Origin of the sequence: Variovorax sp. PBL-H6, assembly GCF_901827155.1 — a bacterium.
GTDB lineage: Bacteria > Pseudomonadota > Gammaproteobacteria > Burkholderiales > Burkholderiaceae_C > Variovorax.
Genome location: NZ_LR594660.1, coordinates 722,130 through 774,746, shown reverse-complemented (window position 1 = coordinate 774,746; position 52,617 = coordinate 722,130). Strand labels below are relative to the sequence as shown.

Sequence of the window (52,617 nt, the reverse complement as noted above, 5' to 3'; positions counted from 1 at the left end):
TCCGCGGCCGGCTTCGAACCGGCAACCAACAAGCTTTTAAAGCGAGCGCGTCTGCCAATTGCGCCACGCGGAGGATGAAAGCCCTAGACCGGGTCGGCGGACCAGGGGAAGGCTTAGGAACGAGAAGGGCGCCCGAGGGCGGCCCGATGCAACGAACCCCGGTGGGTCTCAGCCCTTACGGAACCTGGCCTGCGCTTCAGCAACGCGGACCCGGAGCGTCTCAGCCAACGATTCTCCCTCATCCTCCAGAGGAGTATTGAGTGCCGTCAAAAGCTCAGCAAGGCGGTTCTGCCAAAAGTGCAAGGCAGCCGTGCCGAAGAAGACCTGGATGACCCAGGAGACGACCAGGAGCGTCGTCACATACAACAGGCTGGCGCGGCCTCCCAAGAATAGGATGTCGTAAACCAGGGATGGGGCGAAGCCGGTGGCGCTGGCTACGAACGCCTGACGAACCGTCAGCGTCTGGCTCGGCGCAAGTTGGCGAAATGCGAGCTGGCCAATAAGTGCGGCTAGGGGCACGCCGAGCGCGACCACGAGGATGTCACCCAGCGGAAGCGAGAGCAACGGGAAGCGCAGTAGGAAGGCGCTCAGGCCGATAGCCGCCGCGGTAGCCCAGAACGCCCGACCGGCATAGCTCGCCTTGTCAGCAGCAACGAACTCGGCGCCTTGCTTGAGGAAGGACCCGGTTCTGGCTGCAACGTCGAACACGCGGCGGCCGGCCTCGGTTGCTTGCGCGGCAGCTTGTTCGGCGGTCTCGCGCCACTGGTCGGAGTTGGATTGCATGGTGGAAGGGCTTCGAAGCGCACGGGAGGGTTTGGAGCTACGGATGAGATGGTGGACGGGCCGCGAACGGGCTGGAAGATGGTGCCACTTGTCCGATTCGAACGGACGTCCAACTCCTTACAAAGGAGCTGCTCTGGCCTCTGAGCTAAAGCGGCGGGAGAAGGTGGTCTAGTCGAGGGCTCGCTCGAGCGCGCTGATGGCAGCGAAGCCAATCAGAAACTGGGCAAATAGGACGCCGAGCAATGCGCCGGCCATCCAAACCAAGCCTTCGTCGGTAGCCAGTTCGGCTGCTTCGCTGAAGCCGAAATCCATGAGGCCCACCGCGCGAAACAGGAGACTGAGCGAAGACCAGACAAGGAGGGAGCCAAAGCCGAGGCTGCAGGCAATGAAGGTCTGCATCCAACTGTAGCTTGAAGACATGCTAAGACGTCGGTAGACGAGCAACCCGGCGCAGGCTGCACCCGGGACGGCGATGAGCCAGACCCAGAGAAGAGGAAAAGGAAGGATGCCCACGAGGAATGAAAGCATCAAGTAGGCGGCAGGGATGGCCGCTACGCTCCCCCAGTACGGCAGGCGCCAGTTGTCGTCGTTGGCCCCAGCGAAGGGACTCTTGGCCTTCGGCGGAGTCGCGGGGAGGCGGCGGGTCGATTTGGGGGAATAGGCCATAGCGAGAATATGTGAGTTCTCCCGTGTAGGCCCCCGTCTTATACCTGGCGCGCCCTGAGCAGCGCCTCAAGAATGACGTTGCTGGGAATCGCAGCAGGGTGCTTCAGCGCGTCGAGAGTCTCACTCGTGATGCGCCTGAGGTCGCGCTCAACGTGAGAGCGCAACGCAGTACTGGAGGCGCAGGGCGTTCCCGCTCGATAGGCCGCGTCGCGTCGATAGAGGGCGCTACGGGCTTGTTTTGATGGGAGGGTGACCATGGGGGCCTCCTTGCCTGTAGGTCGTGTTGCGAAAAATGGAGCGCCCTGCAGGAGTCGAACCCGCATGTTTCCCTGTAGAAGAGGGATGCCTCAGTCCATTCGGCCAAGGGCGCGCAAAAGAAAAAGCGGGGCTTCGGCCCCGCTTTTGCACTTAGGAGTGCAGCCGGCTGTGCTTCGGCACACGTGCGAGCAGGAAATCTGCTTGGCTAGCCAAGATGTTCCGGCTCTCAAGGATGAGCGACTCAAAGCGGCTCGGCCTGTACGGTAGGTAGAGCAACGGCATGCCTGCCTGTTCCGGCGTGCGGCACCCCTTGCGTTGGTTGCAGGGGTGGCACGCACTCACGAGGTTCTCCCACGAGTAGGCCCCGCCCTGCGCGTCAGGGGTGACGTGCTCTGCCTCGAGCTTGTCGTGGCTGAAGCGTTCCCCGCAGTACGCGCAGATGTGCAGGTCACGCTTGAAGAGGCGCCGGCGGTCGAGGGGCGCGTAGTTGAAGTCGGTGACGACATGCGACTTGCTGTCCACAACCAGGATGGAATGGACTTCAAGAATCGACTGCTTGCCGGTCTTCGCGTTCATGCCGCCGCGCAGTGTCATCGCGACGTCGCCGAAGGACGTCTGCACGATGCCTCGAGAGAAGAGGTTCAGGGCCTCAGCCGCTCCAATCCACCGGTCAGGCGTATATGCGCGGTCGACGGCCAGGATACGGGGTTCCATACTTGGCTCCAGGTTCAGGTGGGGAGAGATTCGCGCCCACGCCGGCTGGCGAGGACTGCGAGAAAAGTTCGGCTACCCCCTGCCTCGTCTAGCGACTGGAGCTGCGAAAAGTGGGGCTCCGGGTTAGGTTGATGAGAGGCGTCGCACGCGTGCGCCTTAGAGTTCGAAAGGCGCCGGCAGCCCATTGGTGACAAAAAGCTGCTGCAGCGCATGGATGGTCATGCCGGTCTTGCGAGCAGCAAGGCGCGCGGAGCACCAGCCGCAGTCGATAGCGCGGTGAAGCCTGACCACAGAGTCATAGTCCTGCGCCGTGGCCGGCGTCCAGCTTGTCAGCAGTCTGATGATGGAGAGGGTGCGGTCAACGCCGGCGGCAACCTTGGGGTCGCGAAGCTTGAGAGCAAATGTGGCGTAGTCGCTCTCCTTGACGTGGGCCTGGATGGCCGGGTCGGGCGTCAGTTCGCAGAACACGTTCTTTGCATGTTCGAGCTCGGCTGGGGTCAGGGTCGCTGTCGTCATGGTGTTCTCCGGTGAATTGGTACGCGACGGTGGTCTCGAACCACCGACCTCTTGGATGTCAACCAAGCGCTCTACCCCTGAGCTAGTCGCGCGAGGAATGGTGCCCACGGTCTGAATCGAACAGACGTAAGCCTGCCTACGATGCAGGAGCACTACCACTGTGCTACGGGGGCGGGTATGGGTCGTGAAGGGAGGGGGTTTAGCAGCAGCTGCTGGTTACAGCTGCCGATGTGTGGAGCGCCATGCAAGGTTTGAACTTGCGACCGAGGGTCTAGGAGGCCCTTGTTCTATCCACTGAACTAATGGCGCGCGAGGGTGGTGGGCCGCCCCGGTTTCGAACCGGGGACCTTCGGATTAAGAGTCCGTTGCTCTGCCAGCTGAGCTAGCGACCCGATGTGGTGAGACTCGAACGCGCAAGGGCGCCGTCCGAAAGAAATGTTGGTGTGGTGGGCCGCCCCGGGCTCGAACCGGGGACCTACGGAGTAAGAGTCCGCCGCTCTTCCAGCTGAGCTAGCGACCCACGAAATTTGGAAGCAAGAGAGTGCTTTGGGTTGAACGACGAGATTCGAACTCGCGATGGAAGGGTCACAGCCTTCAGCCTTGGACCGCTAGGCGACGTCCAACCCAAAAAACTCTCGAACGGGGAGGGGAGGCCAGCGCGACGGTGCGCTGACAGCAAATTGGTGGGAGGGAATCGGGCGTCTTACCCTTCCGCTTGTTCGCTTTTCAGACCACCCTCCCGGCGGCCTCGCGGCGGTCGTTTCTCTTGCGCAAGATTGATGGCGGAGAGCCAGGGAGTCGAACCCTGTCGCCTATTCATCACAGACGCCTGCTTTCCAAGCAGGTGCATTGACCGTCCTGCCCGCTCTCCGTGTGGTGTAAGGGCGCTACCCCTGAATTGGCGGAAGTGGAGGGATTCGAACCCCCGGGCCGTCTTGCGACGGCCAGCTGTTTAGCAAACAGCCCTCATAGGCCTCTCGAGCACACTTCCAAAAACATGTTCTAGCCTGGCCGACGGTTGTGTCGGTGCGGGCTGACCCAGCCAGGCCGGTGCGCCTTTGTTGGGGCGGCGGCAAGGGCCGTGGGATTTTCGGCACCGACTGGAGACAAGGTCGATGCCAGGAGCATCGCTCGAAGTTCAGGGAGCCTGTCGCGCGGCGTCAGAACTGAACTGTTGAAGCACCACACGCCGGCAACTTGGTGAAGGTGCCTCAGCTGATGGTGCAGAAGGCAGAGCACCTCAAGATTCTCCTTTTCGTTGTGCCTGCGGTTGCCGTCAATATGGTGTACGTGCAGTACCGGCCGGAACGCGCACCCGCAGTCCGCGCATTTCGCTCCTGGGGTTTTCGCCAGGTCTCCGTATCGCGACTTCGCGGTGCCGTAATGAGAAGGCTTTACCTGAGGCACCGCTCCACCAATCTTCTTGGCGGCTGACAGGCATCGGTGCGAGCAGAACACCAGGCCAGACTTCGCCGCATCAATTCGGCTTTTCGTGGCGCTCACGGTCGTGCCGCAGACTGGGCAGGGGACACTGAAGCGGCTTCTTGCGAGGCCCGCGGCGGTCGAACACGCCAGCGAACAAAACGCTTGCTTCGGCCGACTTGCCGACACCGTCAAGCGGCGCACGAAACTCTTTGAGCAGTGTTCACACTCGTGCCATTCGCCCGGTCGGGACCTTCCGCTCTTCTCGACGAAGCGAGGCGGACCGGGCAGGGATAGTGGTGGCTTGCGAGACACCCATCGTGAAGCGTGTCGATTTAGCCGCCGGTGAACGGCAAGGATGCGCCTGGGCTCAACAATGGCGCGGACTTCGGAACGGTGGTACCCGGTGTCTGATTCGAACAGACGACCCCCCGCATGTAAGGCGGGTGCTGCTAACCAACTGAGCTAACCGGGCGTTGCAGGGAATCAAAGCTGCCCAAGCCCGTCAGGACGACAAGGCTGACTTCAATTGCCAGGTGTGGGACCTCCACGGGCCTGGGCAGGTTGATGTATGGCTCCAAGGGAGGGCATCGAACCCCCGACCACGCGAGTAACAGTCGCATGCTCTACCAGCTGAGCTACCTTGGAATGGAAACGTTGTGGATGGTGGAGCTGACCGGAGTTGAACCGACGACCTCATCGCTGCCGGCGATGCGCTCTTCCAGTTGAGCTACAGCCCCGTGAGAGGGGGGAGATAGGGCCCGTCTTGTTAGCACGGGGGATGGGTAACCTTCATTGCCTGTTTCCAGGCACCAGGCGGTATCGCGAATCCCCCCTGGCTGAGTACCCTCCGGGTGTCGCTGGCGTTGCCGACAACGTCTCTCCGGAGCTACGTATGAAGTCTCGGCGCGGCGCGGTACTCACCCTGCTCCCTACAGTCTCAGCGTGTGCATCTGAGCGGAAGCGGGCTTTCCCGCGGCTTACATCACCTCAACCACGCCTTCTGAGCCAAGAGTTCAACTTGGGACCTCCGGACTTGTCCGGTGCTCTGAGCTTCCTTGAGCTATCTCAATGCGTGGAGGTCGTGACTTACGGACGACCTGTCGACAACTCCCCCGCCGACTGGGTTAACTGATGCTGCAAGCAGGGCTCGCACCTGCGTCCTGGGCCAATCGCCCCGCTCTGACCATCCGGCAAGGTTTGCCGAACTTGTCCGCGCACACCGCGGCCGTGATTGAGCTATTGCGCATCAGAGGCCTCGCGGCCTCCCGTGGACACTCACCCTAAGGTGCACCTGCCATCGGGTCAGGTGTGAGACGCGGGCCTGCTTGTCGGGGAAGGCTCTTGCGAGCGTTCGGCGAATCGGCGATTCCGGCTTCTCAAAACTTGGTGCTGACGAAGGGCTTCGAACCCCTGACCTCTCCCATACCAAGGGAGTGCTCTACCAACTGAGCCACATCAGCGTTTGCCGCTCTTGCGAGCAGCGAGCAACCTATAGGGCGCCGTTTTATACGCGGGCAGCGTCTCCGCGAGGCTGGCCGGAGCCGGCCGCGCAGGCCTGGAAGATTCCGGTGAACTGCTCGACGAGCTTGTCGGCAACCATGTTCATCCGCTTGATGAGCGCCACGCACTCGGCCCGGGTGGTGGGCCGGTGCGCCGGCGCGGTGCTGAGGTCAAAGTCTTGCATCGTGTGCTCCTGTCATTGGCGCTTCTTGTCCTGCTCGGCCTGGCAGGCCTCGAAGACAGCGTCAAGTTGTTCGTTCACCTGCTGGATGAGGCTGAGCGCCTCGTCGAGGAGGGCGATGTAGTCAGCCTTGGTCTTGGGCTTCACCATCGCGTAGATGTCGAATCCGAGGTCCATCATGTTGTGCTCCGGGGTCTATGCCCGCGCAGCACCTGCGCGGGTCAATGAAGGGGACGGGGCAGGGTCAGTGTGGCCAAGAAGGCCTTGACGCTTGCCGGCAGTTCGGACTGAGCGCGGGGAGCGGCGACGACATGGCCTAAGGCCAGTGCAGCTTCTGCTCGCAGGAGCTCGTCGATAACAACGACCGGGGAGACGTCAGCCTTGGCGGCGACGGTGAGATGGATGCTTTGGAGGCCCTGGGCGTGCTCTTTGGAGAGCCAGGCCGCGAAGGCATGCGATGTAGCTTCGGGAAGCTGCGCCGATGTGGTCATGGTGCGGTCCGTTCAAGAGACGTGGGCTGAGATGGAGGCGGCACCCGGAGTCGAACCGGGCTACACGGATTTGCAATCCGCTCCCTAACCGCTCGGGCATGCCGCCATCGAGGGATTCAATAGGCCGGTGGGGTATCCGTCACCCGGCTTCCACCAGGCTCCTTCCCATCCTCCGTTTGCGCAGCGTGCACATTAACACCCGTGCGGGGATTCTGACCGCTGCGCCCCTGTCGGGCTTGCCTTACCTATCGAAATCTGGTGGAGGTGACAAGAATCGAACTTGCGACAATCTGCTTGCAAAGCAGGCGCTCTACCAATTGAGCTACACCCCCGAAATCCGTTGAAACATGTGGTGCGCGTGAAGGGAATCGAACCCCCACGCCCTTGCGGGCATCAGGACCTAAACCTGGTGCGTCTACCAATTCCGCCACACGCGCATTTCCGTTCCAAATAGCTGAACACCAGAACGCGTCCGCTACCTCGGTCCACGCCACCCCCGGTATGAGGGGACACCCCTCAGGAAGCCGGGTCCGGCTAGCGACGGGCACTGGTGCACAGCTATTTGGAGTCTCTCTTCGAGACGTTGTTGATGGTTTAGAAGCCGGTTTTATCCGTTGCTGAGATGGTCGGCGCGGCCGGATTCGAACCGGCGGTCTCCTCGTCCCGAACGAGGCGGATTGACCAGACTTTCCCACGCGCCGTGGTTGTTGGGCCGGACCGGGGTCCGGGTCGTGGTGCCTTGGTGAGAGGCGAATTGGTCGGCCTGAGAGGGTTCGAACCTCTGACCCCCTGCACCCCATGCAGGTGCGCTACCAGGCTGCGCTACAGGCCGATTGAGTGGTTGCCCAAGGGAGGGATGAGGCCGCGCGCTGCGGGGTGTGCCGCGGCGGCCGGTGATGGTAGAGAGTGACGGATTCGAACCGACGTACCCTGGCTTATGAGGCCAGCGCTTGAAACCAACTCAGCTAACTCTCCGTGTTCTTGGTGTCAGCCCTGAGGGCTGAGGCCGAAATGCTTGGCCGCCTTGGCCAGGATGTCGTCGATGACTTGTTCCATGATGTCCTTGTTGTGGTTGATGTTGGTCGGGGAGACAGGATTTGAACCTGCAAGGCTTTCGCACCGCGTCCCAAACGCGGCCCGCTACCAGGTTACGGTCTACACCCCGAGAGTTGATGATTAAGAAGTGGCCCAACCAGAACGATTCGAACGTCCGTCTGCGGGGTTTCAAGCCGCTGCTATGCCTCTCTCAGCTATGGTTGGATGGGTATTGTTGTTAAATCCGGCGCGCGTGCCTCAGGACGAGCTGCCGTGCGAGTGGTCGAGCCGGCGGGATTCGAACCCGCCTTACGGGGCTACCCGGGAACTACTCCGGGCGCAGACTTGTGTTGGATGACGCGCTTCCCTTGCTTGTTGAAGGCCACCTTGTTGCCAAGGCCGCTATAGGTGCTTCTGCAACCGTGCCACGTATCTGCCTTGCGAGCTCGCCGTACCGTGTTACCGGGCCTCGTTCCGTTCTACGAGGGCACCTTCCGTCAGTGCATCGGCCCGAAGCTGGTACTCCGCGGCGCCGGCGCGCCGATGGATGATTGTTGGGGGTGCGTGAACGATTCGAACGTCCGGCCACCGGTCCCAAATGACCGGTGCTCTACCAGGCTGAGCTAACGCACCCGTAATGGGTAGCCCGCCGGAGGCGAGCTTGTTGGCAATGGTGTCCCATTGCGCTGTACGAAGAAGCCGTCTTCTGGCTGCTTGGCACAGGACACTGGTGGAGGCGTAGGGAATCGAACCCTCGTCGTCCGGGTAAAAGCCGGATGCTCTGAACCTGCTGAGCTACGCCTCCTCGTGTTTTCGTGCTTTCGGTTTTCGTGCCGAGCCACGTTTTCGCTTGTTGGACATTTCGTCTCCTTGTGAGCGGTTGATGATGACGGTGGCAGGGGAGGTCAGATTCGAACTGACGAACATCCTGGCTCAGAACCAGGCGGCTTAGACCACTTGCACACACTCCCCGACAGAACTCTGCGCCCTGACTTGTGGCCAACACGACTTGCAGGCACGACCTGCCGCTTAAACTTGGCTCTCTATGCTCCCTATGCCAGAAGTCTTCGTGCATTGCTTTGAGTGCCGCCGTCACTTTGGAACGCTCAGCGCCCTGAATGGACACCTGAGGGTTCATCTTCCTAGCCATGAAGCCTTCCTCGTGAACTCAGCGAGGGCCAACAGGCATAGGGCAGCGTTGCGGTTCGAAGCGGAAGAAATTGCGCATCAGGCGAACCCGAAGCGCTGCCTCCAGTGCTCTGAAGTGCTTCCGTACAAGGTGATTCGGGACGAACCTTCGACGCGGTTCTGCGGCAGGTCCTGCGCTGCAAAGTGCACCAACAGCGCACGTGGTAGCCGAAGCCAGGAGACGCGGCACAAGATTGCGGCCGCCGTTTCAGCTTATCGGCGCGCCAAATCGCCTCCGAGACTACCCGTCGCTTCGAAGCGCCGCCGCGTAACCATTGAGCGCTCTGCGCCAAAGACCGTGCCGGCTAAGGCAGTAAGGCGGTTAGTTCGGCTCGACCGCCTCAACAAAGCCTTGGTCGCCGGTCCATACAGCCAGCTGTTCCACTGCTCGTGCTCACATTGCGGCAAGGTCACCGTAGGCCGCTGTAAGTCTAAGTTTTGCGTGGAACATGTCGGTTTGTACGGAAGGGAAGGTCGCTACCGCTACGCCTTCACGTTCAATCCCTTCTCGCTTCCTGAGGTGTTCGGCGAGACAACGCTGCGCAGCTTGGCCGAAAAAGGGTTCTGGTCTCCCGCGAATCCTGAGGGTCTTACAAGGGACCATCGAGTATCCGTGAACGAGGCCATCAGACGAAACCTTGACCCGTTCTATATCGCCCACCCAATCAACTGCGAGCTCATGACGTGGCATGCAAACAACCGGAAGAAGACAAAGAGCAGCATGGCCTACGATGAGCTTGTGGCCATGGTAGACCGCTTCGAAGCGAGGAGGCTTTGCTCAGTGGGTGCAGCAGTCGACCAGACAATGGCAGGCGGTGAAGGATTCGAACCTTCCTAAGCTGGGTTTGGAGTCCAGTGCACGGCCACTGTACCAACCGCCCGTACGAAGAGATGGTGCCAAGGGCAGGAATCGAACCTGCGACGCACGGATTTTCAATCCGCCGCTACTACCAGCTGAGCTACCGAGGCGAGAGTTGTTTGGGGTGAGTTGAGATGGTGCCCCAGACGGGACTCGAACCCGTATGCCTTGCGGCGCTGGTTCCTGAAACCAGTGTGTCTACCAGTGTTCCACCACCGGGGCGTGACGTTGACGGCGCTCGAGGCCTTTGAGCCGAGCTGCCAGAGTTGAGGGCCGCGTTCAGAGAACGGGTTCTCGTGTGTTGGTGCGCTCGGCGAGGGTCGAACTCGCCTGCCTTGCGGCGCCTGATTTTGAGTCAGGTGTGTCTACCGAATCCACCACGAGCGCGGGGTTGTGAAGCGCGATGTCAACCTGTTGGCAGGGGCAGTAGGAATCGAACCTACAACCTTCGGCTTTGGAGGCCGCTGCGCTGCCAGTTGCGCCATACCCCTACAGGGATGACATCGATGATGTTTGGAGGAGGGCATCGGATTCGAACCGATGGAGGATTCTCACCCTCGCCAGTGTTCAAGACTGGAGCCTTAAGCCGCTCGGCCAGCCCTCCGGAAAAGGTGTTTTATGAGCCGACCGGATTGTGGGATTGCGGCCCCGTGCACCGGTTTTCGGACCTGGAATCAGAATCCGCGGAGCATGGGACGTCGAACCCCCATGCCTGCATCCGACGCTCCCCCTTCGACCTCCAAAGGAACGCACGTTCATACCGTGGTGCGGCTCATAGAACACTTCTGTTCATGCAGCAGCGCTCGTGAGCTGAGCACTCCTGCATGAAGCCCCTTCAGGGCGTCACGCACCCGGTCTTCCCCGGGTGCCCGCGGCTTGTCGCCACTGAGAGGTCTCGTCGCCCTGCGCGTCCGCAGGGTTAGCCTGTAAATCCAGGCGAGGTGTTGCGCTGTATCGCACGGCCCGTTGGAGCCATGCGAGCGTTCCGAGACTATTCTGGTGCCCGAGGCGGGACTCGAACCCGCACGGCCTTACGGCCACTACCCCCTCAAGATAGCGTGTCTACCAGTTCCACCACCCGGGCAAATGGGAATCGTATTGGAGCGGGCGACGAGATTCGAACTCGCGACAACCAGCTTGGGAGGCTGGAGCTCTACCAGCTGAGCTACACCCGCATTACGATGCGGACGAGTGAAGTGCAGCGGGATGACCCCGGCCCCGTACTTCCAAGTCCTTCTTTTCACGTGTATCAAGAGCGTTTATCGCTCCCGAAGTGTTGGTGGTCAGCCCCAGACTCGAACTGGGGACCTATCGCTTATCAAGCGATTGCTCTAACCGACTGAGCTAGCCGACCGTGTTGACAGGCTCGCCGCAGTGCGACGAGACGAATTGGCAGAGGAGGCAGGATTCGAACCTGCGGATGCCTGAATCAAAATCAGGTGCCTTGGACCAGCTTGGCGACTCCCCTAGAAAACCTCGAAAGCACTTTGTGGGCAGTGATGGATTCGAACCACCGCGTCCTTTGGGGAAGCAGGGTTACAGCCTGCCGCAATCAGCCACTCTGCCAACTGCCCACAAAGTACTCTCGATGCGTCTTGCGACGACTTGTATGTGGCGGAAGATGAGGGATTCGAACCCCGGTCCCCTCGCAGAGCCGCCTGTTTTCGAAACAGGCGCCATAGTCCACTCGACCAATCTTCCAGGTGCCTTTGACGCTGGCGGGCGGCCTGGTGACGTGGCGTGGAGCCAACCTGCACAGGCTTCGGTCTCGAGCTACTCGAGCAATCTGGAGCGGATAGAGGGAATCGAACCCTACGTCTTAAGCTTGGAAGGCTTCAGCTCTGCCATTGAGCTACATCCGCGTGTTGATGATGGTGGGTGTCCAGGGGTTCGAACCCCGTGTGCCGTAAGGCGTCGAATTTACAGTCCGATGCAGTCAACCCATGCTGCTCGACACCCGCGTTTTTCGCTCCGGTTACGGTTCCGGATGCCACCTTGTCTACATGGCCGGTTTAGCAGTCGCCAGCTACTGCCGGCGACCAGGTTGTGGAGCGGATGAGGGGGTTCGAACCCCTGGCCTCGACCATGGCAAGGTCGCGCTCTACCAACTGAGCTACATCCGCGTGATTTTCGAACTACCGGGCGCCAAACTGTGCCCGCCAGTATCGGAAGTTCCTCTCGTAGCAGCGCTCCATCTGTTTCACGGTGAAAACTCACCAACCGTCCAGGGTGCGGGCCTGGTGCGGAGCTATAAACCCGATGGATGGGCCCCTTGAGCGCCCGTTCCTGTTACCAGGTGCACTTCGCCTTGGGATTTTTGCATGCGCTGCTACGAAAGGGCTCTTGCGAACCCTTCCGGGGACCACCTCCTGCGGTGTGCAGGCTCGACATCCGTTATAGATGCCAGGCCGGTCCCTTGTGTTGCTTGGGGAATGTTCGCATCGTCCTATCTGGTGTGGCATCCAGTCGCGACCGCTTTCTGTCGAAAGTTGCGGCTGGAGGGGCACGCCACGGCACCACGCCCTCGAAGCATGATGTGTTTCCGCAGCTACGGCAGGTCACCGTACCAGGACTCCGCGGGTAATTCCCGCAATGAATTTTTAAAGAGCGCGGCTGTTAGGCCGGATGTCGACGATGCGACTGACCTTTCGGTCACGAAGCAATGAAGCTTCGGGCTGAACCTCTTCGGTTCTGCCGGTCGGGATACGCTCTTCGGGGATTCCGCCCGCTGGGGGCTGGTGTGAAACCTGGAATCAACTCTTTGCGGGTCCCGCCGGTGCTAACCTGACGGGACTGCTGGAGTCTTATTCGTCAGGTAAGCCGGTTGTTGCTGTTAAACCATCCCTGGATGCTGTTGCCAATCGAGGCGACTGCGAGGACGGAGCACTTGGGCGTTGAGGGAAGCGACGGTTGCTGATAACCGCCTGGCAGCGCCCTGGGGGCGTGCGCAACCACGCTGTGCAAGGAGCACATCGCGGTTGTCAGGTTGGTCATCTGCGTTTTCATGGCTGAAAAGTCGTCGTTCGTTGAAAGAGTTTGGTTGTGCAGCTTTCGCTGCGGTTTCCGTTTTAAGGCGGTGATGAGCATTATAGCTCACTGGGTTTATACGTCAACAACTTCTTACAAAATTATCAGTCGGTGACGTGGATGGCGAGTGTAGCCGCATGTTTTATCCGTCGCAACCATTTTTGCGTAGGTAGAAACCCGCATTCATCCGCAATGTTGTGTTTTAGGTGCGTTGGGCGCCCGCCAGCAGGCTCGGGCAGCTATCCCTATAGAGGGCACCACAAGGAAACTCATGACAATCCTCACGCACCACAAACCGACCTCGGCCTTCATCGGCGCCTCATGGGCTGCCCTCCTCATCGGCATACTCGCATACCTGGTCGGGCTCTGGAACAGCGAACTGCAGGTCAACGAGAAGGGATACTACTTCGCGATTCTGATGTTCGGCTTGTTCTCGGCCGTGTCGCTCCAGAAGAGCGTGCGCGACCGAGCAGAAGGTATTCCGGTGACCGACCTGTACTTTGGAATTTGTTGGTTTGCCATCGTTTGCTCCCTCACGCTGCTGGCAGTGGGACTGTTCAACGCGAACTTCCAGCGCTCGGAGAAGGGCTTCTATGCGATGGGGTACGTGCTCAGCCTGTCCGCTGCGGTGACCGTGCAGAAGAACGTGCGCGACTCGGGACCCAAGGAGAAGCGCAATGTGCCAGATGACGTTACCGGCCTGCATGACAGCGTGTAACCCTGAGGTGCGGTAGCCTACCCGCCCTTATTGAAGAAAGCCCCCGCCTCGTGAGAGTGCGGGGGCTTCTTGCATGGCTGTGCCGCGGCCTAGCTGATGGCCGTCCACCACCACTTGGTCTTGGTCGAGCCCTTCTCCTTGAGCTGTACAGCCATCGTGTGGTGGGGCTGGATGAAGTTCAAGAGCTTCGCGTCCATCCGAAGCTTCTTCACCATGTCTGGCCAGTACATCTCGTCGACACCCAGGACCACCTTAGTCCCGACAGAGCTGATGAGACTGTCCGGTACGTTCTCGGTCGATTGATTGGCGGCCCATAGTGCTAGGCCGAATTTGCGCGCCTCACGAGCAATGGTTCCGATGACGCCGTCACCACGCTCGTCCGCCCCGCTGACGTAAGTTCCGAGCTCGTCGAGGACGCAAATTTCAAGCACGTCGGACTGCTCGCCACGCTGCACCGACTTGTAGAAGATGTCGAGCAGCAGGAAGAGGACGAGCATCTTCTTTTCTTCCAGGCTGAGAGCGTTCAGCTTGTATCGCCACACCGGCAGGGTCTCGTCGAACGGCGGGGGCGTGTTCTTGAAGATGCCGGTTGAGTTCAGGTTGTTCAGGCGGTCTACCACCGACTTGAGCACCTCGGGGCTGTCGTACTTGATGAGGTTTTCGAGCTCGAGCCCGGTTTGAATCGAATTGGCATAGTCGGTGAACGCATCGATAGCGCTTTCCTTTGCTGCCTCCAGGGCAACCTCTTCGTCCTCGTCGAATACGCTTTCGTCGTGGCGCTTGCGTTTGACGGAGTCGAGCATCTTGCGTTGCATGGTCCGCGCGGTCTTGTTGAGGTAACCAAGCGCCCGGATGGCCTTTTGGTCCGAGCCGAGGAACTTTTCAAGGTGAATCTGCTTGGCGTAGGCCAGGATGTCGGCAAGGGTGGGGTAGTCACGCTCCTTGAACGCCGGCGGGAACTCGGTGATGCCGCCCTTGTAGTTCTGGGTGTGGACGTACCAAAGCTTGCGCTCTCCACAGAACCGCGCGCCGAAGCCGCGGGCCCTGTCCTTGTCGACAAAGGGCACGTTCAGGTAGATGCGGTTGTCCGAGCCCCCTGAAATCAGGCGCGACTCGTAAGCGTTGAGCGACCAGGTCGAGGGGTCATCCTTTTGAAAGCCGAACTCGCGGTAGACGTCCAGCGCGAGTTCGCGGATGACGGCTTCCTGCTTCAGGCCGAGCGGCGTCCGCGATGCCTGGTCGACCGTACGGATGAAAGCTTGAATCGCCTTGCGTACGCCGCCGAACTCGAAGGACGGGTTGACACGGAAGGGGTTGAGGCCGAAGGGGGCCTGTTCGGAGAACTGGACAACGCTCGCCCCTTCAATCTCAAGGTCGCCATGGACGTCGAACACGTGGAAGCGAACCTTGGTGCCAGCCTTCATCGCCTGCGCGATGAGGCGCCGGATGGTGTGCGACTTCCCAACGCCGCTCGAGCCGAGGATGAGCATGTGGCCGTTGATGAGGCGCTTTGTGTTGAGTTGGACAGGGGTCTTCCGCCCTTCACGGGCGCCGAAGTAGTCCACCCCGAAGTTGAGCTCCATAGAGAAATCGCGGGATTTTGATGACGAAGCCCCGTATAGGCAGGGGACTTAGCCACGTTCACCGAAACTTCTTGAACGTTCGGTGTGCACGGGTTTTCCTTGCGCGAAGGACTTGGGGGAATGGTCGGGACTTCGGCTGTCCGAAAGGTGCACGCTGGAACGGGGCGTATGGGCAGCGTCGCAGCGCACCTACCCGAGCGCCGTACGTGTGTTCTTTGACTCCCTGCTGCGCGAATTAGCGACCCGGCGTCAGCACGACATGACAGCAGGTCGGCGCTTGACAGCGGGCCTGCTACGCGCCAGCTCAAGTTGCTGCAGGTGTTGCCTCAAGAGCGCAGCGGTACCCTCGCCTGTCCGATACCAGCAGCGCCGGCGAAGCACACGCTGGTCCAACCCCGTAGAGGCGAAGTTCGGAACAACATTGCGCTAGCGCCCCAATACGCCAGTGATTTCGCCAGCCGTGTGTTGTACCCAGTGCCGATGCAGGTCACCCCATTCCTTGTCCGAATTCCCAAGAGCCCGTGCCTGTCGCGGATGCGTTAACGGTAGCAACTGCAGATGGCGGCCGCGAATGCTGAACGGGTGACGTTTGCCGTATTGGCCCGGCTGCGTCCCGTACATTCTGAGCTTGGGGTGCCCGAGAGACAGTGCAGCGACGAACTCCCGCAGGGGCGCGTCGCCCAAGGTGATGAGGGTATTGGCGCCAGAAGTGAGAAGCTCCTCCAGGACGGCCTCGACCCGCAGGTGGTCAGCGTACCCGGTGGAAACCAGGGGGACATTAGCCGCAGGCAGGCCCAGCGCCTTTGCAACTGGGGCGTAGTCACTGAGGACCCGGGCGGCCTGCCCTTTGTTCATCCGACTTTCTGGGAGCAAGTCGCATAGCCAAGCGTCGTCGCGCACAAGGCCCAACGGAGCAAGATAGTCTTCATCCAGAGACTTACCCGACGGGCCGTTGAAACGCTGGTCCGCTTCGACCAACCTGCCGGCTTCTGGCGGAATGTGGATTGCGTCGATGATGGCCCCCGCTCCCTCGCCTCGCCAGAAGATATAGGGCTCTGAGGCCACAGCAAGTGCCGCGGCACGCTGCTTTCCGTCGCGGCCTAGCCAGCGTGCATGCACGGCACTTGAGTAGACGCCCAAAACGAATACACGGGCACTTGTATGAGGCACCTGCTCGACTCTCTGCAGAGGCTGCCCAAAAGGAAATTGATACATAAAGACGATTCTGACTTGTTCTGTCCCGCATGCACGTGTCCGTTGCATTGGCCCGACACAGAGGCCATTGCCTGCCGATGCGGGAGAGCCTGCGCCCTGTTTAAGCGCCGAAGCTCGAAGGAGAATGTCGGCGAATCATGTAGTGAGCACGCGCTTCGCGGGCCCGGCCCTGAGTCGTGAATCCTGCCAAGCTTCTCAGCTCGAGCCCTTCCCATCCTTGTCCGTCACCGGCTGCTTCCGATGGACAGCTCTATGGACAACCCCATTGGATTGCCGCCAGACCTGACCACAGGACTCTAGCCTAATTCACAAGCTTGGGCCGCTAGTGACCCAGACCCTATGAAAAAGGAAAGCCGCATGAAGCGGCTTTCGGAAAATCACGGCGTTGCGGCCGCGGTGCTCTGTGGATTTATCTTGAACGGTTCACTCAGCGCTCGCCGCGAAAGCCTGGCGACAAAGCTGCCACCCGTCGGGTTGAGCGCAAGGAAGCGCTTTCGCCGGCCCCAGCTCTCGACGCGCAGTTGGCTAACCGCTACGCTTCCAGAGGGGAGGTTGAACCTTAGCGGACTGGTGAACTCGAGGACGTCGCCGACATTTACCACAAGGGAGGCTGGCGCTGACCGTGCGAGGACACGCGCCCGCCACTCTCGTGCATTCTCGATGCTGGACTCGCTACAGTCGAGTTCGGCCACCGGAGTCAGCTTGGAAAGCATGCCCTTGGGCATTCCGCAGATGACGGGGCCTTCCTGCTCAGTCATCGACTTCCAGGCGAAATCCGTGCGGCCTCGCGAAACAGCGATGACCAGCGCACAGCGCGTCGTCTTCTCCGACCTGGCGTCGATTTTCGCAAGAATGCCATAGGCGCCACCGGCACCGCTGACCATCCTCTCGATGTGGTAGGTGACGCCCTCGCTGCCGTCCCACTTGGCGCCTTCGCGGTACGAGGTGTGGTCTCGCAGCATCTCAAGCGTCGATTTGCCACGTTGGTTGGAAACGCTGCTCCATCCCATTTGATGCTCCTGTGTAGTTGACCTGACAGGTGTAGGGAGCGGGCGCGGTGCGCTTGAGATTTAGCGCTGAGGCGCGCAAAAAGAGGCCGCCGGGGTTGCCGGCGGCCGTTTCCCTCTGCAGGCGCCTAACGCTTCAGCGTCGTGCTTTCAGGCGCTCGCGCTCGGTGAAGTCGTCTGCACAGTCCTTGTCGCAGAAGAGTTTCTCGTCGATGGCTACGCCGCGCTCGTCGACGTCTCGGCCTTGGGCATCCTTGCCCAAAGCCACGAAGTGGGTGTCGCAGTTGTAGCAACTGCCACGGGGGAGCAACTTGGGGCCGGTAGCCCGATTTGCCAGGGATTGGCGCAGGAACAGTTCAGCCTGTTCATTGGCCATGTCGATTTCGTCTGCCATTGAGTTCTCCTGTGATGCAGAGGGGGTAACCGTGCATGTAGGATTTGAGTTTTAGCCTTTTAGGCACAGGACTGCGATTTAGCTTGGACCTAAATCGTATGTATGCTAAAATGCAACTAAGATGGAGCACTCCAATGGTTAAGAAGAAGTCGAGCTACGCATGCAACGCATGCGGGCAAAAGGCTGTGGTTTGGGGTGGCAAATGCTCCGGCTGCAACGCCTGGAACACGATGGAAGAGGTCGTCGAGCGCGAGGAGCCGGCCAACAGCCACCGCTACTCGAACTGGTCGGGCACGAAGGCAACGCTCGTTGACCTCCGCAATGCCAAGACGGTCACCCACGTGCGTTGGGACACCGGCCTGACCGAGTTCAACCGCGTCCTGGGAGGCGGGCTGGTCAAGGGCTCCGTGGTGCTCGTCGGTGGCGACCCTGGCATTGGCAAGTCGACCCTGTTGATGCAGGTGGTTGGGCATCTGAGCCCCCGCGCGAAGACGCTCTATGTCTCCGGCGAGGAGTCGCCCGACCAGCTGAGAATGCGCGCTGAGCGCCTCGGGCTCGGTGAGGCATCCATCCAGGTGTTTCCCGAGACGGAGCTGGAGGAGATTCTGGCCATGATGGATGAGCAGCGCCCAGACATCATGGTTGTGGACTCGATTCAAACCGTGTTCTCGAGCCAGCTCACGTCGGCGCCGGGCAACGTCGCGCAGGTTAAGGAATGCGCTGCGCAGCTGAACAAGAAGGCCAAGAGCATGGGCATTGCCCTGTTCCTGGTCGGGCACGTGACGAAGGAAGGCAACCTGGCCGGCCCGCGCGTCCTGGAGCACATCGTGGACGCGGTCCTCTACTTCGAGGGCGAGTCGGGTTCCGCGTTCCGCATGGTTCGGGCGTTCAAGAACCGGTTCGGCTCCGTGAACGAGCTCGGCGTGTTCGCGATGGGAGAGAAGGGCTTGGAGGAGGTCAGCAACCCGTCATCGCTGTTCCTCACGGCGCACGAGCATCCGGTCCCGGGTACGTGCATCCTTGCTGCGCTTGAGGGCAATCGACCGTTCCTGGTTGAAGTCCAGGCGCTGGTGGAGGACGCTCCGACGCCGAATCCGAAGCGCTTCGCCGCCGGCGTGGATACGAACCGGCTGCAGATGCTGTTGGCAGTGCTCAACAAGCACGCGAGCGTCGTTGCGTTCGACCAGAACGTCTATGTCAAGATTGTGGGGGGCGTGCGGCTCACGGAGCCAGCGGCGGACCTGCCGTTGATGCTTGCGGCACATTCGTCCCTCGTGGACCGGCCGCTGCCCAAGGGGATGGTCGCTTTCGGGGAGGTAGGCCTGGCCGGAGAGATTCGGCCCGTAACTGATGCTCTGACCAGGCTGAAGGAAGCCGCGAAGCTGGGCTTCACCCAGGCGATGGTGCCACTGGCGTGCAAGCACAACAATTTGGCATCGGTAAAGGGAATCGACGTGACGTACGTGTCACGCGTCGACCAAGCAATCGGGCTGCTGCGAGAATTGAAGGCAGCTGCCTGAGGAGAAATGTCATGAAGCAAAAAGTTGTCAACAAGAAGTTCAAGTGGGTTTGGGTGGTGGCGGCCTTCCGTCGGATGGGGGAGTTCAACGGGCACTTGTTCGCTGGGGTATCGTGCGGGTTTTTCCTGCTGCTCGGACTGAAGTTCCCCGCCCTGAGCTCCGTAGCGGTTGCCGTCGCTGTGCTGTATGTCGCAAGCCTCGTCTGGCTCGTCACGCTTGCCCGCAAAGACGAGAAGGCGCGCCATTTCGGCTTCGTGAAGGACTGGATTGCTTCCGCGCCATCCGACAGGGTGCGGGCGGACCGCCAGCAGTTGCTGCGAAATCAAGGCATGGAGGGCGCGGTCTACGCAGCGAGCCTTGCCGCGGTACAAAACTCCGCAACTGCACCTCTGGTCAACGTCGACGGCACGCCGATGATGCCCGGTGGCCTGACGGACATCAACGGCAACCCGTACGGCGTGTTTGGCGGCGGTGCAGGCGGCCTGTTCAACGAGCAGACGGGTGGGTTCGTCGCAGAAAACAACGCCTACGTCGCCCCCATGGGGTTGGATTCGGACCCTCACAATCCGATGTCTTGAGCCCGGCGAAGCAGTGACCTGGAAGCCAGAGGCACAGCCTCTGGCTTTTTTGGTTGGGTCCTGTCTTGGCGGCTGTGAGCCCCGCGCCCTCGCTCCCTTGAAGCTCCCGCGATGGCAGCCCGCTTGAAACGGCCCGGCGAACCGCCACATCCGCTAAGTGGGCCACGGCAGGAGCCCGCCCAATAAAAAACCCCGGGGATTGCTCCTCGGGGTTTGGGAATTACGCTGACGCGGGGCTAGTTGAAGCTAACTTCGCACATGCCGCCGGCGCAGGCCTGCGAGCCGAGGGTGTTGATGTCCACCTGACGGACTTCCGACAGAACCGACGCGAAGTCGATGTCTTGCAAAGAGGTCTGGATGCCCACCCACTTGTGCAGGTTGTAGCAGTCCTTCAGACAGAAGGAGGCCTTCTGCATGTCGCCGTCGAAGTGCTTCGCGAACTTCTTGAAGCGACGCACCCAGTCACGCTTGAGCAGGTCCTTGGAATCCTCGTCCGACAGTTGCAGACCCTTGCCCATTGCGGTGTCGCATGCCATCCACAGGTTGTCGTTGAAGGCGTGCAGCCCGTCGACAATGAGACCTGAGGCGAACATGCTGGCCTCGCCGTAGAGTCCGACGATTTGTTCGGCCGACGTCACTTCCGTGAACGGAGCTTGCGGGTATGCCTTGTCGCCTTCGCCTGCCAGCAACGAGATGCCGGCGAACCACTGGCGATTGTCGAAAATGTACTGCTCGACCGCGCTCCAGTCATCCACCCCGATGGTGTTCGAGATGTTGTGACGCAGCTTTGGATGCACGCACAGTTCCACATTGGTGCCGTTTTCGACCCAGTGCTGCTGTGCCTTCTTCACGAACTCCAGCTGGCGAACGCCCATGAGGTCCTGCTTGAAGATGGACGTGTCCTTCGAGACGACCGGGAAGCTGACAACGATGTCGCTGCCGTTTGCCGACCATACGGACTTCTCCACCATTTTCGGGTTGCGCTGCAGGATGAGCTTGGCCACTTCGTCATCGGCGTTCATCTGAACGTTGCGGAAGTACATCGGCGAGTGCTCGCCGTGGATTCCCGAGGCAGTGCCCAGCAGGACCGACGCGTTGCCCGAGGGCTTCGCACAGGTCGTGCGCGCGGCCGGATTGACCCCGATGAGCATCGCCACTTCACGGTTGACCCGCTTGACGATTTCAGCGCCCTCCTTGAGGATGGCTTCGTCGAACAGGATGTGCGGATTGTTCATCCAGCCCGTGATGCTCACGCCGATGAGGCTTTCGCGCTCGGTGATTCGGCGGGTGGCTTCGGACACATACTTGAAGTTCGTGTAGCCTGCTTGGAGCGTGCCCAGAATGGCGCCGGCCTCGCAAGCGGCGAAGAACAGCTCCTTGTTCACGCACTTGCCGCCGTTGATTTCGGTCAGGTTGCAGAACTGGAACCCCGACACGCCGTCGATGGTGACCGGACGCATGCCGATTTCCACGCACGGGTTGTAAGCGAACTCCTTGTCGTCGACAAAGATGAAGCCCGGCTCGCCGAAGTCGCGCACGGAGGTCATGATTTGCGCCCACTCTTCGCGGGTCAGCTCGTCGCGAAGCAGCACAACGGAGTTGTTGCTGCGGCCGCGCTGCGGGTTGTCGACAAACCAGTCGCCAGTCTTCGCCTTCATCATCTCCTGGTCGTCCTTGTCGAACAGGCAAATCGTCGCGGAGCGACGAACGCCGCCGGCCAGAACTGCGTCGGACATGTGCATGACGAAGTCGTATGCGACGATGGGACGCACGGCGACCGATTCAGCAGCTCCGAGAGCCTTCTGCAACAGCGCCTCGCACTTGATGAGTGCCTGGCGCAGGGGGTCCGGGCCCGGGGCCTTGAAGCCGCCCGAGATTTCCGAACCCTTCGCGCGGATTAGGCTGAAGTCGAAATGAACCTGGTGGCCCTGATATTCCGGGAACGTGCCTTCGCCATCGAAGTACGAGCTCAAGAGGACGCCAAACGCGTCGGCCCAGCCCTCGATGCTGTCGGGAATCTGGAAGACCTTGATTTTCTCGCTCGACGGACGAGCGATTGGGGGCAGCTTGGCCACGTGGTGCTTCTGCACCGAGAAGCCGACGCCGCAGCCGCACAAAAGCAGGTACATCGCTTCCTGGAAGAAAGCCGCACGGTCGCAGTGGCTGACCGAGCAGTTGTACATGCGGGCCTCGTGTTTGCGCAGCTGTTCGCCACCGAACTGCAAGGCACGTTGAGCACCCAGCACCAGTTGGCTTTCGTATGCCACTTCAGCCTTGGCGAAATACTTCTCGAGCTCCGGCGTCATGCGTTCCGCGTACTTGTCGCGGTGCATGTCCATGACGCGTGCTACGGCTTCGTCCCAGGTCTCGTAGGAGCCCCGGGCATCTACCCAGCGGGAGTAGCCCATGAAGAACTTCGACTCGGAGAGCATCTTTTGGCCAAGGGGAGACATCAGAGCGTTTTTCATCTGTTTCTTTCGTAGATTCCGAGGCCCCTGGGGCCTCGATGTTGAAGTTGGTCCGCACGCGTAGCAGGCTTGAAGCCAGTCGCAAGCGGGTTGGTTGTCCTCTCCGCGTATAGCGAGAGGCAATTGACCATCTAAAGGACGACAGCGCCTGCGCCTGGGGGCGCAACGCTGTGCTGGAGGGGTACGCAACCTATAGCTAGCCCGGTCTGGAGGCCTGCTTTAAGGGTGCCAACAGGAGGAGCCGTTAAACGAAAAAGCCACCCCGGATGGGGTGGCCTGCGGGCCGGGGCGCGATTCGGTCAGGCCTCGTTGTCGCGCACTGCCATCGAGGGGTCGATGGCCTCAGCGGAGAGGAACAGATGTCGAATGAGGTCCGTGTGCGAGGCCAGCAGGAGCTTCGTGAGCCAGATGGCCCAGTAGGAGCCGCTGGCAGCGCCGACCTTTACGCCGGTGAAGACGAGGTCGATGAGAGGCTTGACGAGGTGCTCGAGCCCGGGAATCTTGGACAAGACCACCAGGCAGAGAACGCCACAGGCGAGGATGAAGAGGACGGTGCTCATGGTCAGTGTAGAGAGAGCGCGACGCGCTCTGGGAGCAGCTTCGCTTCGATAGCGCGTTGGAGCGCGGCTTCCGCCATTTGCAGCTCGCGCATCGCCCTGGGACAGCTCTCAGCCGCCGCAAACGACCGGGTGAACGACAGCAGCATGGCGAGGGGAACGGCTTCATGCCCGTCCGCTGCCCTGACCGCGGTCGACACGACGCTTCCTTCGCCGTAGCCGACACATGCCAGGACCGCGACAGCTTGGGGCCCCGCACTTGCCTGATGGTCCCGAAGCAACGCGATGGCCTGTTGCACCAGCTTGTCGTACGTACCCGTGGGAGCGTGTTCGCCGCTCAAGGGATTAAGCGCCGGCGGTGGTGAAGCTGCTTTCAGCCGAGGCGGCTCGGCTCTCGTCAGACCCCACCATCAGGAACTGCTCGTACTCGTCGGTAAGGTCAAGGCCCAGCTCATCAGGCGGCATCGTGACCTTGTGCCTGGTCACCTTGAACTCCGGAATAGGCTCCGGGAAGTTGAGCATCGGCGTGTTGATGTGGAACACGCGGGAGCCCGACAGCAGGACCGCCTCTCCGAGGCCCAGGGACTTCAGATGCTCGGGGCTGACGCGATACTCCTCGGATTCCTTCCAGGACTCGGACATGCCGGCGCCGTCCGACGCGTTGCCCTGGGGAGTCGTTCGGATGTTGGAGGAGGATTCGCCCTCGTTCTTGCTCAGCGAGAGGGACTTCGCGAACTTCTTGGTCTTGCCGATGATGTCAGCGGCCGTCTCGGGAGAGTCCTTGGATGCGAACTTGAAACAGACCTTGTTCCAGGTGTTGCCAATGATGATGTCTTCGAAGTCTGGACCGACCGTGCGCAGGTTCGCAAAGGTCTGGAAGGCTGGAATCATGCAGATGCCTGCGCTTCGAGCTTGCTCGAAAAGTCGTGCGATACCGCTCATGACGTAGCTGCCCATTTCGTCAGCAAAGACGAGGAACGGGGGCTTCGGGCGCTTGTCCTTGTGCACGCCCTGCACGTTGTAGACCGCAGTGCGGAGGTCGGAAAGAATGATTTTCCCGAGGTTCAGCGCTGCCGTATCCTTCCCCATGGTCGGAAGCATGACGTACAGACACTTGTTGTTCATCACGATGTCCGTGAGGTCAATTTCCGGCGTGTAGGTGTTGAAGACCTCGCCGAACTTTCCTTGCGCGAAGAGTGCAATTCGCCCGGAGATGCCACCCAGCAAATCCTTGACCATCTTGATGTCAATTCCAACGCCGTTCTTGTCTTTCTTGCGAAACTGATTGAGGAACATCTCCAGGGTCATGCGTTCCTCATCGCCCAAGCGCAACCGCAGCAGCGATTCCAGCGCCCGGTCCGATTGCAAGAGGATGGCGAGGTCGCTGAAGTTGTAGCGGCGCTTGGCTGACTTCAGCGCGCCTGTGAGCACTGTTAAGGCATAGTTCGCCTGCTGGCGGAAGTAGTCGGCGCCTGGCGAGTTTTCCGTTCCCGGAATCAGGTTGAGGAGCCGGCTGGCCACCTCATCGGCGTCGCCCTTGAGGATGGGGTTGTAGGTGTTGCTGTTGTGCGGTTGGTCGACGTTGAGGACGTAGAACTCATCCCCGCGGCCGCAGAGCTGCATCATCATGTTCAACTTGTCGCGCGTCGCCGCATCGAGCTTAGCGTCGATGAAGATGAAGCCGCCACCGCGGATAGCCTGCTGCCAAAGAAGGAACTCGCCCAGAGTGGTCTTGCCGACACCTGACTGGCCGATGATGGCGGTATGCCGAGTCAGGAAGTTGTCGCTGATATCGACGGGCATACCGTTGTCACGCGTGTAGCCGAACCGAATTCCCTCCTTGGTCGACATGAGGTCGCCAAACGTCTCATCCGACGGAAGAACGAAGTTTTCGCGACTGACCGTGTCCGTTCGGTCGAGCCACTCCCGTGCTCGCTTAAACGCGAACCACCCGGCGCCCACAGCGGGCCCCACCAATGCGGGGAGTACATAGGGGTTGCCCGCAACCCAAGGGCTTGACGCCGCGACGCCTGCACCAATCCCCATCAACGCCCAAGCGTCTTTTCGACCTACCAGCATGTAAAACGTCTCCCTTTATGCTGGTTCGTCTAGGAACCAGTCATTTATATGGGCTGGTTGGTCAGGATTCACAAAGAAAAGCGGCAAGACCGAGGTCCTGCCGCTTTACGTCCCGCTTGCGCAGGGCCTGTCAGTGCCTCATTTCGGCATCGTGCCTTGGCTCGCCGGGACGGTCACCGTTACTGGGACGTTATCGTTGCGACCGCCGCTGCCGCCCGGGAACTTGTTGTATGCGTTCTCGACCGTGACTGTGCGCTTCTGCACGCCGCTCTTGGTGGTGTGCACAGTCATCGTGACGGTTTGGGTCACGTTGCCTTCGCGCTTGCCGCAGGCCAGCTCGTTAGGAGCCTTGAAGACGTGGATTCCGTAGTAGCCCGAGCCGGGCTCGGAGAGGGACAGCGGTTGAAGGGTTTCGGTCATCGTGCAGTCCCCCCAGTCCACTTCTACCGCGGTCACGCGGTCCACGTCCTTGGCCTTGTCGCCTGTCGTCTCAGGCCAGTATCCGCTCGCGATGAGTCGCGTGTGGAACGGTCCGAAGCCTTGCGATGGGCTGATGCGGGCGTAGTGCGCCGCAGATGGCGCGGTAACCGTGATGGTGCCCTTACCATCCGCATACTGGCTGTTGAACTGCTGGAACTGCTCAGCAGCCGCCCGGCCGATTTCGCTCGGGCTGCCGGCCGAAGCCGCGACCTTGTCCATGACCGACGTCAACCATTCGGACAGGTCCATCTTGCCGAAGTCCATGGCAGACAGTTGACCCGGCGTGAAGCCCGTGCAGTCGGGGAACTGAGGGAATCCCCACAGCTTGAGGGCAACGGCCGAGGTCGCAGTCACCCGAAAGCTGCACAGGTTCGTCAGGGCATCGCAACGGCCCGTGAGGCGCGTGTCAGAGTTCGGAAAGGTGAACTCCGAGGTGCGCAGGTCGGTTGGGACTTGCACGGTTTTCCAAGTCTGGCCGCCATCCTGGCTGTAGTCGATGCGGATGCGTTCCGGCACGGTCTTTCCGTCCGAGGCGCCCTTTACGGACCAGGTGCGGAACACCAGGTCGGCGATGTTCGACATCTGGTTCAACGCGCCGGCGGAGCGGCCTTCTGACTCTTCGTTCGAGTAAAGGTGCCATGACAGGTCACGGGTGACGATAGCCTTGCCACCCTGACCCATCGGCCATCCTCGTGCTTCATAGGTGCAATTGCCCGATTCGGGCGAGCATGCGCCCTTCACGGCGGTGTAACGGCTGACACCCCGGGACTCGTTGACCAGCGGGTCGAGTTCCACCAGGTTCCACGAATTCGGGCCGAACTCAGGTGCCTTTGGCATTTCGGCGCACCCGTTCGAGTTATCGCAGCTGGCAATGATGGTCCGAACGACGCCAGGGCATTCGAACGATTCCGGGTCCGTCGCAAAAATTTCGCCGGCCTTGACGGGGTCCGCGCAGTAGCTGGGCCACTGCCACGCAGCGACCTTGACGCCGTTGACGTCCACCGGCGACGTCCACCGCCCGTTGCCCTGGTCGAGATAGGTGAAGTTCAGATTCTGGCTGACGATGTCCGCGCCTTGCCCGGACATGGCCATCTGCAGCAGCTGGCCGCGGCCCTGCTCGTGGATGACGCGCGGCAGAATGCCGTTGAATGAGCAGTAGGTCTGGGTGTATTCCAGGCAGGACTTCAGCGGCCACTTAGCCCTGTTGGAGCAGTACTCGCCAATGTAGACGGTGTATTTCGAGCGCCGGGCTGCGGCGAGCTCGACCGTGGGCATTTCGCAGCCGTCACGCATCATCTGTCCTGACTTCGGGCGCTCCATGTCCATCCGGCAGCAGTTCCGCCCGAACAACTGGCCGATGCCGCCTGTCGCCCGCTTGCAGCGCATATCCTTGCCCGTGAAAATCTTCGGGATGGTCGGGTTGTCGCTCATGTCGTCAATGCCTTCGCCCGCAGCGTCCGCAATCGCGGCCGAGACCAGGGCGGCGTTCATCTTCTCGACGTCGACGGTTTGGTCTTGCTTCACGGCATTGCCGAACGTGATGTCGTCCGTGTTCAGGCAGGCGTTGTCTTCGGAACTCTTGGACCACTCGACGCAGATATCCTGAGCGTGCGTGCATTGGTAGGTCTCGTTCTGGGACATGACGAGGCCGCCGTTGCCGCCGGTGTAGGAGGCTGGCTCGGCAGAGGTCATGCTGCAGTGCGCCAGGTCAACGCTCTTGCAGGAATCGAGGTCGTCGGTCGCGCTGGGCTGCCCGTAGCAGACGACACCGGTGGTCGGCGTCGTGTAGATGCCACAACCCGCTTTCTCAGCGTTGGTGAGCTGCAGGACAACACCCGTCGGGAAGCCAGTAGCCTCATCGACGGCCGCGACTAGGCATTGGGCGTCGTCTAGCGTGCGGCCGAACCACTCGCCGCCTTGGTAGGTGTTGTACCGGCTTTCTGAGAGAGGGCTCAAGTCGCAGGCGCCAGCGACCGGCGAGGGCGATGCCTCCACCGACAGGACGGCGGGGTCGCTCGTGGCGAAGTACTCGGTCCAGCTCTGGTCCAGGCACGTCGTGCCGTCCTCTGCGAGCTGCGAGCAGACCTTGGCGGTCTCGCCAATCTTCGACTTGTCCTTGCGCAGGTCTACGCCTTCCGAGGTGAGGCATGTGTCCGTGGTCGCCACCTTGCCGTCCTTGTCGATTTTGACCTTGATGTCGCATTGTGCGGTCTCGAGCTTGTACTTCGTGATGCGCTCAGTGAGGGGGAACGTGCGCGTGCAGCTCGTGGTGAACTTCTGCGAAGTCGTGCTCCATTTCGTGCAGCTGCGCGGGCCGGAGCACTGAGCATCCGCCTGGGTGAGCTTGGTCTCGGTTCCTCCTTCGGCGGCTTGGGCCGGATTTGCCCGCAGGTGCTCGCCGGTCTCCCTGGTCTTGTCGGCGTAGCTGCCGTTTTCGACGTTGGTGCGGAGGTCCGAAATCAGTGTGCTGTTGGAAGCAATCTGTTGGCCGGTGACCTTCAGAGTGGCGTCGCTGCCGCCAATGACCGACGTCCCGCGGACCGAGATGCGGCAGCTGTCGGTGCTGTTGCAGCCAGCCCCGACCTGAACTCCGCTCACCGTGGTGAAGGAGCCGACGGGCACGGAAATCTCTTGCGAGAAGTCGCTATCAGCCGCGCACTGCCCCAGTCGCTGCTGGTTGTCACAAACCTTGAAGAGCAGCGATTGAACCGGAGCGCCCTCGCACGCGACTGCCCGGAACGTGAGGTTGCCACCCGAGCGGATTTCACCTTCGACCTTGGCGCGGCAGTTGAGGTCGAACTTCGCCGTGGCAGTGACGACGGCGATGCCTGCCTGTTGCTTCTGGCCGGGGGAGGCAACTTGCTCGAGGCCCTCCAGTCCGGTGATGCTTTTGAAGTAGTCGAGGCCTGCGGCCTGGGTAAAAGACGACCTCGGCGCCAGCTGCGCCGTTCCGTCCTCGTTCAGGATTGTGTCTCCCCCCGCATCCCGGTTCACGCTGACGCTGCGCATCTGGGTTGCAGCTTGGGTGGCTACTTTCTTCGCCTGCGCAATCTCCTCCGCGGTAGGGGCTTGCGCCGCTGTGGTGAACGTGAAAAGGGCGCACATGGCGCCCAGAAGGTAGTTTGCGACACGCATTGGGTAGTCTCCGGCCTATAGGTTGCTCCAACGTATAGGTACAGAGACCCCACTTAGCCTTTGCGCATCATTTCTGGGGTGGAAGTGCTGAGGCGTTCTGCAGCGCCTTCGCGGCGAGGGCATCAGCCATGGCCTTGCGGATGCCTTCCTCTTCCTTCAAGCGCTCCGATGGCGACTTAAAGTCTTCCCATTTGCCCGTGAACGGCTTTTGCTCTTTTGCAGGAGTATCGCCCAGGGCGAATCCGCGCGCCAGAGCTTTGATGTAGGGCGTTGCATCCTCCATGCCGTCGTCGAGGAACTGTTGGAGGGCATAGTTTGCAGTGACGGCACCCGAAACCTTCGAGTATTTGGCCGGGTCCAGCGGCGGGCAGGTGTTGTACTGCAGGTCCTGCCCGCGGTATTTGAACTTGCGCGGCTCGATTCCGGTGCACTGCATCTCCACGCGATAGGTGGTCAGCACGATGGTCGGAACCGTGGTGACCTGGTAGGCGTCGTACATGCGCGGGTCAATCGAAATATTGGCTGACGCACCCTTGCCGTAGTTCAGCTTCGTGAGGTCTTCGCTCACAAAGTCTCCGAGGCTTCGCCCCGGAGGCGCGCCCCGGAAAATCAGCGTGCCGCCAGACCACATGGCCTCGACGGCGTAAGACCGCAGCATTTCCAGCGGCATTGACCAAGACACGAAGTAGTAAAGGTTGGACCTCCGCTTGGGGCTGATGCCCAGGAACTCCAGAACCTTGTCACGCTCGCCAGCGATTGACTGGTCCGCGATGTCGTCGGCATTCTTCTTACCGCGGGCCACTCGCTCGGCGAACTCCGGGTCGGGAACAGCCTTCTCATATGCGGTGAGCAGGTCAACAGCCAGGGTCTCGCCGAGCTTTCGGGCCGCCTCAACCTGTTGGGGGTCCGCGTCCTTGAGGTTGCCGTATGGCACGTAGAGGGCTCCGGCATCTTGCTTCTCGGCGGGCGCTTCGGTTCCGTCGGCAGTGTCTTGGGCGCGGGCCTGCTGGGCGCTCAGGGCGAAGGCCACGATGGCTGCAGCCATCGATACGGTCAAGCACTTGTTCATCACGGTACGCGGTAGCAGCATTGTTTGCCTTGCCAAATCATGTTGATGGTGTGCTCCTGGGTAGGGGCGTTCGACGTCGGCGGATATTGGAATTCGGCCATATCGCCGAAGACCACTGCTCGGCCGGTACGGTTGATAGGGCCAACCTGGTTGAACCGGTACTGACCCTTAACGACCATGGGATTCGGATGTGACGCGCAGATAGCCGAGGGACCGATGGTGGTGAACAGCAATCCCAGACGGCTGAAGCGTGCGATGAACTTGGCCGCAATGAGGTTGTTCTCTGCAAAGTCCTGGCCGGCATGGGACGTGTTGCCGGATAAGGGGTACAGATTTCCCCATGCTCCGGCACACCAGAACAGGGCATCAATGGTGTGGCCGAGGGTCGAGGCCGCGGCGTCGACCGCGCATGCGGCGTGAGCGGTGAGCCCCGTAAAGATGGAAGCTTCTGGGGTGAAGATGCCGCTCCAGGTATCGTCCTGCCACATTGGGTCGACCTCGGTCATGTACGTGACGTCCACGCCCGAGGGGTTCTTGCAGTACGCGAGAAGCTCCTGGTCAATCATGTCCAGCACGGGGTAGGTGATGAAGTGGACGTTCATGCGGTTGGCTTGCCGCTTTTCCAGGCCTTCACCCGTCGACTTCTCGGAGCCCTGGTTCGCATAGGTCTTGAGAACCTGCATGCCGCCCATTGAGGGCATGCACCCGGGGCGGCGTTCCACCTCCACCAGGTACATCGGCTCCCAGTAAGTGAGGCCCTCGCCCATGGTCGGGTACCCGTAGGTCATGACGGAAGGGCAGTAGCAGATGGGGGGCATCGCCTGCATCAACACCGGGTTCTCGTTGTAGCCGGACCCGTTGATTTGCATGCCGACAATCGTGATGGGGTACAGGTTGTTCCAGTCGATGTTCATCGGATTGAACATCTCGCCCGTGCAGATGGCAGCCTGCGCCTCGCCCGTAACCCCAGATTCATCCTGCTGCGCAGAAGCGCCGAAGGCGCAGCACATCAGAACAGCGGCAAAAAGCTTCTTGAAGACGTTCATTGGGTCACTCCAGAGGAAGATGGCGCGGAGGCAGGCACGGAAACGGCCAACGCCCCTGCCGACAGCTCTGACTGCTTCGGCTTGAGCTCATCCCAGGCGTGCAGGACCTCGTCGGTCTGAAATGGCTGGCCGAAGGAAGTAACCGCGATGTATTTGGAGTTCACGCCCGTGCCCGGGTAGACCAGGGCAGGCAGATACTTCACTTGGAAGCGGCTGATGAGCGCGTCACTCGCGTGAAAGATGGGGCGCTTGAAGATGTCACCAAGGTCCTTCACGTCGCCACTGCCGGCTTCGATGGGGACGATTCGGTCCTGCTCAGCGGCAAAGACCTTCTTGACAAGCTCCCGCTGGTCCTCCTGAGACCCGTCGAAGAAGAAGAGGGCGGTGACCGGGTGGTATGAGTCAAGCGGGTTCACCTTGGTGCCCTTGGCAGCAAGGACTTCCCACTTGTAGCTGCCATCGCTTTGCTTCACAGGAGCTTGGATGTCCGAAGTGAGGACCAGGGACGGGTCGAAGTACGCTGTACCGGTCTCGTTGGCTTGGGGCAGCTGGCGTTTCGGCAGGTTCGACAGGAACTTCTTGCCGCTTTCAACCACCTGCTTGTTCACCTTGTTCCAGTCCGTACGAGACGCGGACTCGAGCATCGTTTGGCGCATGTCTACTTCGATGATGGGCCAGACGTTCCCTTGGACGCCGTGGTCCTTGGCATGGGCCAGGCCGACCATGGCCAGGAGCGCGGTGGCGAACAGGGCTAGTTTCATCGTGGAATTTCGGTAGAGGGTTGTGCAACCTATAGCCAAATGGCTCAGTCCAGGACGCCGACGATGGAGCTGATGATGGCAACCTCACGCATGAGCACGCCGTTCTTGATGCCATGCTCTTTCATGACGTCGTCGAACGAACTGCCGCCAATCAGGCTGCCCATGATGGTGAACTGCCGCGGCGTCAGGTCGTCACGGTGCCGCTCGAGGAGCTCCTGGCGCTCGTCGCGCATCGCCTGGTCTTCGTCCTCTTCGATGGCGGGCTCGCCGTCGGCAGCCATGAGTGGGTTCAGGCCGAGGCCGTCAGGCAGGCCTTCGGGGGCCATTCCGCTGTCCGCACCCTCGCCGCCGTCGGTCTGAAACCAGCCCTCGAGCTTGTCCCACTCCAGGGCTGCGGCGAGCACGCCGGGGGTCACGTAGGAGCTGCCGTCCTTGCGCTTGCGGAACGCCGAGCCCGGCAGGCGCACCGACGAGCCGAGTTCGCGCCGAAGACGCAGTGCTGCGTGCCCAGCCATCCGGTGAGCGTAGGCCGCAATCTGGCCGGGCTTGTACTTCGCCGTATCAGGGCTCAGGGTGAACCACATCATGCGGATTTCCTGCGCCGCCTCCTTCTTGAGCTCGGGCGGCACTTGGTTCTGGGAGCAGGCGATGTCGATAATCTTCTGGTCCAGCGGCGGCTGGCACTGCGACAGGTAGTCGAACAGCGACATGTCCGAGGTCAGGTTCTCCGGGGGGACCACGTCCTTGCGTTGGCGGGTAGGCTTAGCAGTTTTGACAGCGACTTCAGACATTCGAGGCTCCAGTTTCCAAGTGATTGAGAGGCGGGCTGGGCGGCGGCCGCCTCAATCCAAAAATACGTTTTAGGTGGTCAGTTCGTAAATCTGAACCAAGGTGCGTCCGGCACCTCTTTTCGCCGGCAACTGCCGCACGAACGGGGGGAAAGGCATGGCTTTGGGGTTGTCATCCAGAATCAGGCCGAGACCGTCGGGGTTCTTGTCGGAGGGCGCTACCAGGCAGTCAAGCATTGGCTTCATCCCTCCGTACGCGTTGTCCCAGTCCAGTCCGCCGCCGGCGCACTCTCTTGTCACCACCAGGAAGCTCCGTTCGACGGGGGCTTCTGGCTTTTGGCCCTTGAGGGCCGCCTTTACCATCATTCGCCATTGGCGCCGCAAATCCTTGTATGCGTGAAAGTGAAGGCCCTTGATGACGTTGTTCGAGGGTGTTTCGACAGGGAGGGAGAGTTCGTACTTAAGCTCTCCTCGCTGTTTCCAGATTTCAAGCCCTGCTACGGGGCTCTCCATCCAGCCGCCGGTCAGGCGCCGGCCTTGCTCGCTTCGTACTTCTTCATGAAGTCCTTGTCGGAGGTGATGAACTCCTTGAGGATGGTCTCCACGAGGGCGCTGGTCTCAATCTCGACGCCGTGCGCGGCCTTGTACTCCTGGCGATAGGCCTCGACCAGGTCCGCGGTGGACTTCTTGACACTGACGGCCAGGCGTTCGACGGGTTCGCGCAGGGTGATTTTCTTGAGCTTCATGGTGACAGGTACCGAAAGTTGTGTTGGTGATAGTTGTTAGCGACCAGCGCTTAAACGACAGTGAAAGTATAGCTTCAGTAACACCAACTGTCAAAGAATAAACAGTGCCAGTATCAGTTTAGACGCGATTTAGGTTCTAGTGCGCCAGGTGAGACGCACTGGCGTGGTTAGCCCCCAAAGAAAAACCCCGGCCCATGTGGCGCCGGGGTTTCGAATGACGGAGAGTTAGCCTTGGCTGTCGTCGCCGCCATCCTGCTGGGGACGGGGCTTCGGCTCGTAGGGCTCGACCTTGAAGGCACGGATTTTCAGGGCCGACGTCCAGGTCGAGTCGCTCTTGCGTTGGTAGGTCTCGGCATTCAGGACGCCCATCACCTTGACCAGCATGCCCTTGTTCAGCATGTCGGCTTCCATCTCGGAGATGAAGGCGACGACGTCGTACCAGGTGGTCGTCCTGTTGGCGTCCTTGCCTTGATTTTCCGCAAGGCGGAGCGTGTAGTATTCTTTCCCGGACTCGCGGGCAGTTTTCTTTTCGGGCTGCGCAGCGATGTTACCGAAGACAATCATGGGGAACTCCTAATCTAGAACAGTGGCGCCTCATCGTCCGCATGTGCGGGGAAGAACGAATCGGCAAAATAAATGGCTTGTAAGTGGTGCGTCGCCCCCACGAGCACCTCTTCATATAGGTAGCGCAGGAAACCCGGTGGCCACCCCTAAAGCGGTTCTGCTCGCTCCTGCTTACGGTTTTAGGGTCGGCGCATGGCGGCCGCCCGGCGTACCGCCGTCTTAGGGTTGGAGGACGACAGGGCCGGCGGACGCCAAAGAAAAAGAGCTCCATGAAGGAGCTCTTGAATCAGGGCAGAACGAACGCGTCAGAAGGCGCGGGCGTTTTGACGTGACCTGGAGGCAGCGACCATTGCTGCAACCTCCTTGGCACGCTGTTGCTGCCGGGACGCAGCGCGAGCATTCAGAACCTTGCGCACCTGCCAGCCGACGAAGCAGAGGAATCCGCCGAGTGCGACCAGCTGGAACAGGAAGCCCAGAAAACCGAAGATGTTTGCAGCCATGATGACCTCATGAAGAAAAAGTTGAACTGCTTGGTGTAGGTACAAGGCGCAAACGGCTACCAGTATTGGTGTCAGGTCATCCTCTGGTATAAAATGAACGGTCAGTTTCAAGCCGGTAGCTTTACGTAGTAGGAAAATGTTGCAGTGCGCGTCAGCGCCTTATCAAGCGGCGAGTTCCGAAAGGCATCCCAATAACAAGGTGGCGCCCTCGCGCGCCAAGAGGTATCTATGACCAAGAATGATGTGACGACTGTGGTTCCGCTCGATTCGAAGCGCGCTTCCCGCGCCGCTCCGTCGAATGCGCCTGTGGAGGTTCCCCCATGGAATGGTGAGTTTGACGAGAACTCACTGCTGCGCCCGGGTGCCTACCTGGTCGCGGCGTTGAAGCGCCGTGCGGACTACCTAGGTCACACGGGGGTAGAGATGGCCAAGGACCACCTGGGCGTCACCTACGGGTACATCACCCAGCTGAGGAACGGAACACGCCCGACAAAGGCGATTTCAGAAGAGTTCTCCGTCAAGTGCGCGGAGTACCTTGGTATTCCGCGGCTTACGGTTCTGCTGATGGCAGGCCGTATCACCGTGTCCGACCTGTATGCGAGCCCATCGCAGCTGGAGAGGGAGGTTCCCCGTGTGCTCGAGTTCATCACCCAGGACAGCGAGTGGGGCCACCTGATAACGCCCGACGTCCTGCACGGGACGCTTGAGACGAAGTACTTGGTAGCCCGTTTGTACGAAAAGGCGACTCAGCGCCGGTTGCTGCCCGAGCAACTGAGCTTGGACCGCATTGCAGAAGCGTTTAAGGGCCTCGAACAGGAACGTGCGAAGCGGTTGAGCGAAGCGTCGTCCCTGGAAGGCGGTGCTGATGAATGACTACTGGCGTCGGTATGACGCGCTTTTGATTTTAAAGGGCCCTGCTTTGCGGGGCCCTTTTTCTTGCCTTAGGCGTCAGCGAGGGCCTGCCAACCCGGCGACGAAATCACCCGGTCTGCAGCCTTGAATTCGACGCCGTTGGCGTTCATCGACACCTTCGTTTGGTCGTAGCGCATGTCTTGGCCGAGCGCCTGGAGATATCGCAGGCTGATGAGGTTATAGAGCTGCTGCTCGTCGGGGGCCAAGTCGACGAGCATGTAGGTCGGGATGATGCCGTGGTGGTCCGAGAGCTTGGAGTCGTCGAAGGTGGTCGAGCGCATGACGATTCCCTGGCGGAGGAGCTCATCGACCTTGGAGGGCGCCGTGAGCCGCACGCAGTCGAGCACCTCCTTTACCTGGGCTTTCTGGTTCTCCGCCAGGTATTCACAGTCTGTCCGAGGATAGCTCGTAACCTTCTTTTCATACAGCTTTTGGGCAAGCTCGAGTGTTCGAGCTGCCGAAAAGCCGAGTACCCGGTTGGCATCGCGCTGCAACGTGGGCAGCGAATAGGGAAGCGGGGGACGTTCCGAACCGGGCTCCCGGGTCACTCGCAGCGGAGCGGTGGCGCCTTCGGCCTGCCTCATCATCTTCTCGGCGTCCGCCTTTTCGGTGATGCGCTTGTCTTCCGCCGGTGCGTGCCACATCTTGAAGGCTTTCCCGCTCGCAGTGGTCAAGCTCGCCTCCAGCTCGTAATACGACGACGACTTGAAGTCAGCGATAGCCTTGTCGCGGTGCACGATGAGGGCCAGGGTGGGGGTCTGGACCCGTCCGAGCGGAAAGTAGTCGCCGCGGACGTTCGCCGCCAGGGACACCGCACGCGTCCCCGTGATGCCGTACATCCAGTCGGCGTGCTGCCGCGCCTTGGCCGCCTCGTAGAGCGGGTCCTTGGACGAGCCAGGCAGCAGTGTCCCCAAGGCCTTCTTGATGCCCGCAGGTGTCATTTCGCTGGCCCAGAATCGCTCCAGCGGGCCACGGTACTTGCAATGGTCCAGGATGAGGCGGCCGATGAGTTCGCCTTCCCGTCCCGCGTCGGTCGCCAGGACCACCTTAGTGGCGGTTTTGAGCAGTGCTGCGATGGCCTTCACCTGGTCGCCGGAGCCGCGCACCACGCTGTACTTCCAGTTCTCAGGAATCATGGGAAGTTGCGCCCACTTCCAGTAGCCGCCCCAGTCCTTGGAGTAGACCTCCGGGTCGACGAGCTCGAGCAAGTGGCCACGGGCCCAGGTGATGAGGGTTCCGTCCTTGGCCTCGATGTGGAAGCGCGACTTCGACTTCACGCCCATGATTGCAGCGATATCGTTGGCGACAGAGGACTTTTCGGTAAGGATAACGGTAGGCATTTGTGGTCTGGTTCAGAGGTCGGGTTGGGAAGGGGCGGTATCAGCGGCGGGTGCGTCGAGTGAATCGGTTTCGAGGTCTCCGGCGGCGCGCATGAGGTCCAGCGCAGTGGTCTCCTCCACGCCATGCCAACTGAAAGGCACGTCCACGAAGCAGCGGGCGAGGATGATTTCGGCGAGCACGAGCTCCGGAGTCAGGCCGGGGTATTCCTTCAGGAACTTCGCGATGTAGCGAAGCAGCTGCTTGTCGTGCTTGTGCCGGGAGTCGTAGACGAAGACGAGCTTGTTTAGCAGCAGTCCTCCGCTCTTCGTCAGTTGCGAGTCGCGGGTCAGGAGCTCCAGCGCCTTCTTGACCTCCTCGTACGGCTTGAAGGCCGACTCGACCTCAACCCAGTCGGCAACCCGAGTACCGTCGGTGAACCCAGCGGTCGCGCCGGAATAAACGATGAGCCCGTCAGGAATCTTGCGAAAGCGCTCACGCACGTATTCCTTGTCCACGGGCGACCACCCCTTCAGGAGAGCGTATTCGCCGAAAATTTCGTCGCCGGCGCGAGCTCGCTCGATGAGGTAGTTCGTTCCGAGAGTTCGGTGGAAGAACTGAGGCCCGTTGAAGGCCAGCTCATAGCCTTCCTGCGCGACAATGTCGAAATCCTTGAGGCGGGCGACACCCTTCGAGGCGAGGACGAGCGAATAGCCGCCAAGCGTATTGGCCTTCTCGAGGAGCATGCCTTTGCTTAGCATGCGTTTGACGGTTCGCCCAGCCATGACATAGGCGCTGGTTCCCGACGACCGTGGCCAGACGGCGGAAGCGACCTCCTGACGGCGAAGATGCCCAAAGTGGCGCAGGGCCTTCAAGATGCGCAGCTCATTCTCGTCGGCAACGGCGCGACCATCTTTGGTGGTCGGCGTATAGGGTTGAGGCATACGGGTTCGATGGAGCGATGAAAGGGAAACACCGCTTGCTTGCTTCGGGCCCGTTTAGACGACGCAAACAGGGGGTGAAACAGGCAAGCGGCTACCCAACGAATAGGTACAGCGTGTTTAAACGCCGAATCCAAGCGCTAAGTGGTTGACGGAAAAGACTTTTTCAGTGGAAACCTCGTGGCCTACGACGTGCTGGCTAGCCGTCAGGTCCGGGCACGTTCGTCCGCCACCATCCAGGGGCAACCCTGCTTGCGCGGAGGACTCTGCCTCTTGCCCCCTCGTGCAGGGAGGGCCCTCCACGCCAGCTTCCCTCGGGCTGGTTTTGCATAAAAAGGTTTGCTACCTAAAGTCTTTCTCTAGATTGAGAGTTCTTCTAAAACCCTCAATCAAGAAGAGAGTCTCGCGCATGGCGCGCCCGCGAGCTCGTGCTTGTGCCCGCGCGCATGCGAGAGGCAAGCCGGCCACCGGCAAGGGCCACACTGCTCGAAGCTTTGGCGCGCTGCTCAGTTGTCTGTACCTCCCGGTGCCTTCTAGGCTCCGGATTTGGCCAATGACCCCTAGGAACCCTCGCCCTCGATATAAATCGCGTCCCCTATATCGACGTGGCTCTCGGGTTCGAGGGCCAAAGCTTTTGGACCTTCGATGCTGCACAAACTATCCTTCCACGTCGAACCTGCGGCCGCCGCCGTACCAGGAGAAACGGAACCACTTAGCGTAGCCGTGCACCCCCTGGTTAACGGTCAGCGCCTCGACCCGAGTGGCCGATACTTCTTCGACGTAGGGTTGGTTCTTGCGCTGAGGGCGCATAACGCCGCTCCGGTGGACTTTTTCACGTGCTCCTGCGGTGTCGCAGGGTGCATCGGCATCTATGAGCCGAGCGAACTGCGAGCCACGGCGGACACCCTCTCCTGGCTGATTCCGACCGGGAAGCACGGCGTCGAGCTCGTAAGACTTCCAGGCGCTGGCCCTTTGCTTCAGTTCACCTTTGACAGGTCCGAGTACGAGTTGGTTCTCGACGACCTGGTTCGCCAGCTCGAGAGGGTATCGAGCAGCCACGGGGGCCGCGGCGTCGATATCTGGGCATGCTCGGAGGGTGATGGGAGCCTCCCCTCGCTTGGGGCTCGCATCGCGGAGGAGCGCGAACGTGCCGTCGCCTCTACGACCGAGAGGCCTGGCGCCGGCAGGTGTTCGGGGACCTCTTGTTCTCCGAACTAGAGTTCACGCATCCAAACGGCTACATCGGATGTCTTCCCCTGGAGAACGTCGCCTATACGCTCTCCTCGGCTGACCATTTCCACCTGAGCGAGACGGCAATGGCGCACATCGAGAGCGTAATCGTCCCGTCATTTCGGATGGGCATCGAGAGGGTGACCGAGATGGCCCGTACACTGGCTTGGACCGCGTTCGTGCACCAGGCTTTTCGCTCCGAGCGAAGCCCTGTCGGCCACGCGCTGGGCCACCTGAAAAGCGCACCTGAGTGGCCAGCTGTCTCGTTTGCGCTGGTAAGCGACTCGCGCACGTTCGCCCCCTAGGGCTGCGGGCGTCCGCAGAGGCCCAGAACGGGCCCCTGTGGGCTTGCTCCGCGGCAAAAGAAAGAACCCTCGAAGCTTGCGCTTTGAGGGTTCGAATTGGTAGTGGTCTAGTGCCAGACGCGAACGGCCAGCTTGTTCTCAGCGACGATGGACAGGTGGACGCGGGAGACGATGTTACGCGGGACAAGCAACAGACGCACGTACTGCGTAAGGTCGTAGGGGGTCGGCTTGGGCTTGACGAGCTGGGGGTGGCCTCCTCGTCAAGCGACGCTTTGCCGTGTAGTGGGGCGCCTTCGGCACCACCTTGAGGGGCCCAGTCTGCTGCGTCGGCATCAACTGGCAGGCCGCTGACGCAGCTCCACCAGTCGGGCTTCGAGCCAGCTCACGTACGACGGTCGAGGGGTGGGCAGTGCGCTGAACTCTGCGAGCAGCACCTGCGCTCCGCCATCCAGTAGTTGCACGTACCCCGAGATGTCCTGAGTAGGGTCGACGTAGACTGTGTCAATGACCTTGTAGTCACCGTACTCGCGAGCCGTGATGGGCTTTCCTCCCGGGCCGTTGTAGTTGGCGCTTTCGAGAGGGCGGTTGAATTCTTCGAACGCCGTGAAATCCACCTGCAGCTTGCCAACATCGTCGTGCTGGACGGTTCCACCTGTCACGTGCATTCGCATGCCGCGTTCGGGGTAGGCTTCCCAGTCCTCAGCCAGGGGGAGGCATTCGACGGCGACGGGGCGGAAGCGAGCCAGCTCCATCAATTCTTTGAAGTTCATTGTGTTTCCTTTGAGGTCTGCCTGTCGGCATTCCTTGTATAGGCGCTGCTGCGGTCTCTGACGGCGTGGTGCGTGGCGGCTGGATTTAAGGAGGAGGGCCTACACGAGGGATTGTCAGCCAGCCACCCTATGTTCAAGCAGCTTCTATTCGTCGTCTCGATTGTGGCGGCGCAAGCGTCGACAGCTCAGAACCTGCCGCCTGTGCCCACCGAGAAGAGTGCAGAGTATGTGTTTTCTGTACACGTTTGCCGGCGTGTCGAGAAGGTCGAAGACGCGTTCCACCCCTGCGTGACGACCGCAACCAGTCGCTTGGCGAGCCAGACGGGCGACACGGCGAGCACATCCAACTTTCGGCAGGTGACCTACCTCGCCTCGAGCCCCGCAGGGCCGGCTCGGTCTGCCGAGCACGTTGCCACAGCGCCCGCGCTTTCGCCGCAGGCGGTAAAGGTCGGCTATGAGCTCTCCCTCAAGCCGCTGTATGAGTCAGATGGTCTCGCGTACGTCCAGTACGACCTTTCCGCGGCTCAGATTGCCCGATGGGTGGCCGTGGAGGGGGAGGGCGTGGCCATACGCCTCCATGTTCCGGAGCTCCAGGAGACCAAATTGAGTGGGACCGACAAGGTGCGTCCGGGGCAGAGCTTCCGGATTGACCGCAGCGGGTACGTGTTCGAGGTCCGACTCCTCAGCGCCGCGCCGCCGACCTCCTACTGACGGCCAGATTCACCTGTGAAGGGCGCGACCTTACGCGATTCTCAAGCGCTAAGGTTCCGGCCCGCGGCCCGCATGGGTTGGCTACACGGTGGAGGAAAACCAACACCATGAAAGATATTGAAATGAGGACCCTTCACTTTTCTGCCCGTTGCTTTACGACTATCCAATCGCTCCTTTCGCAGGTACTCAACGGCCTGCGCGACTACGATGGCCGACCGAAGGTGTGCCTGGCGCCCCTTCGAGGCGCCCTTGCCGAGGTCTGCTTGCGGGACGAGCCTCAATGCGTTTTCAAAGTCGCGCCTCAGAGTGCGGCTGGCGAGGCAAGAGAGCGGCTGCTTCTGCAGGCCTATTTCCACCACATTCACGCCGCAGGACGGGACGAAGGCGTCGAGCACGACATCCGTCCGCTGCCACTGAGCCTGGAAGGCTCGGCTTGCAAACAGTTTGCGGACCTGTTCGGCGACGAGCAGTTCCACGAGGCGGTGCCGACCCCGGAAGGCCCTGGCACCTCTGTGAAATACGCATTCGCATTGGCGCGGCACAACCGCCGCATCAACGCGAGCCGAGTCGCCACTCTGGACTTTCTGGCGTCGCTTGCGCCGCTGACGCACTTCCCCGAAGCGGGGGCGTGCGCTAGCGAAGCTCGGGGCGTGCTCTATGGGCGCAATCGCCAGTTCACCTTGGACATGCTCAAGTTTGCCGTGGTCCTGGGCGATGCGCAGACGCTGCATCAGGTGCGCGAAGAGGTCTGCCGACCCTCGTTCTCGGAGCGGATGTCGGTCATCGAGTACCTGCAGGTCGACGGCCGGATTCCTGGCAAGTGGCTCGCCGGCGAGGAGCAAAACTTCCGTTCTGAAATCTCCGCGAGGATGGCCCTGACCGCCCTGCAACAGACGACTGAAGCCAAGCTGGCCTGAGTCCATCCAGCGTCAGGGCTCTTGCCTTTGATTTCCACCCGACGACCGCTCTCGAGCGGTCGTTTCCTTTTGGGCGGTGGCGGTGGCCGGAACGGTAGTAGTAGATTTGCCGGATTGCGCGGACCTGAGGCGGCTGGCTACACCAAGAAGGGCAACTCTATGAGCAACTATGTGGCAACCACTGACACCTGAAGAGGCGCTCGTCGTCCTTCCGACTGGCGGAAAGCGAACGATTTCGCAGACCGTACTTTCCGGCCGGCTGGCTATGGAGCCGGTGCCGCCGGCTGACACTAAAAGCTGGACCTCGCAGTTTCGGCGGGACGGAGCCGCACCCGGCTCAATCGCTTCGCTCAACGGCACGCGCTCGCAGGTCTTTGCCCAAGCCGTCAAAGCCACTTCCATGTGGCTGCAGGCACAAGGGTTCGGTAGCTTCAGCTGCAGAGCATCCTTGCTGGCTTGTGCCGGCGCGCAGTACCACCACGATGCGACGTACTTCCCAAATGACGTGTTCTGCGTGCTATGGCTGTCTGACAAGACCCCGTGGGACGTTTACTTCCCGTTCCTGGAACGAAGAATTCCACTGGAACTCGGCACCGTGCTGGCATTCGACTCAGCGCAGCCTCACGGCGTGGTCGCCCGGGATTGCGTCGAGTTCCATCCCGATTCGTTCCGAGGGGCTCCCGGGTTCTTCTGCTCGCAGGAAATCGGGTTGACGGCAGCGGTGCGGCGTCGGATGGCAATTAGGAAGCTGTCGGAGCGCGGTCGGAGAGGATGCATAGGCATCGGTGACAAACCGACGCGGACAGTGTGGATGGACGAGATTGACGGGGTGAGCGGTGCTTGGAAAGCTCAACCCGCTCAGCTCCCGTCTACGGCCTACTCCCGCTGACATTCGAAAGGCCGACGTTTCACGACGTCGGCCCTTTTTTTGCCTTGGTGGGCCAGGCTTAACCGAACTGAACGCAACGCATGCTGAGCGTCCCGGATTGAAAGCCTTCGTAGATGGTTTGCGCGCGCTCACCGCCGCCTGCGGCTCCGAGCGGGTACATGAAGGGGTAGTAGTGGTCGGGCGTCGCTACGGCAACCGATGCCCCGTCGAGCTTGCTGAAATTGATGAGGGCCTTGTCGTCCCTTCCGGCGAGTGCAGCCTTCACGGCGTCATCGAACGACTGCGCCCAGGGCCGGCTCGCCGTGAGCGCGTCCGCGACCCCTCGGTCCGTGGCACGAAGGTTGTGCACCACGTTGCCGCTTCCGAGATGAGAACGCCCTTGTCCCGAAGGGCGGCCAGCTCACGGCCGACTGTGTAATGAAACGAAGCCGGCTTCTCGTAGTCGACGGAGACCTGGAAGACCGGCACGTCCGCCTTGGGGTATAGGTGCTTGAGGACTGTCCACGTGCCATGGTCCAGGCCCCACTGCTGCGTTGGGACCACGCGCCCCTGCTTGACCAAGCCAGCAGCAAGATGAGCCAAGACAGGGTGGCCTGGCACGGGATACTCCATGTCGAAGAGTGCCTGGGGGAAGCCCCCGAAGTCGTGGATGGTCTTTGGACGCTCTTGAACGCCTACGCCCGTGGCGCCTTGGGTGAGCCAGTGCGCGGAGACGCTGAGGATGGCAGTGGGTGTCGGCAGAGCTCGGCCCCACGCAAACATCCGGAGGGTGAACTCGTTGTCGCGAATGGCGTTCATCGGGCTGCCATGCCCAATGAAAACTGTGGGCATGCGAGCAACGGATTTGCCGCGCTTCTCCGCCGCCGCATGGGCGAGGCTCGAGAGCGATGCAAGGGCGGCCGTCGCGCCATGCGCAGACGTTTGGAGCAGAAAGCCGCGGCGGCTTGAGTCGGCAGAGAACATGTTTTCAGGAGACTTGCTCGAAGCAGAGCAGCAGGCGAAGGGGCTCGGAACGGGACGGAATTCGTATAGCCGGACGCTTTGTATGGGCCCGGCCGCCCGCGGGGACAGGGCCGAGGCCCTCCCGCCGATTGTAGGTGCGGACCTGGACTCGCAAGGCCGCGCTTTTTCTTGGGAAGGAAGAAGCCCCGCATCCACGAAGGAATGCGGGGCTCACGAATCAGCTGCTTAGAGCGGTCGGACGGAAAGGACGAACCAGCTCTCAATCCCACCACCGTCGTGCTCGAAAGCCCACGACGTAGCCAGGTCATTTGCCCTTGCCCAGGTTGCGAAGCCTTCCAGATTGGGAAATAGGCATGAGCTGGTGCTTCAACCCCGGCCCTTTCTATCTCCGGGCGTAGGCCTCAAGGGGCGAGCACGCGGTGCGGTTTCGACCCTTGCCGGGGCTGGGCCGCGGGCACGACTTCGAGGTCTTTGACGGAGACCTCGAAGAGACGCATCTCCTTGCGGCGACCATCCTTCGGGAAGCTGACGATGGGGGCGACAGCGCCCATGCGGTAGCCAGTGACCTCGCCGGTGCGACCTGAGTAGCGCTTGGACTCCGACGGTCCCTTACGAACTAGGGCTTCAGCCGTGAAGCGCACCTTCGTGCCTTTTTCAAAAAACATGTATTGCTCCTTTGTCCTCTGACGTGTAGCTCGTCATGCCCGCTCAGGCGAAAACGAAGGCGCTATACGAGCGCCTTCGGTGCCGTAATGGCAATCAGCTGATGCGCTTGATTCCAAGCGCGTGGTACAGGTCCGGACGATTGGTCTCCAGCCAGTTGAGGGCTTGAGGGACGTCTAGCCGAAAATCGACGCCGCAGGCAAGGCCCGGTTTACGCTTCCTTGCCAGAAAGTGCTGCTCGTGCGCCGCAGGGGCGTCTGCCTGGCCTCCATCGAGGAGAGACTTCAGCACGAAGGCAGCGGCCTCGCCCTGCATCCCATTTCCGACAAGTTCCATGATGGCCTCGTCTCCGGCCTTGACGAACCACGAGGCGGGCGTCTACGTTCACGTCCTGGCTGCCCGGAGTGCCCGGAACTGTGAGGTACCCATTGACGGCAAGGGGAGCGTCCTGGGGAGAAGCGGTGAGCACCGGAATGTCTCGCGCCGCTGCGCAGTCCCATCCTCCTTCGTCATCAACTCCCCGGCCACGCAGCTCCGTAACGAGCTGAGGGAGCAGGTCGGCGAAGCCCTGTCCCCTCTGCAGAGTCATGATTTCCCGAGGGGCATAGCCCATCTCGAGGTCCCGCTGGGCGGTCGCATAGGCGACGTTCCTACAGAGAGCAGGTCAACTCTCTTAGGAAATGCCATGAAATGGCTTGCTCTCGTTCTCTCTTTTGTTTTTTCGCATCTTCATGCTGCCGAGGTAGTCGACATCGCTCTCGATGCACGTTTCGACGTGTCCGTGGCGGAGGTCGGCTCCGTCAAGCCCCAGGAATTCAAGCACTTTGGGGTCTACATGGGCCAGCCGGTCGATGTCAGCAAGGAAGTCGTGCTCTTCGTGCACGGGTCCTCTGGCTCACCTCGAGATTTTGTGGACGTTGCAGGCAAGCTGGACACATCCAAACAGCAAGCCTGGTATGCCTACTACGCAAGTGGTGACGCTGTCGCAGTGAGTGGCGGACGCCTTGCAAAGGAAGTCCTTCGCTTGATGGACGAAGCGGGCATGCAACGTATCCGAGTTGTTGCTCACAGCATGGGCGGCCTTGTGGCTTGGCATCTTGTCAAGGCGCTGGAGCAGCACATGCATGTCGACCAACTCGTCACGGTGGCCACCCCTTGGGGCGGTCACTGGGGCGCGGGTATCGGCTCAATGATGTCGTTTTTGACGCCCTGCCGTGATAGCTGGCACGACCTCTCGCCCGGGAGTCGGACGCTGCAATCCATCTACGGCAGTCAGCTCGAAACGCACTTCACGCTGGTTTACGCAGTTACAGAGGACAGCGCTGAGTCCGACGGCGACGGCACCATCAGCCGTCAAAGTCAGCTTGCGCCTGGCATGCGGCTTCAAGCCGAGCAGGTCATCAGAACTGTCGCGACGCACGCATCCGTTCTTACCGGCTTGCCGGCTGAACGTATCGCATCGTTGCTCAAGGATAAGGCCTAGGCCTCAATCCTCATTCTAGAAGCCCGACCGCATCCGCGGTTGGGCTTTCTTTTGCCTTGGAGAAACGTTTTAGGCTGGTCGCATTCAAGTACCGTATTTTCTATACAGCCTTGTAGGTCAACTCAGGAACAATCAAGATGCAAAACAAAGCTGGCACGCCTCCCACGAGGTCGCCATCCGAGGATGGCTCCACTCTTGAAGTGCGCGTGTATGAGGGACGTTTGCTGCCCCAAATCGTGTGTGTTGTTGCCCATCAGGCAGAGCCTAGGACGCAGGGCGTCAAGGTGACAGGTCTTCGCTACGCGGACCGTCGATTGCGCGGCCCGGGACACGGACGTCCGTGATTCCTCTCAAGCCCCTCACCGGATTCGTTGAGGGGCTTTCTTTTGAGCTCAAGCTTCGCTGCCAAGGCAAAAAAGGGCCCACGAGGGAATCGTGGGCCGAGAATCAGTCCTTGCGCGGGATGGTTTGCATTGCGTAAACGACGCTGACCCCGCCGCGCGTCACCACCTTGAAGTAGTCATCCGCACCGCCCTTAGTGGGGCGGATATCGCAGAGCTGGAACGACTGTTCGCTGCTTCCTGCCAGGAAGGGAACTCCTTCGCCGGTGGAGGCAGCCAGCGCTTCGGTCGCGGCGATAGCCTGGTCGAGGGTGAGCATCGCCGTCGGTTCCGACGAGCGGAGCGCAACGATGACAGGACGCCCGCCCCGGCTGACCCCCTGAAAGGGGTTGACCATCGCAGCTCTGAGCTCCACGATGGTGCAAGCCTGCATTCGGCCGAAGACGGCCGCCTGAACGAGAAATGGGCTTGCGCCATCGACTGCGCTCCGGACCTGGTTCATGCGCTTGAGCGCCTCCGCGGCGGAGAGCCACGGCTCGTTCTTCTTGGACATTGGTCTTTCCTGGTTGTTTACCTTGTGCGTATAGCGCTCCGACCCCACAACGTTCGCCGAAATTTCTCCAACGTTCGCTTCTGGCGGAATTCCGAGGCGCGACAGGCACTTAGCGAAAAATCGCGGGACAGGGGAGGTCCCGGAGGCGCACGCCATGCGCCGGCGCGCGCAGGTGTAATGGATTTCGTATCCGAAACCGCTTGCCGGGCGTGCGCGGCTTCCTAAAATCGCGGCCAATGTCCCTATAGCGCGCACCAAGCGCCCATTGTCCATGCGAACTAACACAGATACTAGCAGAATCTACGATGACAGTGCCAGTGTCGAGTTCATACCTTGGGCCAAGCCAAAGGAGCGCGCACTGCTCGAGCGGCTATTCACCGCCTATCGGGCCTACCGAGGCAGCCGCCGTCACAAGGTGAAGACCATCAAAGGCGACGAGAACCTCGTCCTGCTCTTTCTCAACCATGCGAGGGCACTGCCTGGTCAGCTGCGCCCGGAGCACTTCGAGCGATGGAGCAACCACCTCTATCTTGAGCGCGGCGTCGTGGCTTCGTCCCAAAGGACCTACCAGACCGCCGTGCGCGTCTTCTTCGATTACCTCCTGCGCGAGCCGCGCTTCAAGGCCGACATCCGCCAGACGCTGGGGGTGGAGCTCGTGCAGGTCTCCACGCCCGAGAACTCCATCATCCACCGGCGTGAGCGCGAACTCGAGCGCAACAACTCGCGCCGCTCTTTCACGGAGGCCGAGGCTGCCACCTTCCTGGAGCGCATCGACCTTGAGATGGCCCTCGCCTACCAGCAGGGCTCCAAAGGGGTGCGTGCCCACCAGCGCAACAAGGCCATGTTCGGCAGCACCCTCGAGATGGGCCTGCGCGCCGATGAAGTCCTGGGCCTGGACACCGATTCGTTCGAGCCGAATCCCGAACAGCCCGCAATGGGGGACTTCGGCATCGTCCGCGTGTTCGGCAAGGGCAGCAAGTGGCGACAGGTTCCCATCCTGAAGGTCGCCCTGAGCCACGCGCTGGCCTGGTACATGGAACACGTGCGCCCGAACTACCTGGCGAAGGCAGCACCCGGAGAAAAGGCAATGTTCCTCTCCGAACAGGGCAAGCGACTGAGCTACAGTGCCTTTCACCGCGAATTCCGCCGAATCATCGAGCTTGCGGGCCTGCCCATCGAGCTGGTGCCACACTGCCTTCGCCACACATCGATGTCGTCGGATGACATGAGCGGCCTCAGCCTGGAGTCCAACCGGCAACGCCACGGCCATGCGCACGGCTCGACCATGCAGGTCTACATCCACCATCCAGATGCTTATATCCGCGGGGCGTTTAACGCCGCCATCGCCAGAAACCTGAAGGCCGATGGAGCGACCGAGTGAGCGACGTCCGCCAGTTGACCCCTGCCGCGGCGCCGCCAGCGGCAAGTTGCGTGGTGCTGTGGCGTCTGCACACGGTCATGTCGGAGCGTGGCATTCGAACCGCTACTGAGTTGTCGCGCCGGCTGGAGCCCTACGCCGTCGGACTCACCCGCAAACAGCTCACGCGCATAGTTGCGGGCCTGCCGTCCAAGCTGAACGTGAAGCTACTGGGCGCGTTGATGCGGGAACTCGATTGCGACGCCCATGAGCTGCTGCGCCTGGAGCCGACCGGCGCACCACCCGCTGCTGGGCCTGCGGGTTCGGCCAAAGATTCTGCTCGCCCCGCTCGCGGCGTTGCGCCCTCCACACCCAAGGCTCCGCGAACCAAGCATCCTGCGGCCTCTGCGGTGCCCCCGAGTGTGCCCCGGGACATCCTGGGTCCCTCCCTGGCATCCCTCGCATTTGTCCGCCCTTTGGGCGCGAGCTAGGGACACGGTGGCTGAGTCCTGCGCCCTTTGCGCCAACCCCGTCCTCATCAAGGTGGCGACACGGCTCGCGCAACGGCCGGTCTGCGGCGCCTGCTACCAGCGAGCGTTCCTACCGGTGCCCTGCTCAACCTGCGGAGCGAGCACCCGAAGTCACCAAGGGATGGAACCTGCCTACTGCCGCCGATGTAGGCCATCGACCGCGTTTGCTTGCATGCGATGCAGCAAACCGGTGCATCGTACGTCGTTCGAAGTGCCTGGCGGCTACGCTTGCGGCTACTGCCGTCGGTTCTACGAGCCTCCTGGGAACTGCACGCGCTGTGGTCGAGAGAGTCGCCATTTCGAGTCCAATCTCGCGCTCGGCATCACGTCGCCGGTTTGCCCGCGCTGCGCCCGGCCCGACTGTCAAACCTGTTCGCGCTGCCGCAAGCACCGCAAGGTTGTCGCGCACTCGCCGGAGGGCAAAGCCCTCTGCCGTCGATGCGTGGAGCCTGTGGCGTTTAGCTGCTCCAGGTGCGGTCGCTCCAGCGAGCGCCACTCCGCCGCGGAGTGTGTCCAGTGTTACTGGCGCCGCGCTCTCGCAAACGAAGTTGCCCTTCTTGCGGGCAGGCTGACACACGGCTGGGCGCGAGCGCTGTTCGAGAAGTTCGCCGCTCAGACCATCGCCCACGCCACCCTCAGCGGACGTTCCAGGGGGCGCTGGAGAGCCTACGCGCAGTTTTTTGAGCGCCTGGGTCTCGCATCGGTCAGCGGTACCGCGCCTACCGCAGAACGGATGGCCGCTGAATTCTCGCCTGAAGAGCTTCGGCGCTACCAGGTCGCCTATGCATGGCTACTCAGGGAAGGGCAAGCCGAGGCGATGCCGATGGAAGTGGTGGCGCGGACCACTGAGAATCTTGCGCAGGACCGGCTTCTGGCGCGTGTGCGAGAGCCCTGGCAGCTCGAGCTGCTCACGCGCTATCGACGAAGCCTTGCTGCCTACCTGCGTAGCTGGCGAGCCCGCGGCTGGGGCGGCGCACACGAACGGTTCACTGCGCGAACGGTCACCTTGTCTTTGCGAGCCGCGTTCCGGCTGCTCGACTCGATGCCGTCCTCTGTCGTGTCGGCCCAAGGGATTGACCGCCCGATGCTCGAACGCTTTGTGGCCAGCTACCCCGGACACCGCAACGCTCTGCACTCCTTTATCGGATTCCTGAACCGCAAGGAGCGAATGTTCCAGCGCCTCCATCTGGACCGCAGTGTGCCAAGCGGCGTTCCGTTTCACGACCTTCTGACCCCGCAGCGTGCCGGGCAGCTGCGCCAGGGGTGGTTTCGGGCGGAAGATGGGGACCTTCGGAATGCGCTGCTGGGCGTATTGATGCTCCTCTACGCGCGTACCGGGAAACAGGCGCGCAACCTTTGCCGCGGCGCCTTCCAAACTACAGCAGACGGCTCGGTGCAGGCTCGGTTCGCAGAAGTGTCCATTGACCTCGATGCCAGGACCTCGGTGCTCTTGACACGGTATCTCGCGACGCTAGAAGCTAGGCGCGGCCAGCCTCTCAAAGACAACGATTTGCTCTTCGAGTCCGCGGTGCCCGGCCGTGCGCTCTCCGACGCCGGGCTCAGGTATGTGTTGCTGGGCCAGGGAGTCACAGCCAGGCAGCTGTACACGACGGCCCTCGCATCGTTCTTCCGAGCGGGGCTGGCCACTCCGAAGGTGCTCGTGCGCACGCTAGGAATCTCAAACCAGACTGCAGTGAAGTATTGGGCTGCCTTCGCCCCACGGATTCGCGACGAGGTGGCTCAAGCCGGACGTTCGCAGGCAACGTCGACCTAGGCGCGGCCGGCCACTGCTGGTTGACCCGCGGTCGCTGTTCTGCTGAGGGCACAAAACGCCAAGCTTCCAACGAGATGGCCTGACCCCCTGACCGGCCCTGGGCCTGCTCGACACCGAATCAGCCAACGGGGGAGCCTACGTCCCATGGACAGCTCTATGGACAACCCTTCAGGTTGCCCACAGACCTGACCACAGGACTTCGGCGAAGACCTTCATGAATGAATTCGAAATCAGAATGCGGGCTCCAACCTTGGTGGTCAGTGTTGGAACTTACCAGTCGCGTCCATTTGATTTGCATGAGCGCCTTCAGGACCGCTTTGACCGGTGCCGCCGTACGGGAGCCGATAGCCTAGCACTGGAGAGCGTAAGGAAATGGCCCCGGAGAGGAGCCTTGAGGAAAGAATTTAAAAGGGGATGCCTGCCGCTAGGGCCCCCGGCGCACTCGAAGGAAGGCCTCTCGGAATGGAGTGACCTTGTGAATCCACCTTCCGGCTCAGGTACGTCACGGGGTGAAGTCACTCGGCCCGAACGCCGCGGCTGGAGAGCCAGAGTTCCACCTCTGCCAAGCACTCATCGCGGCCGCCGCCGCAGGTCTCGACTCGAGTAGAACATCCAAACGGGATGCCCGCGGCGAGACGCCGCTCGATTTCAGCTACCAGCGCAAGGAGCATGCCGGGGGCAACGCTGTCGCGGTAGAACGGGTGCACCTCGATAACGACGAGGTCCTGATGATTCATTGTGATGTCCTGAGTTGATGGGCGCCTTGCCGTCGCCCTATATAGGGGGGGATAAGTCCCGTTGGCTACAGGTGTTGAACGCGCTCGAGGAGCGCACACCAGGAAGGACACATGTCAAACGACAACCAGATGGTCGTGCTCAATGCCGACCAGAAAGCTGTATTCAAGCGCACCCTCACCGAGGTCGTGAGCGGCTTGAACCACCTCCACCAGATGGCCGCGGGCGACCAGCTCTCTCGGGACCATGGACGCAACGTCCTGTACGTCGCCGAATCCAGCCTCGCCGAGGTCGGCAAGTTAACCGGCATCGAAACCGATGCGGCCGCCGTGCGAGAAGAGCGATATGCGGCGCTTCGCGCCGCGAATCAGCGGGTCCTCCAGCTCGAGCGCAGGCTGGGCGAGCAGGTCACCGCTGAAAACGTGGAAGCGGCAGTCAAGCGTCTCGGCGACCGTATCGACCGCTGGTGGGACATTTACGGCTTCGGGCACATCTCCGACATGTCGTTCAGCAAGTACGGCAGTGTCCACCTCAAGTTGAGCGGCAGCCTTTTCGGCACCACCTCGTTGACGTTCTCGGCGACCCCCGTCTCGGACAAGGTTACTCGAGCCACCTGGCTAGCCAGCCTTGTCGAGAGGGGCTTTGTACTTGAAACGTCCGAGGGCTCCGGCCACGAAGGCTTGGTCGATTGCGAGGCGAGTCGGAACGCGCTCATCGAGCTCATCGAGTCACACTTTCCCTCGGCACGGGTCACTGGTTTCGAGAGCCATCGCAATCGCGCCGGCGCGACTGTCCTCCGTACCATCGACGTGCATATCGCGAAGCTGGTGGACATCGAGAATCTCGACCTGCCTCCGATGAGCGTCGACGCAGCAAGCTAGGTGCCGGGAATGTCGAAGCGCTGATTCAAGAAAACGCGGCCCTCGGCCGCGTTTTCGTACGCTGGGGTACCGGCTAACTGGGCCGCGGCCCCTAGCCGAAGAGGTCTACCAACGCCTCGCCAAGCCCTTTTCCGGGACCAGGCTCCGGAGGCGCGTGGCTTCGTGCTGCGCCCCCGGCCCGGCGAATCTCCTGGTTCTCCGCTTCGATGCGCCTAGCACGCTCTTGAGCGCCCGTGGCAATCATTTGTGCCTTCTCAAGGTCCGCTTGGAGCTTGCGGAACTGCTTGTCGCGGGACAGGTCAAGCTCCTGCGTTGCGCGGCTTTCCAGCCTGTTGAGCGCGGCGGCTAGCTCCTCGGAAAGCTTGCCAACCAGCACAGCCAGGTTCGTCGCTTGGCCGATTGCGGGCCCCACAGCCTCGCGGCAAAGAGCTTCGACTGCGTGTTTCCATTCCTCTTGCGCCAGCAGGCTTCGCACCAAGAGCGTCCATTGCGCTTCGGAGAGGGCTGGCACCGGGAGCTTGCAGGTCGCGAACTCAGCTTCCACCTTGGGCCGAGCCTGGACCAGCGCATTTTCCACCGCGCCCATCACTGGTTCCATGCGCTCTTCGAGTGTTCCATAGCCCTCAAGCATGGTATCCAGGGCGGACGCCCGCAGCCTTGCATTGCTCGGGACCCGCATGAAGCCAGACTCGCTGACAAGGTAGATTTGTTCGAGCCCGTCCGTGTGCCGCAGGAATGCAAATGCAAAGGTCAGGTCTCTCGCAGGCGGCCCTCCCACTCTGTAAGGGCATACCCAAAGGGCCACTGCCCGCGTCGCTTCGCTCCTGCGGAGTGCCGATGCCATGCGGGCGCGGATTCCATCAGGGCCTCCTGAAATGAAGCTCGGGTCGCCGGGCTCCACGAGCGACCCCGCCCATCCGCCCTCGTCGCCAAGGCCCGTCAACCGCACGACCTGAATCCGAGGGGGAAATTCTGGCTCAAACTCGGCCTCTGCGACCGCCTGGCGGCAAAGCTGTGGAAAGCAATGCGCTTCCAGGAAAAGCACGTCCTTCGCGGCATCGGAATCGCCGATGCCCATGCTCTGGTCGGACATCAGCTTGTCGGCAACGCTGCTCACAATGCTTCGCAAGAGGTCGTCCTGGGTAAGCCCCCCGGCTGGCGACTTCGCGCGCCCTGATTTGGTTCGTAGCTTCGCCATGATTTCAGCTGAGACTGTTTGCAAGATGGGCCACGCCGGAGCCGACCACGACCCGACTCGACTCGGCGTCCCAGAAAAAGTACAAGCGCATGCAATAGCGCTCGTCGCGCCCGCCTCCCTTGAGCAAGTGGAGGTCAAGCATCCTGCGACGTCCGTCCCATCGAACGAAGTAGGCGCTTCCCTGTTCACCTGCGATGCTGGCTCCCACGGAGCCTTCCAGCTTCAGCCCGTGGACGGACATAGCCGCGTCCAGGTCTTCGGCTTTCGCGAGCCCTAGGCGGGTGTCGCGGTATGTG

At 61.3% G+C, this 52,617-nt stretch carries 47 protein-coding genes, 41 tRNA genes and 1 pseudogene (2 of these 89 running past the window's edge); 13 read left to right on the top strand and 76 right to left on the bottom strand.

From position 1 onward, the window contains the following. The 33 genes from G3W89_RS32335 to G3W89_RS32175 form a co-directional block, all read right to left on the bottom strand. Window positions 1–73: transfer RNA gene (locus G3W89_RS32335), tRNA-Leu, on the bottom strand; it reaches 5 nt to the left of the window's first position. Window positions 74–168: 95 nt separating this feature from the next. Next, a complete protein-coding gene (locus tag G3W89_RS32330; protein WP_068673465.1) occupies window positions 169–783 on the bottom strand; it encodes a hypothetical protein in 615 nt (204 codons plus the stop codon). Window positions 784–862: 79 nt separating this feature from the next. Next, a tRNA-Thr gene (locus G3W89_RS32325) sits at window positions 863–938 on the bottom strand. Window positions 939–951: 13 nt separating this feature from the next. Beyond that, window positions 952–1,449, bottom strand: a complete 498-nt coding sequence (locus G3W89_RS32320; protein ID WP_068673463.1) for a hypothetical protein — start codon at window positions 1,447–1,449, stop codon at window positions 952–954. A gap of 293 nt (window positions 1,450–1,742) precedes the next feature. After that, window positions 1,743–1,819, bottom strand: a tRNA-Arg gene (locus G3W89_RS32315). 38 nt (window positions 1,820–1,857) lie between these two features. Further along, window positions 1,858–2,421 (bottom strand): HNH endonuclease, encoded by a 564-nt coding sequence (locus G3W89_RS32310; protein WP_068673459.1) that lies wholly within the window; start codon window positions 2,419–2,421, stop codon window positions 1,858–1,860. Window positions 2,422–2,577: 156 nt separating this feature from the next. Next, on the bottom strand, window positions 2,578–2,937 hold the full coding sequence (locus G3W89_RS32305; protein ID WP_068673457.1) for a hypothetical protein: 360 nt from the start codon (window positions 2,935–2,937) through the stop codon (window positions 2,578–2,580). Between the two features lie 17 nt (window positions 2,938–2,954). Then, window positions 2,955–3,029: transfer RNA gene (locus G3W89_RS32300), tRNA-Val, on the bottom strand. A 6-nt stretch (window positions 3,030–3,035) separates the two neighbouring features. Beyond that, window positions 3,036–3,110 (bottom strand) — tRNA-Thr (locus G3W89_RS32295). Between the two features lie 60 nt (window positions 3,111–3,170). Further along, window positions 3,171–3,246 (bottom strand) — tRNA-Arg (locus G3W89_RS32290). 7 nt (window positions 3,247–3,253) lie between these two features. Further along, a tRNA-Lys gene (locus G3W89_RS32285) sits at window positions 3,254–3,329 on the bottom strand. Window positions 3,330–3,381: 52 nt separating this feature from the next. Then, window positions 3,382–3,457: transfer RNA gene (locus tag G3W89_RS32280), tRNA-Lys, on the bottom strand. 27 nt (window positions 3,458–3,484) lie between these two features. Continuing rightward, window positions 3,485–3,560 (bottom strand) — tRNA-His (locus tag G3W89_RS32275). Window positions 3,561–3,717: 157 nt separating this feature from the next. Then, window positions 3,718–3,808 (bottom strand) — tRNA-Ser (locus G3W89_RS32270). 28 nt (window positions 3,809–3,836) lie between these two features. Further along, window positions 3,837–3,928: transfer RNA gene (locus G3W89_RS32265), tRNA-Ser, on the bottom strand. 828 nt (window positions 3,929–4,756) lie between these two features. Further along, window positions 4,757–4,834 (bottom strand) — tRNA-Val (locus G3W89_RS32260). 97 nt (window positions 4,835–4,931) lie between these two features. Continuing rightward, window positions 4,932–5,007: transfer RNA gene (locus G3W89_RS32255), tRNA-Asn, on the bottom strand. A 16-nt stretch (window positions 5,008–5,023) separates the two neighbouring features. After that, a tRNA-Ala gene (locus G3W89_RS32250) sits at window positions 5,024–5,099 on the bottom strand. 647 nt (window positions 5,100–5,746) lie between these two features. Continuing rightward, a tRNA-Thr gene (locus G3W89_RS32245) sits at window positions 5,747–5,822 on the bottom strand. Between the two features lie 44 nt (window positions 5,823–5,866). After that, on the bottom strand, window positions 5,867–6,046 hold the full coding sequence (locus G3W89_RS32240) for a hypothetical protein (protein ID WP_068673455.1): 180 nt from the start codon (window positions 6,044–6,046) through the stop codon (window positions 5,867–5,869). A 12-nt stretch (window positions 6,047–6,058) separates the two neighbouring features. Further along, window positions 6,059–6,223: a hypothetical protein gene (locus tag G3W89_RS32235; protein WP_157103365.1), complete on the bottom strand. Its 165-nt coding sequence runs from the start codon at window positions 6,221–6,223 to the stop codon at window positions 6,059–6,061. 41 nt (window positions 6,224–6,264) lie between these two features. Further along, window positions 6,265–6,534, bottom strand: coding sequence for a hypothetical protein (locus G3W89_RS32230; RefSeq protein WP_068673453.1), 270 nt, complete (start codon window positions 6,532–6,534; stop codon window positions 6,265–6,267). A gap of 32 nt (window positions 6,535–6,566) precedes the next feature. Next, window positions 6,567–6,640: transfer RNA gene (locus G3W89_RS32225), tRNA-Cys, on the bottom strand. Window positions 6,641–6,790: 150 nt separating this feature from the next. Continuing rightward, window positions 6,791–6,866: transfer RNA gene (locus G3W89_RS32220), tRNA-Ala, on the bottom strand. 18 nt (window positions 6,867–6,884) lie between these two features. After that, window positions 6,885–6,971 (bottom strand) — tRNA-Leu (locus G3W89_RS32215). Window positions 6,972–7,157: 186 nt separating this feature from the next. Further along, window positions 7,158–7,235, bottom strand: a tRNA-Pro gene (locus tag G3W89_RS32210). A gap of 54 nt (window positions 7,236–7,289) precedes the next feature. Beyond that, window positions 7,290–7,366 (bottom strand) — tRNA-Pro (locus tag G3W89_RS32205). Window positions 7,367–7,431: 65 nt separating this feature from the next. Then, a tRNA-Ile gene (locus G3W89_RS32200) sits at window positions 7,432–7,509 on the bottom strand. Between the two features lie 104 nt (window positions 7,510–7,613). After that, window positions 7,614–7,699 (bottom strand) — tRNA-Pro (locus tag G3W89_RS32195). A gap of 19 nt (window positions 7,700–7,718) precedes the next feature. After that, a tRNA-Phe gene (locus G3W89_RS32190) sits at window positions 7,719–7,794 on the bottom strand. 330 nt (window positions 7,795–8,124) lie between these two features. Beyond that, window positions 8,125–8,202 (bottom strand) — tRNA-OTHER (locus G3W89_RS32185). Window positions 8,203–8,297: 95 nt separating this feature from the next. Continuing rightward, window positions 8,298–8,374: transfer RNA gene (locus tag G3W89_RS32180), tRNA-Lys, on the bottom strand. A gap of 88 nt (window positions 8,375–8,462) precedes the next feature. Then, window positions 8,463–8,542 (bottom strand) — tRNA-Gln (locus tag G3W89_RS32175). A gap of 657 nt (window positions 8,543–9,199) precedes the next feature. On the opposite strand from G3W89_RS32175, the gene G3W89_RS32170 reads away from it, so the two are divergent. Beyond that, on the top strand, window positions 9,200–9,595 hold the full coding sequence (locus G3W89_RS32170; RefSeq protein ID WP_146039482.1) for a hypothetical protein: 396 nt from the start codon (window positions 9,200–9,202) through the stop codon (window positions 9,593–9,595). Here G3W89_RS32170 and G3W89_RS32165 read toward each other — a convergent pair. The 16 genes from G3W89_RS32165 to G3W89_RS32090 form a co-directional block, all read right to left on the bottom strand. After that, a tRNA-Trp gene (locus tag G3W89_RS32165) sits at window positions 9,564–9,638 on the bottom strand. The two genes, G3W89_RS32170 and G3W89_RS32165, sit on opposite strands and share 32 nt — an antisense overlap. Before the next feature lie 11 nt (window positions 9,639–9,649). Next, window positions 9,650–9,726: transfer RNA gene (locus G3W89_RS32160), tRNA-Phe, on the bottom strand. A 25-nt stretch (window positions 9,727–9,751) separates the two neighbouring features. Then, window positions 9,752–9,838 (bottom strand) — tRNA-Leu (locus G3W89_RS32155). Between the two features lie 80 nt (window positions 9,839–9,918). Continuing rightward, window positions 9,919–10,003, bottom strand: a tRNA-Leu gene (locus tag G3W89_RS32150). 28 nt (window positions 10,004–10,031) lie between these two features. After that, a tRNA-Trp gene (locus tag G3W89_RS32145) sits at window positions 10,032–10,107 on the bottom strand. A 23-nt stretch (window positions 10,108–10,130) separates the two neighbouring features. Next, window positions 10,131–10,220 (bottom strand) — tRNA-Ser (locus G3W89_RS32140). A 393-nt stretch (window positions 10,221–10,613) separates the two neighbouring features. Further along, a tRNA-Leu gene (locus G3W89_RS32135) sits at window positions 10,614–10,700 on the bottom strand. Window positions 10,701–10,715: 15 nt separating this feature from the next. Then, window positions 10,716–10,791 (bottom strand) — tRNA-Gly (locus tag G3W89_RS32130). Between the two features lie 102 nt (window positions 10,792–10,893). Then, a tRNA-Ile gene (locus G3W89_RS32125) sits at window positions 10,894–10,970 on the bottom strand. A 36-nt stretch (window positions 10,971–11,006) separates the two neighbouring features. Continuing rightward, window positions 11,007–11,084 (bottom strand) — tRNA-Gln (locus tag G3W89_RS32120). Between the two features lie 22 nt (window positions 11,085–11,106). After that, a tRNA-Tyr gene (locus G3W89_RS32115) sits at window positions 11,107–11,190 on the bottom strand. A gap of 38 nt (window positions 11,191–11,228) precedes the next feature. Then, window positions 11,229–11,317, bottom strand: a tRNA-Ser gene (locus G3W89_RS32110). Between the two features lie 86 nt (window positions 11,318–11,403). Next, window positions 11,404–11,478 (bottom strand) — tRNA-Gly (locus G3W89_RS32105). A 10-nt stretch (window positions 11,479–11,488) separates the two neighbouring features. Beyond that, a tRNA-Tyr gene (locus G3W89_RS32100) sits at window positions 11,489–11,575 on the bottom strand. Window positions 11,576–11,663: 88 nt separating this feature from the next. Next, window positions 11,664–11,739, bottom strand: a tRNA-Gly gene (locus tag G3W89_RS32095). A gap of 688 nt (window positions 11,740–12,427) precedes the next feature. Beyond that, the gene (locus G3W89_RS32090) at window positions 12,428–12,703 is read right to left on the bottom strand and encodes a hypothetical protein (RefSeq protein WP_146039483.1); all 276 of its coding nucleotides are present in this window, start codon (window positions 12,701–12,703) and stop codon (window positions 12,428–12,430) included. Window positions 12,704–12,914: 211 nt separating this feature from the next. Between G3W89_RS32090 and yiaA the strand changes: the two genes are divergently transcribed. Next, on the top strand, window positions 12,915–13,361 hold the full coding sequence (yiaA, locus tag G3W89_RS32085; RefSeq protein WP_068673451.1) for an inner membrane protein YiaA: 447 nt from the start codon (window positions 12,915–12,917) through the stop codon (window positions 13,359–13,361). An 89-nt stretch (window positions 13,362–13,450) separates the two neighbouring features. Here yiaA and G3W89_RS32080 read toward each other — a convergent pair whose 3' ends face one another. The 4 genes from G3W89_RS32080 to G3W89_RS32065 all read right to left on the bottom strand — a co-directional run bounded on the left by G3W89_RS32080 (window position 13,451) and on the right by G3W89_RS32065 (window position 17,560). Then, window positions 13,451–14,944, bottom strand: a complete 1,494-nt coding sequence (locus G3W89_RS32080; protein ID WP_068679141.1) for a helicase HerA domain-containing protein — start codon at window positions 14,942–14,944, stop codon at window positions 13,451–13,453. A gap of 426 nt (window positions 14,945–15,370) precedes the next feature. After that, entirely contained in the window at window positions 15,371–16,159 is a 789-nt protein-coding gene (locus G3W89_RS33135; RefSeq protein ID WP_180988655.1) for a hypothetical protein, read from the bottom strand. Between the two features lie 377 nt (window positions 16,160–16,536). Next, window positions 16,537–17,169 (bottom strand): DUF6927 domain-containing protein, encoded by a 633-nt coding sequence (locus tag G3W89_RS32070; protein ID WP_068679145.1) that lies wholly within the window; start codon window positions 17,167–17,169, stop codon window positions 16,537–16,539. 133 nt (window positions 17,170–17,302) lie between these two features. After that, the gene (locus tag G3W89_RS32065; RefSeq protein WP_068679147.1) at window positions 17,303–17,560 is read right to left on the bottom strand and encodes a hypothetical protein; all 258 of its coding nucleotides are present in this window, start codon (window positions 17,558–17,560) and stop codon (window positions 17,303–17,305) included. A 134-nt stretch (window positions 17,561–17,694) separates the two neighbouring features. Here G3W89_RS32065 and radA point away from each other — a divergent pair, with 134 nt between their 5' ends. Both radA and G3W89_RS32055 read left to right on the top strand, forming a co-directional pair. Then, the gene (radA, locus tag G3W89_RS32060) at window positions 17,695–19,080 is read left to right on the top strand and encodes a DNA repair protein RadA (RefSeq protein ID WP_068679149.1); all 1,386 of its coding nucleotides are present in this window, start codon (window positions 17,695–17,697) and stop codon (window positions 19,078–19,080) included. An 11-nt stretch (window positions 19,081–19,091) separates the two neighbouring features. Then, window positions 19,092–19,658 carry a hypothetical protein gene (locus G3W89_RS32055; protein ID WP_068679151.1) on the top strand — a complete coding sequence of 189 codons (567 nt, stop codon included), beginning with the start codon at window positions 19,092–19,094 and terminating at the stop codon, window positions 19,656–19,658. Window positions 19,659–19,894: 236 nt separating this feature from the next. Here G3W89_RS32055 and G3W89_RS32050 read toward each other — a convergent pair whose 3' ends face one another. From G3W89_RS32050 to G3W89_RS31990, 13 genes are all read right to left on the bottom strand, one after another. Continuing rightward, a complete protein-coding gene (locus G3W89_RS32050; RefSeq protein WP_146039484.1) occupies window positions 19,895–22,126 on the bottom strand; it encodes a recombinase in 2,232 nt (743 codons plus the stop codon). Between the two features lie 299 nt (window positions 22,127–22,425). Continuing rightward, window positions 22,426–22,686 (bottom strand): hypothetical protein, encoded by a 261-nt coding sequence (locus tag G3W89_RS32045; RefSeq protein ID WP_068679154.1) that lies wholly within the window; start codon window positions 22,684–22,686, stop codon window positions 22,426–22,428. A 2-nt stretch (window positions 22,687–22,688) separates the two neighbouring features. Beyond that, window positions 22,689–23,024: a hypothetical protein gene (locus G3W89_RS32040; RefSeq protein WP_068679157.1), complete on the bottom strand. Its 336-nt coding sequence runs from the start codon at window positions 23,022–23,024 to the stop codon at window positions 22,689–22,691. A 4-nt stretch (window positions 23,025–23,028) separates the two neighbouring features. Further along, on the bottom strand, window positions 23,029–24,762 hold the full coding sequence (locus G3W89_RS32035) for a type IV secretory system conjugative DNA transfer family protein (RefSeq protein ID WP_083944475.1): 1,734 nt from the start codon (window positions 24,760–24,762) through the stop codon (window positions 23,029–23,031). Between the two features lie 138 nt (window positions 24,763–24,900). Next, window positions 24,901–28,377, bottom strand: a complete 3,477-nt coding sequence (traN, locus tag G3W89_RS32030; protein WP_162570727.1) for a conjugal transfer protein TraN — start codon at window positions 28,375–28,377, stop codon at window positions 24,901–24,903. 67 nt (window positions 28,378–28,444) lie between these two features. After that, on the bottom strand, window positions 28,445–29,422 hold the full coding sequence (locus G3W89_RS32025; protein ID WP_162487202.1) for a TrbC family F-type conjugative pilus assembly protein: 978 nt from the start codon (window positions 29,420–29,422) through the stop codon (window positions 28,445–28,447). A 23-nt stretch (window positions 29,423–29,445) separates the two neighbouring features. Beyond that, window positions 29,446–30,492, bottom strand: coding sequence for a TraU family protein (locus tag G3W89_RS32020; protein WP_162570728.1), 1,047 nt, complete (start codon window positions 30,490–30,492; stop codon window positions 29,446–29,448). Continuing rightward, window positions 30,489–31,253 carry a hypothetical protein gene (locus tag G3W89_RS32015; protein WP_068679167.1) on the bottom strand — a complete coding sequence of 255 codons (765 nt, stop codon included), beginning with the start codon at window positions 31,251–31,253 and terminating at the stop codon, window positions 30,489–30,491. Before G3W89_RS32015 ends, G3W89_RS32020 begins: the two co-directional genes overlap by 4 nt. Before the next feature lie 44 nt (window positions 31,254–31,297). Continuing rightward, window positions 31,298–31,963 (bottom strand): hypothetical protein, encoded by a 666-nt coding sequence (locus tag G3W89_RS32010; RefSeq protein ID WP_068679168.1) that lies wholly within the window; start codon window positions 31,961–31,963, stop codon window positions 31,298–31,300. Between the two features lie 150 nt (window positions 31,964–32,113). Then, window positions 32,114–32,554 (bottom strand): hypothetical protein, encoded by a 441-nt coding sequence (locus G3W89_RS32005; RefSeq protein WP_068679170.1) that lies wholly within the window; start codon window positions 32,552–32,554, stop codon window positions 32,114–32,116. An 11-nt stretch (window positions 32,555–32,565) separates the two neighbouring features. Then, window positions 32,566–32,787, bottom strand: a complete 222-nt coding sequence (locus G3W89_RS32000; protein WP_068679172.1) for a DUF2274 domain-containing protein — start codon at window positions 32,785–32,787, stop codon at window positions 32,566–32,568. A gap of 225 nt (window positions 32,788–33,012) precedes the next feature. Next, window positions 33,013–33,351, bottom strand: coding sequence for a single-stranded DNA-binding protein (locus tag G3W89_RS31995; protein WP_068679175.1), 339 nt, complete (start codon window positions 33,349–33,351; stop codon window positions 33,013–33,015). Between the two features lie 305 nt (window positions 33,352–33,656). After that, window positions 33,657–33,962 carry a hypothetical protein gene (locus G3W89_RS31990; RefSeq protein ID WP_146039487.1) on the bottom strand — a complete coding sequence of 102 codons (306 nt, stop codon included), beginning with the start codon at window positions 33,960–33,962 and terminating at the stop codon, window positions 33,657–33,659. Window positions 33,963–34,079: 117 nt separating this feature from the next. On the opposite strand from G3W89_RS31990, the gene G3W89_RS31985 reads away from it, so the two are divergent. Then, a complete protein-coding gene (locus tag G3W89_RS31985) occupies window positions 34,080–34,724 on the top strand; it encodes a hypothetical protein (protein WP_068679179.1) in 645 nt (214 codons plus the stop codon). Between the two features lie 68 nt (window positions 34,725–34,792). Here G3W89_RS31985 and G3W89_RS31980 read toward each other — a convergent pair whose 3' ends face one another. The 3 genes from G3W89_RS31980 to G3W89_RS31970 all read right to left on the bottom strand — a co-directional run bounded on the left by G3W89_RS31980 (window position 34,793) and on the right by G3W89_RS31970 (window position 39,326). Next, window positions 34,793–36,103, bottom strand: a complete 1,311-nt coding sequence (locus tag G3W89_RS31980; protein WP_068679181.1) for a DNA topoisomerase — start codon at window positions 36,101–36,103, stop codon at window positions 34,793–34,795. A 12-nt stretch (window positions 36,104–36,115) separates the two neighbouring features. Next, window positions 36,116–37,024 carry a hypothetical protein gene (locus G3W89_RS31975; RefSeq protein ID WP_162570730.1) on the bottom strand — a complete coding sequence of 303 codons (909 nt, stop codon included), beginning with the start codon at window positions 37,022–37,024 and terminating at the stop codon, window positions 36,116–36,118. Between the two features lie 1,864 nt (window positions 37,025–38,888). Continuing rightward, window positions 38,889–39,326: a hypothetical protein gene (locus G3W89_RS31970; protein ID WP_068679188.1), complete on the bottom strand. Its 438-nt coding sequence runs from the start codon at window positions 39,324–39,326 to the stop codon at window positions 38,889–38,891. 129 nt (window positions 39,327–39,455) lie between these two features. Between G3W89_RS31970 and G3W89_RS31965 the strand changes: the two genes are divergently transcribed. The 3 genes from G3W89_RS31965 (at window position 39,456) to G3W89_RS31955 (ending at window position 41,843) form a co-directional block, all read left to right on the top strand. Next, window positions 39,456–40,037: a hypothetical protein gene (locus G3W89_RS31965; RefSeq protein WP_068679190.1), complete on the top strand. Its 582-nt coding sequence runs from the start codon at window positions 39,456–39,458 to the stop codon at window positions 40,035–40,037. A 107-nt stretch (window positions 40,038–40,144) separates the two neighbouring features. After that, window positions 40,145–40,954 (top strand): hypothetical protein, encoded by an 810-nt coding sequence (locus G3W89_RS31960; protein ID WP_162570731.1) that lies wholly within the window; start codon window positions 40,145–40,147, stop codon window positions 40,952–40,954. 169 nt (window positions 40,955–41,123) lie between these two features. Beyond that, window positions 41,124–41,843: a hypothetical protein gene (locus tag G3W89_RS31955; protein ID WP_162570732.1), complete on the top strand. Its 720-nt coding sequence runs from the start codon at window positions 41,124–41,126 to the stop codon at window positions 41,841–41,843. Window positions 41,844–41,901: 58 nt separating this feature from the next. Here the strand turns inward: G3W89_RS31955 and ygiD are convergent. The 3 genes and pseudogenes from ygiD to G3W89_RS31940 all read right to left on the bottom strand — a co-directional run bounded on the left by ygiD (window position 41,902) and on the right by G3W89_RS31940 (window position 43,805). Next, window positions 41,902–42,806: pseudogene (gene ygiD / locus G3W89_RS31950) on the bottom strand (4,5-DOPA dioxygenase extradiol). A 401-nt stretch (window positions 42,807–43,207) separates the two neighbouring features. After that, entirely contained in the window at window positions 43,208–43,471 is a 264-nt protein-coding gene (locus G3W89_RS31945; RefSeq protein WP_162570733.1) for a hypothetical protein, read from the bottom strand. A 94-nt stretch (window positions 43,472–43,565) separates the two neighbouring features. Further along, on the bottom strand, window positions 43,566–43,805 hold the full coding sequence (locus G3W89_RS31940) for a hypothetical protein (RefSeq protein WP_162570734.1): 240 nt from the start codon (window positions 43,803–43,805) through the stop codon (window positions 43,566–43,568). A 349-nt stretch (window positions 43,806–44,154) separates the two neighbouring features. Here G3W89_RS31940 and G3W89_RS31935 point away from each other — a divergent pair, with 349 nt between their 5' ends. Continuing rightward, on the top strand, window positions 44,155–44,952 hold the full coding sequence (locus G3W89_RS31935) for an esterase/lipase family protein (protein ID WP_162487203.1): 798 nt from the start codon (window positions 44,155–44,157) through the stop codon (window positions 44,950–44,952). Window positions 44,953–45,399: 447 nt separating this feature from the next. On the opposite strand, the gene G3W89_RS31930 is transcribed toward G3W89_RS31935, so the two are convergent. Further along, window positions 45,400–45,846, bottom strand: coding sequence for a hypothetical protein (locus G3W89_RS31930; RefSeq protein WP_162577751.1), 447 nt, complete (start codon window positions 45,844–45,846; stop codon window positions 45,400–45,402). A gap of 415 nt (window positions 45,847–46,261) precedes the next feature. On the opposite strand from G3W89_RS31930, the gene G3W89_RS31925 reads away from it, so the two are divergent. The 3 genes from G3W89_RS31925 to G3W89_RS31915 all read left to right on the top strand — a co-directional run bounded on the left by G3W89_RS31925 (window position 46,262) and on the right by G3W89_RS31915 (window position 49,507). Continuing rightward, window positions 46,262–47,227, top strand: coding sequence for a tyrosine-type recombinase/integrase (locus G3W89_RS31925; RefSeq protein ID WP_162577750.1), 966 nt, complete (start codon window positions 46,262–46,264; stop codon window positions 47,225–47,227). Next, window positions 47,224–47,694, top strand: coding sequence for a helix-turn-helix domain-containing protein (locus G3W89_RS33780; RefSeq protein WP_162570737.1), 471 nt, complete (start codon window positions 47,224–47,226; stop codon window positions 47,692–47,694). Before G3W89_RS31925 ends, G3W89_RS33780 begins: the two co-directional genes overlap by 4 nt. A gap of 772 nt (window positions 47,695–48,466) precedes the next feature. After that, the gene (locus tag G3W89_RS31915; RefSeq protein ID WP_162570738.1) at window positions 48,467–49,507 is read left to right on the top strand and encodes a hypothetical protein; all 1,041 of its coding nucleotides are present in this window, start codon (window positions 48,467–48,469) and stop codon (window positions 49,505–49,507) included. Between the two features lie 515 nt (window positions 49,508–50,022). Here the strand turns inward: G3W89_RS31915 and G3W89_RS31910 are convergent. After that, window positions 50,023–50,244: a hypothetical protein gene (locus tag G3W89_RS31910; RefSeq protein ID WP_162570739.1), complete on the bottom strand. Its 222-nt coding sequence runs from the start codon at window positions 50,242–50,244 to the stop codon at window positions 50,023–50,025. A gap of 111 nt (window positions 50,245–50,355) precedes the next feature. Here G3W89_RS31910 and G3W89_RS31905 point away from each other — a divergent pair, with 111 nt between their 5' ends. Further along, entirely contained in the window at window positions 50,356–51,123 is a 768-nt protein-coding gene (locus G3W89_RS31905; RefSeq protein ID WP_068677184.1) for a hypothetical protein, read from the top strand. A 91-nt stretch (window positions 51,124–51,214) separates the two neighbouring features. Here G3W89_RS31905 and G3W89_RS31900 read toward each other — a convergent pair whose 3' ends face one another. Further along, on the bottom strand, window positions 51,215–52,252 hold the full coding sequence (locus G3W89_RS31900) for a hypothetical protein (protein ID WP_162570740.1): 1,038 nt from the start codon (window positions 52,250–52,252) through the stop codon (window positions 51,215–51,217). 73 nt (window positions 52,253–52,325) lie between these two features. Further along, window positions 52,326–52,617 carry the 3' end of a hypothetical protein gene (locus tag G3W89_RS31895; RefSeq protein WP_162570741.1) on the bottom strand. The gene runs 779 nt beyond the window's last position, so the window shows 292 of its 1,071 coding nt (coding positions 780–1,071); its start codon lies off the right edge, out of view; the stop codon is at window positions 52,326–52,328.

Excerpts from the sequence above, each read along its gene's own strand:
- G3W89_RS31935 (WP_162487203.1), top strand. The coding sequence starts at position 44,155 with ATGAAATGGCTTGCTCTCGTTCTCTCTTTTGTTTTTTCGCATCTTCAT.
- G3W89_RS32020 (WP_162570728.1), bottom strand. The coding sequence starts at position 30,492 with ATGAACGTCTTCAAGAAGCTTTTTGCCGCTGTTCTGATGTGCTGCGCC.
- G3W89_RS31960 (WP_162570731.1), top strand. The coding sequence starts at position 40,145 with ATGAAAGATATTGAAATGAGGACCCTTCACTTTTCTGCCCGTTGCTTT.
- G3W89_RS32035 (WP_083944475.1), bottom strand. The coding sequence starts at position 24,762 with ATGCTGGTAGGTCGAAAAGACGCTTGGGCGTTGATGGGGATTGGTGCA.
- G3W89_RS32000 (WP_068679172.1), bottom strand. The coding sequence starts at position 32,787 with ATGAAGCTCAAGAAAATCACCCTGCGCGAACCCGTCGAACGCCTGGCC.
- G3W89_RS31980 (WP_068679181.1), bottom strand. The coding sequence starts at position 36,103 with ATGCCTACCGTTATCCTTACCGAAAAGTCCTCTGTCGCCAACGATATC.
- G3W89_RS31970 (WP_068679188.1), bottom strand. The coding sequence starts at position 39,326 with ATGAACTTCAAAGAATTGATGGAGCTGGCTCGCTTCCGCCCCGTCGCC.
- G3W89_RS32045 (WP_068679154.1), bottom strand. The coding sequence starts at position 22,686 with ATGAGCACCGTCCTCTTCATCCTCGCCTGTGGCGTTCTCTGCCTGGTG.
- G3W89_RS31975 (WP_162570730.1), bottom strand. The coding sequence starts at position 37,024 with ATGCCTCAACCCTATACGCCGACCACCAAAGATGGTCGCGCCGTTGCC.
- traN (WP_162570727.1), bottom strand. The coding sequence starts at position 28,377 with ATGCGTGTCGCAAACTACCTTCTGGGCGCCATGTGCGCCCTTTTCACG.
- radA (WP_068679149.1), top strand. The coding sequence starts at position 17,695 with ATGGTTAAGAAGAAGTCGAGCTACGCATGCAACGCATGCGGGCAAAAG.
- G3W89_RS32310 (WP_068673459.1), bottom strand. The coding sequence starts at position 2,421 with ATGGAACCCCGTATCCTGGCCGTCGACCGCGCATATACGCCTGACCGG.
- G3W89_RS31915 (WP_162570738.1), top strand. The coding sequence starts at position 48,467 with ATGGCCGCTGAATTCTCGCCTGAAGAGCTTCGGCGCTACCAGGTCGCC.
- G3W89_RS32235 (WP_157103365.1), bottom strand. The coding sequence starts at position 6,223 with ATGATGGACCTCGGATTCGACATCTACGCGATGGTGAAGCCCAAGACC.
- G3W89_RS32055 (WP_068679151.1), top strand. The coding sequence starts at position 19,092 with ATGAAGCAAAAAGTTGTCAACAAGAAGTTCAAGTGGGTTTGGGTGGTG.
- G3W89_RS32070 (WP_068679145.1), bottom strand. The coding sequence starts at position 17,169 with ATGGGATGGAGCAGCGTTTCCAACCAACGTGGCAAATCGACGCTTGAG.
- G3W89_RS32005 (WP_068679170.1), bottom strand. The coding sequence starts at position 32,554 with ATGGAGAGCCCCGTAGCAGGGCTTGAAATCTGGAAACAGCGAGGAGAG.
- G3W89_RS31955 (WP_162570732.1), top strand. The coding sequence starts at position 41,124 with ATGTGGCAACCACTGACACCTGAAGAGGCGCTCGTCGTCCTTCCGACT.
- G3W89_RS31945 (WP_162570733.1), bottom strand. The coding sequence starts at position 43,471 with ATGTTTTTTGAAAAAGGCACGAAGGTGCGCTTCACGGCTGAAGCCCTA.
- G3W89_RS32025 (WP_162487202.1), bottom strand. The coding sequence starts at position 29,422 with ATGGCTGCAGCCATCGTGGCCTTCGCCCTGAGCGCCCAGCAGGCCCGC.
- G3W89_RS32330 (WP_068673465.1), bottom strand. The coding sequence starts at position 783 with ATGCAATCCAACTCCGACCAGTGGCGCGAGACCGCCGAACAAGCTGCC.
- G3W89_RS32065 (WP_068679147.1), bottom strand. The coding sequence starts at position 17,560 with ATGGCAGACGAAATCGACATGGCCAATGAACAGGCTGAACTGTTCCTG.
- G3W89_RS32305 (WP_068673457.1), bottom strand. The coding sequence starts at position 2,937 with ATGACGACAGCGACCCTGACCCCAGCCGAGCTCGAACATGCAAAGAAC.
- G3W89_RS33135 (WP_180988655.1), bottom strand. The coding sequence starts at position 16,159 with ATGTATCAATTTCCTTTTGGGCAGCCTCTGCAGAGAGTCGAGCAGGTG.
- yiaA (WP_068673451.1), top strand. The coding sequence starts at position 12,915 with ATGACAATCCTCACGCACCACAAACCGACCTCGGCCTTCATCGGCGCC.
- G3W89_RS32090 (WP_146039483.1), bottom strand. The coding sequence starts at position 12,703 with ATGCTCATCACCGCCTTAAAACGGAAACCGCAGCGAAAGCTGCACAAC.
- G3W89_RS31905 (WP_068677184.1), top strand. The coding sequence starts at position 50,356 with ATGTCAAACGACAACCAGATGGTCGTGCTCAATGCCGACCAGAAAGCT.
- G3W89_RS32230 (WP_068673453.1), bottom strand. The coding sequence starts at position 6,534 with ATGACCACATCGGCGCAGCTTCCCGAAGCTACATCGCATGCCTTCGCG.
- G3W89_RS32240 (WP_068673455.1), bottom strand. The coding sequence starts at position 6,046 with ATGCAAGACTTTGACCTCAGCACCGCGCCGGCGCACCGGCCCACCACC.
- G3W89_RS32050 (WP_146039484.1), bottom strand. The coding sequence starts at position 22,126 with ATGAAAAACGCTCTGATGTCTCCCCTTGGCCAAAAGATGCTCTCCGAG.
- G3W89_RS31940 (WP_162570734.1), bottom strand. The coding sequence starts at position 43,805 with ATGGAACTTGTCGGAAATGGGATGCAGGGCGAGGCCGCTGCCTTCGTG.
- G3W89_RS32015 (WP_068679167.1), bottom strand. The coding sequence starts at position 31,253 with ATGAAACTAGCCCTGTTCGCCACCGCGCTCCTGGCCATGGTCGGCCTG.
- G3W89_RS31910 (WP_162570739.1), bottom strand. The coding sequence starts at position 50,244 with ATGAATCATCAGGACCTCGTCGTTATCGAGGTGCACCCGTTCTACCGC.
- G3W89_RS32010 (WP_068679168.1), bottom strand. The coding sequence starts at position 31,963 with ATGTCGCTGTTCGACTACCTGTCGCAGTGCCAGCCGCCGCTGGACCAG.
- G3W89_RS31985 (WP_068679179.1), top strand. The coding sequence starts at position 34,080 with ATGACCAAGAATGATGTGACGACTGTGGTTCCGCTCGATTCGAAGCGC.
- G3W89_RS32080 (WP_068679141.1), bottom strand. The coding sequence starts at position 14,944 with ATGGAGCTCAACTTCGGGGTGGACTACTTCGGCGCCCGTGAAGGGCGG.
- G3W89_RS32320 (WP_068673463.1), bottom strand. The coding sequence starts at position 1,449 with ATGGCCTATTCCCCCAAATCGACCCGCCGCCTCCCCGCGACTCCGCCG.
- G3W89_RS31965 (WP_068679190.1), top strand. The coding sequence starts at position 39,456 with ATGTTCAAGCAGCTTCTATTCGTCGTCTCGATTGTGGCGGCGCAAGCG.
- G3W89_RS31930 (WP_162577751.1), bottom strand. The coding sequence starts at position 45,846 with ATGTCCAAGAAGAACGAGCCGTGGCTCTCCGCCGCGGAGGCGCTCAAG.
- G3W89_RS31995 (WP_068679175.1), bottom strand. The coding sequence starts at position 33,351 with ATGATTGTCTTCGGTAACATCGCTGCGCAGCCCGAAAAGAAAACTGCC.